Annotated in this window: 51 protein-coding genes, 3 tRNA genes and 1 other RNA gene (1 of these 55 running past the window's edge); 27 read left to right on the top strand and 28 right to left on the bottom strand. The window is 33.2% G+C overall.

What is annotated here, in order from left to right:
- From B0A68_RS19070 to B0A68_RS24510, 6 genes are all read right to left on the bottom strand, one after another.
- Positions 1-356, bottom strand: the 5' end (the start) of a protein-coding gene (locus B0A68_RS19070) for an RNA ligase (protein ID WP_051892480.1). It extends 661 nt beyond the left edge of the window; 356 of the gene's 1017 nt are visible here — the first part of the coding sequence; it begins with the start codon at positions 354-356; the stop codon falls past the left edge of the window.
- A gap of 55 nt (positions 357-411) precedes the next feature.
- Positions 412-1143 (bottom strand): hypothetical protein, encoded by a 732-nt coding sequence (locus tag B0A68_RS19065; RefSeq protein WP_035682790.1) that lies wholly within the window; start codon positions 1141-1143, stop codon positions 412-414.
- 3 nt (positions 1144-1146) lie between these two features.
- Positions 1147-1917 (bottom strand): hypothetical protein, encoded by a 771-nt coding sequence (locus B0A68_RS19060; RefSeq protein ID WP_035682786.1) that lies wholly within the window; start codon positions 1915-1917, stop codon positions 1147-1149.
- A gap of 2 nt (positions 1918-1919) precedes the next feature.
- On the bottom strand, positions 1920-2462 hold the full coding sequence (locus B0A68_RS19055) for a hypothetical protein (RefSeq protein WP_035682784.1): 543 nt from the start codon (positions 2460-2462) through the stop codon (positions 1920-1922).
- 56 nt (positions 2463-2518) lie between these two features.
- Complete coding sequence (locus B0A68_RS19050) at positions 2519-4759, bottom strand: prokaryotic RING finger family 4 (RefSeq protein WP_035682781.1); 2241 nt, start codon at positions 4757-4759, stop codon at positions 2519-2521.
- A gap of 261 nt (positions 4760-5020) precedes the next feature.
- Positions 5021-5137, bottom strand: a tRNA-OTHER gene (locus B0A68_RS24510).
- A 284-nt stretch (positions 5138-5421) separates the two neighbouring features.
- Between B0A68_RS24510 and B0A68_RS19040 the strand changes: the two genes are divergently transcribed.
- From B0A68_RS19040 to B0A68_RS19005, 8 genes are all read left to right on the top strand, one after another.
- Positions 5422-6036: an HD domain-containing protein gene (locus B0A68_RS19040; RefSeq protein WP_051892479.1), complete on the top strand. Its 615-nt coding sequence runs from the start codon at positions 5422-5424 to the stop codon at positions 6034-6036.
- 458 nt (positions 6037-6494) lie between these two features.
- Positions 6495-7508, top strand: coding sequence for a helix-turn-helix transcriptional regulator (locus B0A68_RS19035; protein WP_035682776.1), 1014 nt, complete (start codon positions 6495-6497; stop codon positions 7506-7508).
- A 257-nt stretch (positions 7509-7765) separates the two neighbouring features.
- Complete coding sequence (locus B0A68_RS19030; protein ID WP_035682774.1) at positions 7766-8224, top strand: MarR family winged helix-turn-helix transcriptional regulator; 459 nt, start codon at positions 7766-7768, stop codon at positions 8222-8224.
- A 55-nt stretch (positions 8225-8279) separates the two neighbouring features.
- A complete protein-coding gene (locus tag B0A68_RS19025) occupies positions 8280-10670 on the top strand; it encodes a 3-hydroxyacyl-CoA dehydrogenase/enoyl-CoA hydratase family protein (RefSeq protein ID WP_035682770.1) in 2391 nt (796 codons plus the stop codon).
- Positions 10671-10844: 174 nt separating this feature from the next.
- A complete protein-coding gene (locus B0A68_RS19020; protein ID WP_035682768.1) occupies positions 10845-12026 on the top strand; it encodes a thiolase family protein in 1182 nt (393 codons plus the stop codon).
- Positions 12027-12179: 153 nt separating this feature from the next.
- Positions 12180-12530: a four helix bundle protein gene (locus B0A68_RS19015; RefSeq protein WP_035682765.1), complete on the top strand. Its 351-nt coding sequence runs from the start codon at positions 12180-12182 to the stop codon at positions 12528-12530.
- A 56-nt stretch (positions 12531-12586) separates the two neighbouring features.
- On the top strand, positions 12587-14392 hold the full coding sequence (locus B0A68_RS19010; RefSeq protein WP_035682763.1) for an acyl-CoA dehydrogenase family protein: 1806 nt from the start codon (positions 12587-12589) through the stop codon (positions 14390-14392).
- A gap of 213 nt (positions 14393-14605) precedes the next feature.
- Positions 14606-15700 (top strand): glycoside hydrolase family 18 protein, encoded by a 1095-nt coding sequence (locus tag B0A68_RS19005; protein ID WP_035682761.1) that lies wholly within the window; start codon positions 14606-14608, stop codon positions 15698-15700.
- 72 nt (positions 15701-15772) lie between these two features.
- Here B0A68_RS19005 and B0A68_RS19000 read toward each other — a convergent pair whose 3' ends face one another.
- The 3 genes from B0A68_RS19000 to B0A68_RS18990 all read right to left on the bottom strand — a co-directional run bounded on the left by B0A68_RS19000 (position 15773) and on the right by B0A68_RS18990 (position 17325).
- Positions 15773-16255, bottom strand: a complete 483-nt coding sequence (locus tag B0A68_RS19000) for a hypothetical protein (protein WP_035682759.1) — start codon at positions 16253-16255, stop codon at positions 15773-15775.
- Positions 16256-16343: 88 nt separating this feature from the next.
- Complete coding sequence (locus B0A68_RS18995; protein WP_035682757.1) at positions 16344-16859, bottom strand: DUF4251 domain-containing protein; 516 nt, start codon at positions 16857-16859, stop codon at positions 16344-16346.
- Between the two features lie 34 nt (positions 16860-16893).
- Positions 16894-17325, bottom strand: coding sequence for an META domain-containing protein (locus B0A68_RS18990; RefSeq protein ID WP_035682754.1), 432 nt, complete (start codon positions 17323-17325; stop codon positions 16894-16896).
- Between the two features lie 210 nt (positions 17326-17535).
- On the opposite strand from B0A68_RS18990, the gene B0A68_RS18985 reads away from it, so the two are divergent.
- Both B0A68_RS18985 and B0A68_RS18980 read left to right on the top strand, forming a co-directional pair.
- On the top strand, positions 17536-18063 hold the full coding sequence (locus tag B0A68_RS18985) for a superoxide dismutase family protein (RefSeq protein ID WP_035682751.1): 528 nt from the start codon (positions 17536-17538) through the stop codon (positions 18061-18063).
- Between the two features lie 102 nt (positions 18064-18165).
- The gene (locus tag B0A68_RS18980) at positions 18166-19368 is read left to right on the top strand and encodes an LETM1-related biofilm-associated protein (RefSeq protein ID WP_035682749.1); all 1203 of its coding nucleotides are present in this window, start codon (positions 18166-18168) and stop codon (positions 19366-19368) included.
- Between the two features lie 33 nt (positions 19369-19401).
- On the opposite strand, the gene can is transcribed toward B0A68_RS18980, so the two are convergent.
- The 4 genes from can to B0A68_RS18960 all read right to left on the bottom strand — a co-directional run bounded on the left by can (position 19402) and on the right by B0A68_RS18960 (position 22784).
- A complete protein-coding gene (gene can / locus B0A68_RS18975) occupies positions 19402-20040 on the bottom strand; it encodes a carbonate dehydratase (protein WP_035682746.1) in 639 nt (212 codons plus the stop codon).
- 120 nt (positions 20041-20160) lie between these two features.
- Positions 20161-21810 (bottom strand): SulP family inorganic anion transporter, encoded by a 1650-nt coding sequence (locus B0A68_RS18970; protein WP_035682743.1) that lies wholly within the window; start codon positions 21808-21810, stop codon positions 20161-20163.
- Between the two features lie 80 nt (positions 21811-21890).
- The gene (locus tag B0A68_RS18965) at positions 21891-22172 is read right to left on the bottom strand and encodes a hypothetical protein (protein WP_035682741.1); all 282 of its coding nucleotides are present in this window, start codon (positions 22170-22172) and stop codon (positions 21891-21893) included.
- Between the two features lie 132 nt (positions 22173-22304).
- A complete protein-coding gene (locus tag B0A68_RS18960) occupies positions 22305-22784 on the bottom strand; it encodes a Dps family protein (RefSeq protein WP_035682740.1) in 480 nt (159 codons plus the stop codon).
- 107 nt (positions 22785-22891) lie between these two features.
- Between B0A68_RS18960 and B0A68_RS18955 the strand changes: the two genes are divergently transcribed.
- Positions 22892-23836 carry a LysR substrate-binding domain-containing protein gene (locus B0A68_RS18955; RefSeq protein WP_035682737.1) on the top strand — a complete coding sequence of 315 codons (945 nt, stop codon included), beginning with the start codon at positions 22892-22894 and terminating at the stop codon, positions 23834-23836.
- 29 nt (positions 23837-23865) lie between these two features.
- Here B0A68_RS18955 and B0A68_RS18950 read toward each other — a convergent pair whose 3' ends face one another.
- Entirely contained in the window at positions 23866-24063 is a 198-nt protein-coding gene (locus B0A68_RS18950; RefSeq protein WP_017496117.1) for a hypothetical protein, read from the bottom strand.
- A 166-nt stretch (positions 24064-24229) separates the two neighbouring features.
- Entirely contained in the window at positions 24230-24895 is a 666-nt protein-coding gene (gene mnmD, locus B0A68_RS18945; protein ID WP_035682734.1) for a tRNA (5-methylaminomethyl-2-thiouridine)(34)-methyltransferase MnmD, read from the bottom strand.
- 306 nt (positions 24896-25201) lie between these two features.
- On the opposite strand from mnmD, the gene B0A68_RS18940 reads away from it, so the two are divergent.
- Positions 25202-26272: a branched-chain amino acid aminotransferase gene (locus tag B0A68_RS18940; RefSeq protein WP_035682731.1), complete on the top strand. Its 1071-nt coding sequence runs from the start codon at positions 25202-25204 to the stop codon at positions 26270-26272.
- A gap of 225 nt (positions 26273-26497) precedes the next feature.
- Here the strand turns inward: B0A68_RS18940 and B0A68_RS18935 are convergent, their stop codons facing one another.
- A complete protein-coding gene (locus B0A68_RS18935; protein WP_035682727.1) occupies positions 26498-26878 on the bottom strand; it encodes a pyrophosphohydrolase domain-containing protein in 381 nt (126 codons plus the stop codon).
- Between the two features lie 161 nt (positions 26879-27039).
- Here B0A68_RS18935 and B0A68_RS24735 point away from each other — a divergent pair, with 161 nt between their 5' ends.
- The 5 genes from B0A68_RS24735 (at position 27040) to B0A68_RS18910 (ending at position 30094) form a co-directional block, all read left to right on the top strand.
- Positions 27040-27228 carry a hypothetical protein gene (locus B0A68_RS24735; protein ID WP_035682723.1) on the top strand — a complete coding sequence of 63 codons (189 nt, stop codon included), beginning with the start codon at positions 27040-27042 and terminating at the stop codon, positions 27226-27228.
- A gap of 180 nt (positions 27229-27408) precedes the next feature.
- Positions 27409-28557, top strand: a complete 1149-nt coding sequence (locus B0A68_RS18925; protein ID WP_035682721.1) for an SRPBCC family protein — start codon at positions 27409-27411, stop codon at positions 28555-28557.
- A gap of 71 nt (positions 28558-28628) precedes the next feature.
- On the top strand, positions 28629-29171 hold the full coding sequence (locus tag B0A68_RS18920; RefSeq protein ID WP_035682718.1) for an RNA polymerase sigma factor: 543 nt from the start codon (positions 28629-28631) through the stop codon (positions 29169-29171).
- 33 nt (positions 29172-29204) lie between these two features.
- A complete protein-coding gene (locus B0A68_RS18915) occupies positions 29205-29624 on the top strand; it encodes a hypothetical protein (RefSeq protein WP_035682717.1) in 420 nt (139 codons plus the stop codon).
- A 14-nt stretch (positions 29625-29638) separates the two neighbouring features.
- On the top strand, positions 29639-30094 hold the full coding sequence (locus B0A68_RS18910) for a hypothetical protein (protein WP_035682715.1): 456 nt from the start codon (positions 29639-29641) through the stop codon (positions 30092-30094).
- Positions 30095-30173: 79 nt separating this feature from the next.
- Here the strand turns inward: B0A68_RS18910 and B0A68_RS18905 are convergent, their stop codons facing one another.
- Positions 30174-31235 (bottom strand): sialidase family protein, encoded by a 1062-nt coding sequence (locus tag B0A68_RS18905; protein ID WP_035682712.1) that lies wholly within the window; start codon positions 31233-31235, stop codon positions 30174-30176.
- A 356-nt stretch (positions 31236-31591) separates the two neighbouring features.
- On the opposite strand from B0A68_RS18905, the gene B0A68_RS18900 reads away from it, so the two are divergent.
- The 3 genes from B0A68_RS18900 to B0A68_RS18890 all read left to right on the top strand — a co-directional run bounded on the left by B0A68_RS18900 (position 31592) and on the right by B0A68_RS18890 (position 36321).
- The gene (locus B0A68_RS18900; protein ID WP_035682709.1) at positions 31592-32851 is read left to right on the top strand and encodes a hypothetical protein; all 1260 of its coding nucleotides are present in this window, start codon (positions 31592-31594) and stop codon (positions 32849-32851) included.
- A 133-nt stretch (positions 32852-32984) separates the two neighbouring features.
- On the top strand, positions 32985-34958 hold the full coding sequence (locus B0A68_RS18895) for a KUP/HAK/KT family potassium transporter (RefSeq protein WP_035682706.1): 1974 nt from the start codon (positions 32985-32987) through the stop codon (positions 34956-34958).
- Between the two features lie 145 nt (positions 34959-35103).
- A complete protein-coding gene (locus B0A68_RS18890; protein WP_035682703.1) occupies positions 35104-36321 on the top strand; it encodes an RsmB/NOP family class I SAM-dependent RNA methyltransferase in 1218 nt (405 codons plus the stop codon).
- A 200-nt stretch (positions 36322-36521) separates the two neighbouring features.
- Here B0A68_RS18890 and B0A68_RS18885 read toward each other — a convergent pair whose 3' ends face one another.
- Positions 36522-37562: an AMP-binding protein gene (locus B0A68_RS18885; protein ID WP_035682701.1), complete on the bottom strand. Its 1041-nt coding sequence runs from the start codon at positions 37560-37562 to the stop codon at positions 36522-36524.
- Between the two features lie 7 nt (positions 37563-37569).
- A complete protein-coding gene (locus B0A68_RS18880; protein ID WP_035682699.1) occupies positions 37570-38505 on the bottom strand; it encodes a CPBP family intramembrane glutamic endopeptidase in 936 nt (311 codons plus the stop codon).
- A gap of 114 nt (positions 38506-38619) precedes the next feature.
- On the opposite strand from B0A68_RS18880, the gene arsC reads away from it, so the two are divergent.
- A complete protein-coding gene (gene arsC / locus B0A68_RS18875; protein ID WP_035682696.1) occupies positions 38620-38964 on the top strand; it encodes an arsenate reductase (glutaredoxin) in 345 nt (114 codons plus the stop codon).
- A 93-nt stretch (positions 38965-39057) separates the two neighbouring features.
- Positions 39058-41514, top strand: coding sequence for an outer membrane beta-barrel family protein (locus tag B0A68_RS18870; RefSeq protein WP_035682694.1), 2457 nt, complete (start codon positions 39058-39060; stop codon positions 41512-41514).
- Positions 41515-41655: 141 nt separating this feature from the next.
- On the opposite strand, the gene B0A68_RS18865 is transcribed toward B0A68_RS18870, so the two are convergent.
- Positions 41656-41829, bottom strand: coding sequence for a hypothetical protein (locus B0A68_RS18865; RefSeq protein WP_026984685.1), 174 nt, complete (start codon positions 41827-41829; stop codon positions 41656-41658).
- Between the two features lie 411 nt (positions 41830-42240).
- Here B0A68_RS18865 and fumC point away from each other — a divergent pair, with 411 nt between their 5' ends.
- Complete coding sequence (gene fumC, locus B0A68_RS18860; protein WP_035682691.1) at positions 42241-43626, top strand: class II fumarate hydratase; 1386 nt, start codon at positions 42241-42243, stop codon at positions 43624-43626.
- A 106-nt stretch (positions 43627-43732) separates the two neighbouring features.
- Here fumC and B0A68_RS18855 read toward each other — a convergent pair whose 3' ends face one another.
- Entirely contained in the window at positions 43733-44935 is a 1203-nt protein-coding gene (locus B0A68_RS18855) for an NAD(P)-dependent oxidoreductase (RefSeq protein WP_035682688.1), read from the bottom strand.
- Positions 44936-45175: 240 nt separating this feature from the next.
- On the opposite strand from B0A68_RS18855, the gene B0A68_RS18850 reads away from it, so the two are divergent.
- The gene (locus B0A68_RS18850; protein ID WP_035682685.1) at positions 45176-46381 is read left to right on the top strand and encodes a serine hydrolase domain-containing protein; all 1206 of its coding nucleotides are present in this window, start codon (positions 45176-45178) and stop codon (positions 46379-46381) included.
- Positions 46382-46448: 67 nt separating this feature from the next.
- Positions 46449-46844: a transfer-messenger RNA gene (gene ssrA / locus B0A68_RS18845) on the top strand.
- 158 nt (positions 46845-47002) lie between these two features.
- On the opposite strand, the gene B0A68_RS18840 is transcribed toward ssrA, so the two are convergent.
- From B0A68_RS18840 to B0A68_RS24730, 5 genes are all read right to left on the bottom strand, one after another.
- Positions 47003-48010, bottom strand: coding sequence for a bestrophin family protein (locus B0A68_RS18840; protein WP_035682683.1), 1008 nt, complete (start codon positions 48008-48010; stop codon positions 47003-47005).
- A 106-nt stretch (positions 48011-48116) separates the two neighbouring features.
- Positions 48117-48308 (bottom strand): hypothetical protein, encoded by a 192-nt coding sequence (locus B0A68_RS18835; RefSeq protein WP_035682682.1) that lies wholly within the window; start codon positions 48306-48308, stop codon positions 48117-48119.
- Between the two features lie 40 nt (positions 48309-48348).
- Positions 48349-49230: a pirin family protein gene (locus B0A68_RS18830; protein WP_051892478.1), complete on the bottom strand. Its 882-nt coding sequence runs from the start codon at positions 49228-49230 to the stop codon at positions 48349-48351.
- 200 nt (positions 49231-49430) lie between these two features.
- On the bottom strand, positions 49431-50186 hold the full coding sequence (locus B0A68_RS18825; protein WP_035682680.1) for an SDR family oxidoreductase: 756 nt from the start codon (positions 50184-50186) through the stop codon (positions 49431-49433).
- Between the two features lie 459 nt (positions 50187-50645).
- Entirely contained in the window at positions 50646-53312 is a 2667-nt protein-coding gene (locus tag B0A68_RS24730; protein ID WP_240475235.1) for a sigma-54-dependent Fis family transcriptional regulator, read from the bottom strand.
- 251 nt (positions 53313-53563) lie between these two features.
- Between B0A68_RS24730 and B0A68_RS18815 the strand changes: the two genes are divergently transcribed.
- Together B0A68_RS18815 and B0A68_RS18810 are read left to right on the top strand one after the other, a co-directional pair.
- On the top strand, positions 53564-56008 hold the full coding sequence (locus B0A68_RS18815; RefSeq protein ID WP_035682678.1) for a TonB-dependent receptor: 2445 nt from the start codon (positions 53564-53566) through the stop codon (positions 56006-56008).
- A gap of 43 nt (positions 56009-56051) precedes the next feature.
- Entirely contained in the window at positions 56052-57161 is a 1110-nt protein-coding gene (locus B0A68_RS18810; protein WP_035682676.1) for a PepSY-associated TM helix domain-containing protein, read from the top strand.
- A gap of 254 nt (positions 57162-57415) precedes the next feature.
- Here B0A68_RS18810 and B0A68_RS18805 read toward each other — a convergent pair.
- Positions 57416-57501 (bottom strand) — tRNA-Leu (locus tag B0A68_RS18805).
- A 6-nt stretch (positions 57502-57507) separates the two neighbouring features.
- A tRNA-Phe gene (locus tag B0A68_RS18800) sits at positions 57508-57580 on the bottom strand.
- Positions 57581-57671 lie beyond the last annotated feature (91 nt).

Here is a 57671-nt window from a genome sequence, read left to right as displayed (position 1 = left end):
TTTGCTTTGTCTGATTGCTCGCTTGCAAAAGAACCTCGGCTTGCCATAAAAGGCACATCGTTGATCCAGTACAAAATTCCAAGCGATCCATCCATTTTATCATAGACTTCAAAAGTTGTGTCAGGAAGCATTTGATTTTCTATTTCACCCAAATTGAAAAACTTAGGAAAAGGTCTTGCAATTACATTTCCTTTTTCGTCTAAAATCAAACCTCGGCACGCCAAAGTTACTTCATTCCAAATACGCTCAAATTGAGCATTTTGAGTATAATTATAAATATATAAATCATATTCAGGGTGTTTGTTAACTCTGATATAATTTTTAGAAATCATTTCGTTTAAAAGTACTGTATTCATGTGTTCTAATCTTTAAACAAAGATTCAAAAACTACTGCGCAGTTATTTTGCGCAGTTAAAAATTATTAATTTCTTCGTACTTGTATTCTAAAAACTTTCGCATTTTTGGCATTCTGTTTTTAAGTATCTCGACAAATTTTAAAAGGTATTGCTGTAAATTTTCATTATCCGTATGCTGCTCCCTGAACAGATATTTTTCTAACTCCGGAAAACTTTCCGCAATATCATTTTTTGTATAAACTTCTTTCCCTCCGTCAAGTAAAATTGACTGCCCAAGCTGGAACGCTATTGATTTTAAAACATCTTGTTGGTTTGTATTTCTCCCGAAAGAAGAAATCTCATTTAGATCAATTTTTTCTAAAGTTTGAATTTTTTCCTTTAAATCACTTTTTAAAGCATTTTTTATGGCAGCACGGTATTCTGTTTTACTCAAAAAAGATAAAATCATTCGGGTGCTTCTCAAAAATTTCAAATCAACATCTCTTTTTAAAAGTATATTGATCTTATTGTTATAGTGCTGTTGATGAAAATCGTACGTATAAAACAAGGAATTATTCAATTCGTCGGTTGTGCCTTTGTAAACCTCAACTAAATGACCATTTTGACAAACAGCAAGATTGGCATTAATCACTTTTTCAGGATAATTTAATGCTGTAGATTGCGTAAGTTCTTTTGCTAATGAAAGTTTTTCCAAGATTGTTTCAGGCATTTCTTCAACAAAGAAAACCACATCAACATCGAGCGAATTTTCAGAACCAAATATTTGATAGACAGGCGTTTTTTTCATCGTTTAAAATTTTTCGTTCAGCATATCGATTTTTTCTTCTTTACAAATTAAAAATCCATTTTCAGATCGAAACGTACCGAAATTATTAAGAAGCTTTAACCAGCGGTTTATGTATTGTTGTAAAACTATTTTTTCAGTTGCTGTAATTTCTTTTCTATAAATAAAAGGCTCTAAATCTGGAAACGTTTTTACCAAATTCTTTTTCGTATAAATCTCAATATCATTTTCAATCAGAGCAATGTTCTGTCCGACATAAAAAGCGATGATTTTCCAAATATCAGCGTCTGCTGTGTTTTTTTGATTGAACTCTGAAACAGCAGTAAAATCGACTTTACAAAGTGCTTCCAGTTTTAAATTAAAATCGTGGATTCCTTTTAAAATTGGCCGAATCTGCGTTCTGTATTCTGTTCTTGTCAATAGCGTCAAAACGGTGCGAACTGCTTTATAAATCGCCAGTGTTTTATTTCTAACATGCTTTTCTCTTACTAATAACTCGTGCTTTTGTGCATGCAGAAAATACGTTTCCAGCAATGCATTATTGAGCGAATCAATCCACGATTTGGTGTAAATAGTATCTGTGATTTTTCCGTTTTCTATTACTGCAAAAGTTGCATTCCAATTCAGATTATATTCTTTCAAAAGAAAAAGAACTTTGTTTTTTCGTTCTTCCTGCGTTTCGGGCATTTCTTCTTTAGGAATGATAATAATTACGTCTTGGTCTGTAGAATCTTCAGAACCGTAAATGTAATAGGGATATGGAAATGTAGTTTTCATGTTTAGTTATTAGGATTTCTGCAAAATTCATTCTTTAGATACTCTTTCAAATCATTCCCATATACAATTATATCGCTGCCACAAACTGAAATAACCGGAGAAAGATTTTTATTTTCGAAAACAACAAGTACTCTGAGGTAATAAATGGGAATATATCCAACGATTTTAGAAACATCAAATCCAGCTTGGGTTAAAGCTTCTTCTGCAAACATTATATTTGTTTTTATATCTTCAAGCACATGCTGTACTTTTTCTATATCTCTTGGGTATTGATAAAAAAAATTATGAAATTCAACTTCATCTTCTCCGTCTGGATCAATAGAAATCTCATCTGTATCTAATCCGCCAATAATTAAAAGCATTTCTCTGTAATCCCAGGGAAAATCAAATCCGAACAATAGCTGTAATTTATCAATGTTTTTTCTGCTGATTCCCTTTATAAATTTAGTATTTCGCTGTATTTGAAATCCCCAAACATCATTTCTAATCTTTATTGTTTTAAATTTCTTTTCGGCTTTGTACTTTATATCTTTGATTGTCAGCATAATTTAATTTTAAAAGTGAAAAACCACGAACCTGTTTAAGAATCCGTGGTTTAAAATTAATCTATTAATAATTGTGTCACAACAGCTGGATTCATGGCCCATTGCGCTGTATAAACCTCATCGGCAATTACATCATTGGTAATTATCAAGCCTTGAGCTTCCGCTTTAAGCTGTAACAAACGACCGATATTCAATTTGCTTTTTAGTTTTGATAACAATGCCTGAACTCCTTTAAAATCCAAACCTCCAACAACCTGACCTCCAAAAGTCATCTCTAACCAAACGATTTCTCTTTTGGCTACATCCAACACTCCAAAAACCAAACCTTTGGCAACATTCTGTGTCACACGAACCTGATGATCTACACACGACGGATCGTAAGCCACACCCGTTCGTTCCGAAATTTTCATCGGATATTTGCTGTTCATCCAACCCACAACCAAATTTGGCGTTATGCTTCCGTTGCTGTAGGCATTGCAGGTAAAAGCTACAAATTTGGCATTGGCTTTAGCCAATTCGTCAATATTGATGTTGATATATTCCGCTGTTCCAATTTTATTCGGAATGCTTCGGATATCCCCGCTATGCTGACAACCTGTGGTATTTAATCGGCTGAAAGAACAAATATCTGAACTGTTTTCGTATGCAATATGACAGCTTAAATCCATATCCAAATGCTGTGCAGGCAAGTCTTTACCCCATTGCATAAACAATCGCACTTCGTTTCCTTCAATCGGGAAACGTGTTCCCATTAAAGCAACCGGCAAATCCTGAACAGTATCACTTCGGTCTCCTATAGAAACCGGAATGTTAAACAATTGCGGATCGATAAAAATTGTTTTGTTTGGATTAGGAACAGCTGCAAATCGTTTTTTCATCGCCAAAAGACATAATTCTTCGATCTGAGTTTTCATGGCTTCTAACTGTTCATCATCATATAAACCCAATAAAGCATTTGGCTGAATTCGTTTATTGGTTCCGCCCAAAGGTTTTACACTTCTTGAGATCTTTTTATCAAAATAGTTTTGCGCGTACATATTTAGTGTAAACACCAATCTCGCTGGAACTTTATCGATGATTTCTTCAAAATGAGCAATAGTTTCGGCTGCACCAAACCAAAGCATATTCGAAAATAATGAACGTGCAAACAATCCCGGACGCTGTTTTAACAATGCAAATGTTTTATCGGCATCAAATTTCAATCTGGATGTGTTCACTTTACTTTGCCAAACATCATAAACCTGGTTGTAAAATACATCCATTAAAAAATTCAATTTCTCAAATCCTTTTCTTTTGCTGTATTCTGCCAAACGCAAAGCACGGATAAAACGAACCCACATTCCTCTTTTTGGATGCATGATTTCGCAAATTGTTTCTACTTCCATTTCCATATTGTTCAGCCACGAAGCGACCATCAAACATTCTTTTCGGGAATATTTAAGTTTCAAATCTTTTGCAGCTGCAATTCTCGCCTGCGCGCTTGTCTCTAAAACATTAAAAAAATGCTGTCCATTTTTAGACGCTCTTTTTACAATCGTTTTTGGTTCTATAATTTGTAATAAACCGGTGTTTTTAAACCATAAATAACGTAAAATATCCGTTGGCGTTTTTAAAAATTGAGACGCTTCCTCTTCTTTACCGTTTTCAATCAAAAGATCAATTACCAGCATTAAAGTTTCCTTCATTGTGATTGCTGCTTTTGGCAAAGGCAAATATTTCATAGCCGTTTTTAAACTTTCTACCTGAGTAGCGTCTAAAGCCGTTTTTGATTGTAATAAAGATGTATAAAAGTTCTCTAATTCTTTTTCATTCCATAATTCAAGCGTTTTTAATTTGCTTGATTGTCCAATATGTTCCAATTTTCCGAATTCAAACGGAGTACCGCAAAAAGGGCATCCATTGTATTTTTCTAATGGAAAAGTATTAAATGGGATAATATGTCCGCATTGTAAAGTAGTTCCGTTTTTAGTTTGAAAAACATTTCCGAAATACGTCACAATATGATCCAAAACAGATTCTCCTGTCGGGATATTCCATTCTTTCACCAAAGGCGTCCAGTTTTTATCGGTTCCTAAAACTTCTCTCAGCACTTCTAAAACTTCGATTTTATATTTCGGATTTACGTTGTTTAGAGCGTGTAATAACGATTCTGAAAATGTAAATCCGAGTTTTGAAACATTGGCTGCAAAAACCGATGTTATTCCTGATAAATTTTTAGTATCATTCACAATCATTTCTGATGGAATGAAAATAGCATTCTGACGTAAACTGATTTTTAATAATTCTTTTGTTTTCATTTTTTTTAATTTTTAAAATTTAGATAATGGCGTTTCTGATTTCTACCTAAAAGAGTTTTGAAGTAAGAAACACTTGACCTTAAATTTGAGTGTAATGAATTAGCTGATTCAAATTGGAAGTTTGTGGGTTTCCCCGAGAAGTAAGCTAATTTTGACCCTCATTTTTTATTAATGATAATTTTAATACTTAATAAACCGTCAACTTCCTTTCGGAAGTTAGGAATCGAACCTAAGAAGTAAGTTTTAATTGACCATTAATTGTGAAGCAGATGGGATTCGAACCCACGACCTGGACATTAGAAGTGTACGAAGTAAGTTTGGATTGACCTTTTAGTGATAATTTCAAAACTACCTGCTCTACCGCTGAGCTACTGCTTCAAATATAAAATAAAGAGATAATGGTATTAAGTATAAATCTAATAGTGGTTTCGTGAAGTAACTTAAACTTGACCTGCTTTATTCTATTTTTATTTCTAAGAACGTATTGTTTTATTTCCTGAGCAAAGATTTTAAAACTAGTACGCAGTTATTTTGCGTAGTAAAATTTTTGTTTCATTTTTTAGAAATACCTTTTGTTTTATTTCTTGAGCAAAGATTTCAGAACTACTACGCAATTATTTTGCGTAGTAAAAAAAGAATTTTATATTTGAGTAAAAAAGAATATGTTTTTACAGAATATTTATACTGAATTGCTTTTGAATATTAGTTTTAAAGAAAAAGAAATCGAGCAGAAATGGCAAGATTTACACAAAGCATACTCCAATAAATCAAGACATTACCACAACCTAACTCATATAAAGGATATGATTGAAAGTTTTGAAATGTATAGCAGTAAAATTCAAAACCCAAACGAAGTATTATTTTCTATTTTTTATCATGATTTTGTTTATTCAGCTTCCAAAAAAGACAACGAACTCAAAAGTGCCGAATATGCTTTGGCTGTTTTACCACAAAACACCTCGCTCCATAAGCAATTGGTTTTTGACGCAATCTGCGCGACACAACAGCATCAGCAGAATAAAATTGAAGATATAAATTGGTTAATTGATTTTGATTTAAAAATTCTAGCCCGAGACTGGGAAGATTATAAAATCTATTTTGAGCAAATTAGAAAAGAATACCGCATTTATCCTGATTTTCTCTACAAACCCGGCCGCGCAAAAGCTTTGAAGCATTTTTTGGAGAATGAGTTTATTTTTCAAACCGACGAATTCAGGAATTTATATGAAGAAAAATCGAGAAGGAATATTGAAAGGGAGATTTCATTATTAATATAGGTATCACATTTATGTTGTTAAACCCGACAGTCCCGAAGCCTCGGGATAAAAACCTGTCGGGTTTGTATTACGAATAAAATAGACACAATTATATAGGAACCGAAAAACAGATTTTCTATTAACATTTGCATATTGTAGAGACGCACAGCAGTGCGTCTACGCAACGAATGTCCGTAACTATTTAAACCTGACAGATTCATCGAAATGTCAATAAATTGTGGCTACGATGTGTTAGACGCACTGCTGTGCATCTCTACGGAAAATTGGAATGGAAAATTAAAACGAAATTTCATTAGTAACGTAAATGCGTGAGGGATTGAGGCGGTATCCTTTTGTGGCGGTCCCGAAGCCTCGGGACGGAACAAAAGATATAGCTGATCCCGAAGCTTCGGGACGAGCCGGAGGGACACGCCCAAAATATACAACGCGAAATTAATCTCGCAAAAAACACACAAACCATGTCACAAAACAAAAATGCTCTAATACGCTACAAAACCATAGATAAATGTCTTCAGAATAAATACAGGCAATGGACTTTGGAGGATTTAATCGAATGCTGTTCTGAAGCTTTATTTGAATATGAGGGACGGGCAAACCCCATTAGTAAACGAACGATTCAGATGGATATTCAGCTGATGCGAAGTGAAAAACTAGGTTATAATGCGCCAATCGTTGTTTATGATAAAAAGTATTATAAATATGACGATGATGAATTTACAATAACCGATATTCCGCTGACGGAAACGGATATGAATGTCTTGACCGAAACCGTTTCGATGCTGAAACAGTTTAAGGATTTTTCTTTATTTAGTGATGTATCAGATATTTTGCAGCGACTGGAAGATAAAATTTACTCTGAAAAATCGCATACAAAACCGGTAATTTATCTGGATAAAAATGAAGAACTCAAAGGCCTTCATTATCTGGATGAAATTTATCAGGCAATTATAAAAAAAATGGTTTTGGTACTTACTTATAAATCATTTAAGTCTAAAGAAGAAAATACGTTTCATTTTCATCCTTTTATTTTGAAGGAATTTAATAACAGATGGTTTTTGATTGGAAAGAAAAAAGGCTCTCAACCAATTACGAATCTGGCACTCGACAGAATAGTTTCTATAGATTACGATTTTAATATGTCTTATTTGGAGGAAGATTTTGATGCAGAATCTTATTATAAAAATGTAATTGGCGTAACTGTAAATTCGGGCTTACAACCCAGACGCATCGAACTTTGGGTAGACGCTGTAAATGCACCTTATGTGATTACAAAACCCCTGCATCATACACAAAGGCTGATAAAGGAAAATGAGGATAAAAGTATTATTATCCATTTATTTCTATGTCCTAATTATGAAATGGAGCGTATTTTTTTTGGTTTTGGTGACGGAATTGAAGTTTTGAGACCGGAAAACCTTCGAAACCGAATGAAAAAAATCCTTGAAAAAGCTCTTGAAAGGTATCAGCCCTAAAATTTTATTATTTTGAAATTCTAAATTCTAATTGTAAATAAAACAAGTGCTGGTGAAAACAGTATACTTATAGAACTGAATTTAGAATTTATTCCTTTTTTATAATTTCAATAAATACTTTTATTATATTTCAAATAAAAAAAACTAACCTAAACCACTCTATTTCAGAGAAATTTTATTACTAACCAAAAATTTAATAGAAAATTATATGCATGCATAGTATTTTTTGATTATATTTGAAATCGATATAGTTACCTATGAAAGACAAAACAATAGATTATATTTTGAGAGCTACATGGCAGGCTGTTTCAAGAATGTATAACGAGGAAGCAGCAAAATACGATGCCACAATGGCAACAGGATTTGCTCTTTTAAGTATAGACAAAGAAGAAGGAACTCCATCTACAGCCTTGGGACCAAGAATGGGAATGGAAGCTACAAGCCTTACCAGAACACTAAAATCAATGGAAGACAAAGGTTTGATTGTTCGCAAAAAAAATCCAAGTGACGGTCGAGGTGTTTTAATTTACCTGACCGAATTTGGAAAAGAAAAAAGAGATTTATCTAAAAATACTGTTTTGAAATTTAATGAAAGCGTTAGAAAACACGTTTCTGACGAAAAATTAAAACATTTTATTGAAGTTTCGGAAATTATCAATGAATTAATTCAAGACAAAAACATATTTAATCAAACAGAAAATATAGAAAAAGAATAGTATTTCTTATTTGGAAATAATTCAAATTCTAGTAAAAAAACAAATTAACTAAACTATGAAACGCACAATTAAAAAAGTTGCTGTAATTGGATCCGGAATTATGGGTTCAGGAATAGCTTGTCATTTTGCCAATATTGGTGTTGAAGTTTTACTGCTTGACATCGTACCCCGCGAGTTGACAGAAGCTGAAGCTAAAAAAGGATTAACGCTTGAAAGCAAAGTTGTTCGCAACAGAGTGGTAAACGAGCATTTAGCGAATTCATTAAAATCGAAACCCTCTCCTATTTACAGTCAAAAATTTGCAAGCCGAATCACGACCGGGAATACGACTGATGATATGGCAAAAATTGCCAATGTTGACTGGATTATTGAGGTTGTTGTAGAACGTTTGGACATCAAAAAATTGGTTTTTGAACAAATCGAGAAATTCCGTACTCTGGGAACTTTGGTTACATCTAACACTTCTGGTATTCCAATTCATTTTATGAGTGAAGGAAGAAGCGAAGATTTTCAACAACACTTCTGCGGCACTCACTTTTTTAACCCTGCGCGTTACTTAAAATTATTTGAAATTATTCCTGGCCCAAAAACTTCAACTGAAGTATTGGATTTCTTAAACGAATACGGATCTAAATTTTTAGGAAAAACTTCGGTTGTTGCTAAAGATACTCCAGCGTTTATTGGAAACAGAATTGGTATTTACGGGATTCAAAGTTTATTCCATTTGGTTAAAGAAATGGGATTAACGATTGAAGAAGTGGATAAATTGACTGGTCCTGTAATTGGTCGTCCAAAATCGGCTACTTTCCGTACTGTGGATGTTGTTGGATTGGATACTTTGGTACACGTTGCCAACGGTATTTATGAAAACTGCCCAACAGACGAACAACACGAATTGTTCAAACTTCCTGATTTTGTAAACAAAATGATGGAGAACAAATGGTTGGGAAGCAAAACGGGTCAAGGTTTTTATAAAAAGGTAGATAAAGATATTCTTTCTTTAGACTTAGATACATTAGAATACCGCGCTGCTAAAAAAGCAAATTTTGCTACTCTTGAACTGACTAAAACTATTGATAAACCAATCAATCGTTTTAAAGTTTTAGTAAAAGGAACAGACAAAGCGGGAGAATTCTACCGTAAGAGTTTCTCTGGAATGTTTGCTTATGTGTCAAACAGAATTCCTGAAATCTCAGACGAATTATACAAAATTGACGATGCCATGAAAGCTGGTTTTGGATGGGAAAATGGTCCATTCGAAATTTGGGATGCGATTGGTGTTGCCAAAGGAATTGAAATCATGAAAGCAGAAGGTTTAGAGCCTGCTGCATGGGTTACTGAAATGCTGGCTTCTGGAAGCGAAAGTTTCTACTCTGTTAAAGAAGGAGCGACTTATTTCTATAACATTCCAACAAAATCTCAAGTAAAAGTTCCTGGACAAGATTCATTTATTATTCTGAACAACATCCGCGAAAGCAAAAAAGTTTGGAGCAATAGCGGTGCAATTATTCAGGATTTAGGAGACGGAATTTTGAACTTAGAATTCCAATCTAAAATGAATACAATTGGTGGCGATGTACTTCAGGCTATCAATAAAGCAATCGACTTATCTGAAAAAGAATATCAAGGTTTAGTTATTGGAAACCAAGCAGCGAATTTCTCTGTTGGGGCTAATATCGGAATGATTTTCATGATGGCAGTTGAGCAAGAATACGACGAATTGAACATGGCAATTAAATTGTTCCAAGATACAATGATGCGTGTTCGTTATTCTTCTATTCCAGTTGTAGTAGCGCCTCACGGAATGACTTTTGGTGGTGGATGCGAAATGAGCTTACATGCTGATAAAGTAGTTGCTGCTGCAGAAACCTACATGGGATTAGTTGAATTTGGTGTTGGTGTACTTCCTGGTGGTGGTGGATCTAAAGAAATGGCTTTGAGAGCATCTGATTTATTCCGCAAAAACGATGTGGAATTAAACGTTCTTCAAGAATATTTCTTAACAATCGCAATGGCAAAAGTATCGACTTCTGGTTACGAAGCTTTTGACACTGGACTTCTTCAACATGGAAAAGATGTTATCGTAGTAAACAAAGATCGTCAGATTGCTGAAGCTAAAAAACATGCATTGTTAATGGCAGAAGCGGGTTACACACAGCCAATCAGAAGAACGGATGTAAAAGTTTTAGGTAAACAAGCACTTGGAATGTTCTTAGTTGGAACAGATCAAATGGAAGCTGGAAAATACATTTCTGAGCACGATAAAAAAATTGCCAACAAACTGGCTTATGTAATGGCTGGTGGTGATTTATCTGAAGCGACTTTAGTATCTGAACAATATTTATTAGATATCGAACGTGAAGCTTTCTTGAGTTTATGTACTGAAAGAAAGACTCTGGAGAGAATTCAATATATGTTAACTAAAGGAAAACCACTTCGTAATTAGAAAATAGAACAAAGAGAATAGAATATAGATTTAAGACTTTGTAAAGTTTATTTTCTATACTCTATCTTCTATACTCTTAAAAAATAGAATAAAGAGAAAAGAATATAGATTTTGAGACAAAGTAACGGTCTATTTTCTATAATCTATTTTCTATAATCTTAAAAACAAAAACAAATGAAAACAGCATATATAGTAAAAGCTTACCGTACTGCGGTAGGAAAAGCACCAAAAGGGGTTTTTAGATTTAAAAGACCTGATGAATTAGCAGCAGAAACCATTCAGTTTATGATGGATGAACTGCCTGATTTTGACAAAAAACGTATCGATGACGTTATGGTAGGAAATGCCATGCCGGAAGCTGAACAAGGACTTAACGTTGGACGTTTGATCTCTTTAATGGGATTAAAAGTAGAAGATGTTCCTGGTGTAACGGTTAACCGTTATTGTGCATCTGGATTAGAAACTATCGGAATGGCAACTGCTAAAATCCAATCAGGAATGGCGGATTGTATCATTGCAGGTGGTGCAGAAAGTATGAGTTTTATTCCGATGGGTGGTTACAAACCAACTCCGGATTATAAAGTTGCTGCTGCAGGTAACGAAGATTACTATTGGGGAATGGGTTTGACTGCTGAAGCGGTTGCAAATCAATACAAAATTTCAAGAGAAGATCAGGATGAGTTTGCTTATAACTCTCATATGAAAGCCTTGAAAGCACAAGCGGAAGGGAAATTTGACAAACAAATCGTTCCGATTACGGTTGACCAGACTTTCATTAATGAAAACGGTAAAAAAGAAACGAAGTCTTACGTTGTAAAACAAGACGAAGGTCCAAGAGCTGGAACTTCTGTTGCTGCATTAGCTGGATTAAAACCAGTTTTCGCTGCTGACGGAAGCGTAACTGCCGGTAACTCGTCTCAAATGAGTGACGGTGCTGCTTTTGTTTTAATTATGAGCGAAGAAATGGTAAAAGAATTAAATCTTGAGCCAATTGCACGTTTAGTAAACTTTGCTTCTTCTGGTGTTGAGCCAAGAATTATGGGTATCGGTCCTGTAAAAGCAATTCCGAAAGCGTTGAAACAAGCAGGATTAACATTAAACGATATTGAGTTAATTGAACTAAATGAGGCTTTTGCTTCACAAGCTTTAGCAGTAACTCGCGAGTTGAATATAAATCCAGATATCGTAAACGTAAACGGCGGAGCAATTGCTTTAGGACACCCTCTGGGTTGTACGGGTGCTAAACTTTCTGTTCAGTTATTTGATGAGATGAAACGCAGAGGTAATAAATACGGAATTGTTTCTATGTGTGTTGGGACTGGGCAGGGTTCTGCGGGGATTTACGAAGTTCTTTAAAAAGAGAATAGAATATAGAACAAAGAGAATAGATGTTTTTCTTTGAGAATAAAGAGATTGACTTTTTGGAGTGCTAAAATATTTCAAAAAACAAATAAAAATAATATTAATCTTACTTTTTTTATTTTGATTTCTTAACTTGACTCAAAAAACATGAGACATAATTATAAGAACTTAAAGATTTGGAAGATCGGAATCGCAATTGCTAATGAAATTTCAGATGTATTAATAGAATTTCCAAAACACGAACGATACGATTTGAGTTCTCAAATAAGCAGATGTTCTGTTTCGATGCCTAGTAATATTGCCGAAGGATCTTCAAGAACTGATAAGTCTTTTAGTCACTTTTTAGACATTTCTCTTGGTTCTTCATTTGAACTAATAACACAATTACTGATTGCTAAACATAGAAAATATATAAACGAGATACAATTTAACCAATTAGAAATTAAAATAGAAGAATTCCAAAAGATGACAATGGGTTTTCAAAACGGACTAAAGTAACAGTCTATTTTCTATACTCTATACTCTATTTTCTTTCATAAAAAACAAAAAACAAAATGGCAGATACAATCGAAAAAAACGTAACCCGTGGTGGTCAGTTTTTAGTTAAAGAAACAAAGTGCGAAGATATCTTTACACCAGAAGATTTCTCGGAAGAGCAAATAATGATGCGTGATTCTGTAAAAGAGTTTGTAGACAAAGAAATTTGGCCTAATAAAAATCGTTTTGAGAAAAAAGATTACGCATTTACAGAAGAAAGCATGCGTAAAGCGGGTGAATTGGGACTTCTTGGAGTTGCAGTTCCTGAAGAATACGGCGGATTAGGAATGGGATTCGTATCTACAATGTTGGTTTGCGATTACATTTCTGGTGCTACTGGATCTTTCTCTACTGCTTTTGGCGCTCATACAGGAATTGGAACTATGCCAATTACCCTTTATGGAACTGAAGAACAAAAGAAAAAATACGTTCCGAAATTGGCTTCTGGAGAATGGTTTGGTGCTTATTGCTTGACTGAGCCAGGTGCAGGATCTGATGCTAATTCAGGAAAAACTAAAGCGGTTTTGTCTGAAGATGGAACGCATTACAAAATTACTGGACAAAAAATGTGGATTTCGAATGCAGGTTTCTGCAGCGTTTTCATCGTTTTTGCCCGTATTGGAGATGATAAAAATATCACTGGTTTCATCGTAGAAAATACTGCTGATAACGGAATTTCTATGAATGAAGAAGAGCATAAATTAGGAATCCGTGCTTCTTCTACACGTCAGGTTTTCTTCAACGATACTAAAGTTCCTGTTGAAAACATGTTGTCTGAAAGAGGAAATGGTTTCAAAATTGCCATGAATGCATTGAATGTCGGCCGTATTAAATTGGCTGCAGCATGTCTTGATGCTCAAAGAAGAGTAACTTCTGGAGCGGTAAAATATGCTAACGAAAGAATTCAGTTTAATACTGCAATTTCATCTTTTGGTGCTATTCGTTCTAAATTGGCTGAAATGGCGACTAATGCTTACGCTGGTGAAAGTGCTTCTTACCGTGCTGCAAAAGATATCGAAGACAGAATCGCTGCTCGTGAAGCAGAAGGTACAAGTCACCAAGAAGCTGAATTGAAAGGTGTTGAAGAATATGCTATCGAATGTTCTATTTTGAAAGTAGCGGTTTCTGAAGACGTTCAAAACTGTGCTGACGAAGGAATTCAGGTTTTTGGAGGAATGGGATTCTCTGAAGATACTCCGATGGAAAGTGCTTGGAGAGATGCTCGTATCGCTAGAATCTACGAAGGAACAAACGAAATTAATAGAATGCTTTCAGTTGGTATGTTGATCAAAAAAGCCATGAAAGGCCATGTTGATTTATTAGGACCAGCAATGAAAGTTCAGGAAGAATTAATGGGAATTCCATCTTTTGATACTCCGGATTTCTCTGAATTATTTGCAGAAGAAAAAGGAATCGTTGCAAACCTGAAAAAAGTTTTCTTGATGGTTGCCGGAAGTGCGGTTCAAAAATACGGTCCGGATTTAGATTCTCACCAGCAATTATTGATGGCGGCTTCTGATATCTTAATCGAAATTTATATGGCTGAAAGTACTATTCTTAGAACTGAAAAATTAGCCAAAAAAGAAGGTGAAGCAAAAGTACAAGAGCAAATTGCAATGGCAAAATTATATTTGTACAAAGCGGTGGATATCGTAAACTCAAAAGGAAAAGAAGGAATTATTTCTTTCTCTGAAGGTGATGAACAACGTATGATGTTAATGGGTTTAAAACGTTTCACAAAATATACAAATAATCCAAATGTAGTAGCCTTGAGAGAGGTGATTACTTCTAAATTGGTTGCAGAAAACGAATACTGCTTCTAATATAAAAATAGTTTTTAGCTTTTTAATTTGTTTAAACCCGCACTATTCCGAACAGTGCGGGTTTATTTTTTTAGATTTTACCGGAATATCTTGCAAGATTTTTGCATCAATTTGCAAAATATTCGTTAAAATTAATATTCTAATGCAAAGACAATGGTTAAAATCATTTACAATGTTTTATATTTAGCATTCTAAAAACTCAAAAAACATAAAATGAAACAAATTAATCTAATGGTTTTATTTTTATTGTGCATCTCTACGACTACTATTTTTGCACAAAAAAATAAAAAAATGGACATCATTGCTTATTATACAGGCGATGCAAAACTAATCGATGAATACGAAGTCAATAAATTAAATCAAATCATCTTTAGCTTCTGCCATTTAAAAGACGGAAAGCTGAGTGTTGATTCTTCAAAAGATTCTCTTACAATCAAACATTTAGTTTCTTTAAAAGCAAAAAATCCGCAGTTAAAAATTGTTTTATCACTTGGCGGCTGGGGTGGCTGTGAACCTTGCTCGGCTGCATTTTCTACGGCTGCAGGAAGATTAACATTTGCTAAATCTGTAAAAGAAGTAAGTGATTATTTTGAAGTGGATGGTTTAGATCTAGATTGGGAATATCCGGCAATTGAGGGACTGCCTGGACATTTATATCAAGCTGTTGACAAACCTAATTTTACTGAACTGCTTAAAACATTGCGTTCTACTTTAGGCAAAAAGTACGAATTAAGTTTTGCTGCTGGTGGTTTTCAAAAATACTTAGATGAATCTATAGATTGGAAAGCGATAACTCCATTGGTGAATCGCATTAATATAATGAGTTATGACTTAGTAAACGGATATTCTACGGTTACAGGACATCATACGCCTTTATACAGCACAAATGCAAGCGAAGAATCGACCAACAGAGCTGTTGAATTTTTATTAAAACAAGGAGTTCCTGCTGAGAAATTAATTATTGGAGGTGCATTTTATACCAGAACATGGATTAATGTAGAAGATGTTAACAACGGTTTGTATCAGCCAGGAAAACATGTTGAAGGTGTAAACTTTAAAGATTACGCAAAAACATACACTGAAGCAAACGGCTGGAAATATTTTTGGGATGATAAAGCAAAAGCACCTTATTGGTATAATGCAAAATCAAAAACTTTTGCAACATCTGATGATATTAAATCTATAAAGGCAAAAACAGAATATGTAAAGGCGAAAAAACTGGGTGGCATTATGTTTTGGGAACTTACACTAGACACTCCAAAAGACGGAATGGTTAATGCTATTTACGAAGTTAAATCTGCAAAGTAATTCCATTAAAAGAACAAAGAAACGGCCGCTGTCTTTAAGATAACGGCCGTTTCTTTGTTTTAAACAATTTTATTAAATTTTAGATTTGTCTAATTCACCTATAAATGGAATTGATTCAAGAATTTCTGCTCTAATTATAGTCTGCAGATAAACTTCAAGCTGAATAAATTTAGCAGCGTTTATAGCGCCAATTGCCTTTTTTGCTTTGTTATATGTTTTACAATATAGTTTTTCGTATGCTATATGATTTTTAAGAGTAGCTTTGGCCAGCTCATCTGCTTTTGCATCTGTAAATGTTGCGTAATTTGCAGCATAATCATTTATCAACTGAAATTTTGCCTGACCAAGTGCGTTACGATCAACTTCGTAATTGGCGTAAACCTTTGCAAATGCAGTATTTTGATCTTCAGATAAATTCATATAATGCTTGACAAGATCTGCTTTAGATTTACCGTAAATACTTTGTAAAACTTCTACATCTTCTTTATAAGAGGATTGAGCAAAAGAATAAAACGAGGTAATAATCATTATAAAAATAAGACTTACTTTTTTCATAGCTTTAATTGTTAACTGTTAATAAAATATAAGAACTCTATAAGAATTCAAGTCATTAAACATTCATTAATTTCAACCGAGAAGAACGTTATTCTTTTACAGGACTATTTTTAGGAGCACTTACAATTCCGTCGTAAACAATAGAAGATCTATTATTACTGTTAACGGTAAGTGACGCATTTCCATTAGAAAAAATAGAAAAAGTTAAATCATAAAAATCATTTTGACCTTTAACAGAAGCTCTAAAAAGTATATTTTTTTTCTTCTTTTCAACTTTGATGTTTTCTGGTTTTCCTTCAAATTTTATTCCGCCATCGCCTCCGTACGGCACATTAAAGCCTCGGCCGAAAAAAGGCAGATCGCAAGTTGTCTTTTCTGTATTAAAATTCAAAAAATACCTGTTGTAGTCTAAAATAATGAACCTGCCGCCTTGGGGCGTAACTTTCTGAGCTTCAAATACAAAATCCTTAGAATCAATTAAAGCTTCTATTTGTTTCTGCTGTTGCTCCTCTTTTTCTGCTTTAAGTTCTTTTTTTGTTTTTTGCTGTGCTAAAGCTGGAAAACTCAAAACAAACAACACTATTAATAATAGTTTCGTTTTCATAAAATAAATATTTATTCATTAATAAATAAAATCCTTATTTCTTGGTAAATCGCATCATGGTAATATCTGCTGATATAAAATTTAAAGTTTTACCATCATCTGTTATAGTATAGGAGGTAATTTTCTGAAGAGTATTAATATAAACCTGCTCTCCCTGCCCATCCAAGCACATCATTTTGGTCATCACCATTGGCTGTGTAAAATCGATTTTATTTCCGTCTATAATTAATTTTCCTGTATAAGAATTACAACTGCTATTGCCAGAAACCTGATTTTCTTTAGTATTAAACTGTATTGTTGGTTTTTTATTCGGATATAAACCTTCAAAAGTAATTCTTGGCCCAGTAATATAATTAAGTTCCCAAGTTCCATCAATTTTTGCGGTATCTGTTTTTTTATCTTTAGACGCATTACAAGAAAATAGTAAAGCACTAAGAAAGACAAAAGTTAAAATATTTTTAATCATATTGTTAAGTATTAAATGTTAAGAGATGAGCATTAAGCTCTATTTTTTTTAAATGAATACTTACGAATTTACGCATTTTATTTGGCTTTTGCATTGATGTAAATATTAAAGTAGTGTGAATTGTTTTGACTTTTTTTTAACTTTCATCTCCAAAATATTCCGATTATTTATGTTAAATTTACTTAATCTTTAATTTAAATGCCATTTTATATGAAAAAAATAATCGTTTCTTTCGCTATAATTACAGCCTTGGTTATTGGCTGTAAGACCAATACAAAATCAAATGACGCTAAAACTCTAACGGTTGCTCTGGAGCCAAAAAGCAATAGTAAAGTGGGCGGAACAGCTACTTTTACAGAGAAAGACGGAAAAGTAACTTTTACAGCAAAAGTGAGTGGCTTAGAGCCGGGAGTTCATGCAATTCACATTCACGAAAAAGCAGATTGCAGCGCTGCCGATGGAAGTTCTGCTGGAGGGCACTGGAATCCAACGTTTAAAAAACATGGAAAATGGGGAGCTGCAGAATATCACAAAGGTGATATCGGAAACTTTACCGCAGATGCAAAAGGTAACGGAACTATAACACTTTCTACCGACGAATGGTGTATTGGGTGCGGCGACGCAAACAAAGACGTTTTAGGCAAAGGTTTAATTGTACATCAAGGGACTGATGATTTTACAACCCAGCCAACAGGAAATGCCGGCGGAAGAGTTGCTTGTGCCGGAATTATTAAATAAAACATTCGATAACCACTATTTTTTTGAAAATCTAGTGGTTATTTTATTTAAAAACAATTTTAGAACAAGAAAAAGATATAGCTTTGCAGCAAATTTAAGGCAATGATTAATCCATCAGCATCTGGCTGGATAGATAAGTTTTTTAGTGAACAGAAGTTCTCGGAGGCTATTCCTTTTGAGACTACAGATTTTTTTTACTATAAGGTAAGAGAAACGGGATTTATCTATGGTCATATCATAAATATTGATTCTCAAATTCCTATCACGATAAAAGGCTGGTTTAAAACCGAAATTTCTAAGGTTGCGCTTTTAAACACACTATATCATGTCTTTTGCTTAGAAAAAAGAAATTCGGAACCGGATAATTTTATTTCTGAAGTCCTGAAGTTTTACAAACAGATGAATCCTGAAGGATTTAGTTTGTTTAAAATTTTACTGCCCAAAGACACTCCGTCCTTGTCTTTAGAAAACATCATAGACGAGAGAGTACAAACCAACGACAGTATAATCAGTAAAAATTTCTCTCACTTAGTGACCAATGCTTTGCTTTTTATAGATGTATTGGCATTTCGTCAATATTTGGAGCACGGTGAAATTCCTGAAAAATATTTAAAAAGAATAGAAGAAACAGTTCTAGGCATTGTGGCTTTAGCATTAAAAACTAAAACTATAAAATCGCAGCATGACGATTTATTGATAAAACTTTTTGAAGCTTCTATTCGTTACTCAAAGTTCTCAAAAGTAACAGTTGATACTCTGGAAAATTTACATCTGGATTATTTTAAAAATAAATTAGAGCAGTACTATCTGATTGATATGGCGGGAATGGCTTTATGGAGTGATGGCGTTGTAGAAAATGAAGAATCCTATTTTTTATATTCTTTAGGTTCTATGATGGGTGTTTCGGATGATTTTGTGACTGCAAGTATCGATACGACAAACACTTTTATTACAACACACAAAAAGAAAATCCCATACTTTAATTACTCAAATCCTGTTAAACATTTCTATGACCAGATGACACACAGTGTTGTAAAGCTGATTGTAAGAAACAAAAACAGGTTGGTAAAGGAAATCATGCAGAGCAAAGAATTAGTAGTTCTTCTTGCCTATTCTACAACCAGAGATTTAGATGCAAAGGAAAAGAAAAAGGTAAAAAAACAGCTTTTAGACATCTGCAAAACGATTCCGTCGCTGACAATATTTTTACTTCCCGGCGGAAGTTTATTACTGCCGATTTTAATTAAGTTTATTCCAACTTTATTGCCCTCAGCTTTTAATGAAAATCTAGACGAAAATGAATAAAAAAAATCGCCCTTTCAGGCGATTTTTTAATTTTTATAGATTACTCAACTGGTAAACATCATCAAGTTCATCATTCGAAGCAATTGTTACATTTAAATCGGTTACAAAACCAGAATTTAAACCGTAAACCCAGCCGTGAAGCATTAAATCCTGACCGTTTTTCCAGGCACTTTGCACGATAGATGTTTTAGCTAAATTATAAACCTGCTCTTTTGCATTGATTTCAACAAAAGCATTAAAACGTTCTGTTTCATCTTCAATCGAATTCAGATATTTATCGTGAAGACGATATTCATCTTTAATGTGGCGAATCCAGTTGTCGATAATTCCAACAGACATATTTCCCATTGCAGCTTTAACACCTCCACATCCGTAATGTCCGCATACGATAACGTGCTTTACTTTTAAAACGTTTACAGCATAATCCAGAACACTCAGCATGTTCATATCAGAGTGCACTACCATATTGGCAATATTACGGTGAACGAAAACTTCTCCAGGTTTAGCACCAATAATTTCGTTTGCAGGAACACGGCTGTCAGAACATCCAATCCATAACAATGGCGGTGTTTGTCCTTTTGCTAAATCTGCAAAATAATTTGGGTCTTTTGCTAATGATTGTTCAACCCATTGTTTATTGTTCTCAAGTATTTGCTTATAAAACTCTTTCATTTTTTTTTATTTTATTGAATGGTATTTCTATCGTAAATAGATCAAAAAAGAACTTTTGTAAAGTTACCTAAATTTTGATATTACTCACAACCCGGAAATCCCTTAATTTATATAATTTGTTTAAAATTTCTCTTGTGTTGTTTCTTTTTTAACCAACGCTCTCTTCGCAACATCGTAATAATGTTCTATCGAAACGTGATTATTAATATCCGGAGTATTTTCTAATTCATATGCTTTTTTAAAGCCTTTTAGTTTTACTTTGATATTTTCATCTATGGCACGAGTTTCCTTAAATTCACGAATCAAATCTAAAACGTCATGCGCAATATATTCTGTATCATGTGCATTGATGATCACTTTTGAATTTTCAGGAATTTCACTTAATGTCGATTTGATTGCAGCTTTATTCAAAAATGAAACTTCCTGCGCTAAATCAATATGAATAACATCTCCGTCTTCGTATTCTTCTTTTTTGAAACTGTAAGCTCTTTTTAAGTTTCCTCTCAAAACAAAAATGATGCTTATAATGATACCTAGCGCCACACCTTTTAGTAAATCTGTAGCTACTACAAATACTAAAGTGGCAATAAAAGGAATAAATTGATATTTTCCTTTGTGCCAAAAGTGTAGAAAAGTTGCTGGTTTTGCTAACTTATATCCTACCAAGATTAATACCGTAGCCAAAGTAGCCAGTGGAATTTTATTTAAAACAGCAGGAATTGACAAAACACTTATTAATAAAAGTACACCATGAATGATCGCAGACATTTTAGATTTTGCCCCTGCATTATTGTTTGCAGAAGATCTTACTACAACAGACGTCATTGGCAATCCTCCTAAAAGTGAACTTATAATATTACCTATTCCTTGAGCCCTAAGTTCTACATTTGTGTTGGTGTATCTTTTTTGAACATCCATTCTATCAGAAGCTTCAATACATAATAATGTTTCAATAGAGGCTACAATTGCTATTGTTACAGCCACAACCCAAACCTTAGGATTTGTTACAGCAGTAAAATCCGGCATGATGATAATAGATGTAAACTCTTCAAATGATTTTGGAACGGGCAGAGAAACCAAATGTTCTTTTCCAATTGCCAGTGAGCTTCCTGTAGAAATAAATATTTCGTTTAACACTACTCCTAAAATTACAGCAACCAAGGCTCCAGGAACCAATTTCAAGTTTTTCAAAAATGAAATTTTATCCCATGAAATCAATATAATCAATGAGATTACAGAAATTACAACCGCTCCTAATTGAATATGATTTAAAATGTCAAATAAAAACGAAAAGGTATTACTTCCATCGTTTTGAATAAAAGCCTGATCTCCTTCAAAATCTGCATCATAACCAAAAGCATGCGGCAGTTGTTTTAAGATAATAATGATTCCGATCCCCGCCAGCATTCCTTCGATTACATTGGTTGGAAAATAATTCGAAATACTTCCGGCTTTTAGAAATCCTAATGCTAATTGAATTAATCCAGCAATAAATACAGACAGCAAAAAGATATTGAATGCTCCTAAATCTGTAATAGCAGTTAAAATAATAGCAGTTAAACCTGCTGCCGGCCCGGATACACTAATGTGCGACTGGCTTAAATAACCCACCACAATACCGCCGATAACACCCGCGATGATTCCAGAAAATAATGGTGCTCCAGAAGCCATTGCGATACCTAAACACAACGGAAGAGCCACCAAGAAAACCACTAAACCCGAAGCAAAATCAGATTTAAGGTTGGCAAAAAGATTGATTTTTTTTGTCATAATACAATACTAAAAAAATTATTCATTAAAGATTTACCTCATTTATACAAATGCGGCTAAAGTCAAAATAATCGGAAGTATTATACTAAGTTGGGCGGGGGCGCAAATATGCTTGGTGAAATATTGTCAAGTTTTACAATATTTTCAGAAACGATAGTTTTTTTCTGTATATAAACCGGCATTAAAACTCCATGTTCTAAAATTACCGGATGCATTACAGATTTAAGTTCTTTATGCACCTCTTCTTCAGAGAGGCTGATTGACATAGTCGCGCTGTTACTTTTCTTTATCGCCTGAACAATTGTCGGGGTAGATAAGAAAGCAATAAATATAAACAATAATATTCTGGCTACTATTTTCATTGAGGCAAAAATAGTGTTAAAGAAATAGAATCAAAGCTCCAGACGAAAAATTTTATAGAAATTTAACAAAAATAAAAAATCAGAATAATGATGTTTCATTATTCTGATTTTAAGTATTTTATAAACAGATCATTACAGAGTTTCTTCTAACCATGCATTCATCATCCAAATTGTTTTTTCCTGCTCCGAAATAAAATCACTCATCATAGAATTTGTACCTTCATCGTTAATTTCATCCGATTTATTCAAAATTTCTCTTTCAATCTTCAATAAATCCGACAAAGAATTCACAATTAACTGCACTGCTTTTTCATCGTTCGAGATATTTTTTCCTACTGCCAATTTATTGTGTTTAATATAATCTTCGAATGTATGTAATGGAGTTCCTCCAATAGTCAAAACTCTTTCGGCAATCATATCTATTTTTAACTGTGCATCAGTATATAATTCTTCAAATTTCACATGAAGATCAAAGAAACGCTTACCGCGAATGTTCCAATGAATTCCTCTTAAATTTTGATAATATACTTGAAAATTGGATAATAATACATTTAATTCTTTTACTAATAATTCTGATTCTTTAACTGGTAATCCTAAAATATTTGTTTTCATAATCTTGATTTTTACACTAATTTACTACAAATCTAGAGCAAGTTTTTAAAATTTTATATAAATAAAAATTATATTTTCTTATTTTTGCATCAAAAATTACTATCAATATGACAATAACCCAATTACAATATGTGTTAGCTGTTGCAGAACATAAAAATTTTACACTCGCTGCCGAAAAATGTTTTGTTACTCAGCCCACTTTAAGTATGCAGATTCAAAAAATAGAAGAGGAATTAAGCATTCTAATTTTTGACAGAAGTAAAAAACCAATTCAGCTTACAGATATTGGACAAAAAATTGTAAACCAGGCTAAAAACATTGTAAACGAAGCCGACAGAATAAAAGATATTGTAGAACAGCAAAAGGGTTTTATAGGCGGTGAATTTCGCTTAGGTATCATTCCGACTATTATGCCAACGCTGTTACCAATGTTTTTAAATAATTTCATTAAGAAATATCCAAAAGTAAAACTTCTAATAGAAGAGCTTAATACCGATGAAATTATTCTAAAATTAAAAAACGGTCATCTCGATGCAGCCATTGCAGCAACACCGCTGGAAGATGAAAAAATAAAAGAAATTGTACTGTATTTTGAGCCATTTGTAGCCTATATACCAGAACATCATGCAAGTTTTCAGAAACAGGAGATTGAAGTTTCAGATTTAAATCTGAATGAAATTCTCCTATTACAGGACGGACATTGTTTTAGAGATGGGATTTTGAATTTATGTAAAAATGGTTCAGATAGTGATCAGAACAATTTTCAGATTCAAAGCGGTAGTTTCGAAACTTTAATAAAATTGGCAGACGAAGGTTTAGGCACAACGTTACTTCCGTACTTGCACACTTTAGACTTAAAAGAATCAGACAAACTGAAATTACGAAACTTTAAGGAACCAAAACCCGCCCGAGAAGTAAGTTTAATTTACCCAAAGAGCGAATTAAAAATGCAGATCATCGACGCCATCCGATCTACAATCGCCGGAGTTGTAAAAGGAGCAATTGTTTTTCAGAATGTGCAGATCATTAGTCCGCTGCAAAAGAAATCATAATAAAAAAGGAGCCAATTTGGCTCCTTTTTTTATACTTTAATCAGCAGTAAACTTTGTTTTAGTTCTGGTTTTTCGATAATAAAATTCAATAACCATTCTTGCAGTTGTTCCATTTCGTATGGTAACAGTGTTTTGATAGCTTTTTCTAGTTCTTTACAGAAAAGTATCGGATCGAAACTTACTCTCTCAAGTATTGATTTCGTGTAATCAAACATCATTTTTGACATAATAAAATTAGATTTTCGGGGGTTATCTCTATTTTTAAACTCGCACCAAATGTAGACAAATAACTAACATAACGACCATATTTAACTTATTTTTTTAAAAACTTTATCAACGAATACGTTTTCTTAAAACATATAAATCAATATAGAATGATTCTAAACAACTCATTTAAGCCTTTTTAAAGGCGCGAAACATTTCTCTTTTTCCTGGAGGTCCTGCCAGCTTTTCGACAGTAAATCCAACAGCGATCATGCTTCTTTTAACAACACCGCGGGCTGCATAAGTTACCAGGACTCCATTTGGCTTCAAACTATTGTACATTTTCTGAAATATTTCTGTGCTCCACAACTCAGGCTGCACTCGATATCCAAAGGCGTCAAAGTAAATCAAATCAAAAATTTCTAAATCGTCTATTTCGTCAAAAAATTGTTTTCTTTTGGTTAACGAGAATTGACCGCAAATTTCGTTTTTTACATTCCAATCACATTTATGCATTTTTGCGAAAATGTTCTCAAATTCCAATGCGTCAAGTTCCGCAACATAGTTCATGGCTAAGACTTCGTCCGCATTTACCGGGTATGCCTCTACTCCAACATAATTAATGATTTGATTTTTTTGCTTTGCTTCTAAAAAAGTAATAAAAGCATTTAGACCTGTCCCAAATCCTATTTCAAGAATATTTACAGGACGATCCTCAAACAAAGACAGACCATTCTTTATAAATACATGTTTTGCTTCCTGAATTGCTCCATGTTTAGAATGATAACATTCATCCCATTCTTTCAAATGAATTGTAGTTGAACCGTCTAGCGTTTTAATTATTTCTCTTTCCACTTTTTCAAATTTTATAGGAGCTTTTTATTGATTTTCAAGTCCTTTTATGAGTCAAATTTAATCAAAACAAATGCGTAAAGCCTTAAAAACAGATAGTTTTTTCATAAAATCTTTATAAAAACAAGGTAATTAATTGACTTTATTATAAGATAAATAAATCTCAGTTAATGGTGGGAAATAATGCACTTTTACCAAGCAAATTATATATTTTTACGTAATTTTGCATTTAATAAATTCTATTTAACATCAAATCATCACTTTAGAATCATTTACTGTGGTGTAAATTTCATAAAACCTTATATTACTATGCTTACAACTCAAACAAGCAAAATTGAAATCTTAAAAGCATCTACTACAAAAATAAATGAGGTAGACTTTGAAAATTTAAGCTTTGGTGCTGTTTTTACAGACCACTTATTAGAATGTGATTATAAAAACGGACAATGGCAAAATCCTGTCATTAAGCCTTATGCTCCTATTTTAATGGACCCTTCTTCTAAAGTCTTTCATTACGGACAAGCTATTTTTGAAGGTATGAAAGCTTATAAAGATAACAATAATGATGTTTGGTTGTTTAGACCAGATGAAAACTACAAACGTTTTAACAGCTCTGCAGTAAGAATGGCGATGCCAGAAATACCAGAAGCTATTTTTATGGATGGTTTGAATGAATTATTGAAATTAGACAAAGACTGGATTCAAAGAGGAAACGGCGCTAGTATGTACATTCGTCCTTTCATGATTGCTACAGGACCTGGTGTTATTGCAAATCCGTCTGACGAATATAAATTTATGATCTTACTTTCTCCTGCAAAAGCATATTATGGAGGCGAAGTAAAAGTAATTATTGCCGAGCATTACAGTAGAGCTGCAAATGGTGGAATCGGTGCTGCAAAAGCTGCCGGAAACTACGCTGCGCAGTTTTATCCAACAAACTTGGCCAACAAAGATGGTTTTCAACAAGTTATCTGGACTGATGATGCAACACATACCAAATTAGAAGAAGCAGGAACAATGAACGTTTTCTTCAGAATTAACGATACTTTATTGACTGCTCCAACAAGCGAAAGAATTTTAGATGGTATTACCAGAAAAAGTTTACTTGAAATGGCCAAAAAAGAAGGATTAAAAGTAGATGTTCGCCCTGTTATTGTTTCAGAATTAGTTGAAGCAGCTAAAAACGGATCTCTAAAAGAAATTTTTGGAGCTGGAACTGCAGCTGTTATCAGTGTAATCAAAGGATTCTCTTATCAGAATGAATATTACGAAATGACTCCAATCGAGAATTCTTATGCTTCTCTTTTAAAAGAAAAACTAACTAGTCTTCAAAATAAATTATCAGAAGATACTTTTGGATGGACGGTTAAAGTTCAATAATCAAAAGACAATATACAAAACAAAACCCGACAGCTTTAGAGTTGTCGGGTTTTTTATATGATTACTTAAATGCGAAATTTTACCGCAAAGAACGCTAAGATTTTATCTAGGTATTATGTTTACAAACACAAAGTTCGCAAAGCTGGTTCGAGACAAAGCTTTGCGAACTTTGTCTTTTCACAAAAACTTTAGAAAAAAAACTTAGCGTTCTTTGCGGTAAAAAAATTATAAAAGTTTAGAAAAATCAGGTTTAAAATAATTCGGGCCTTTCATTACTTTTCCGTCTTCTCTGTATATTGGCTGCCCGTCTTCTCCCAATTTACTCATATTACTACGCTGAATTTCATCAAAAACAGCTTCAATTTTATCTTGAAGACCATGTTCTATAATGGTGCCGCATAATATGTACATCATATCTCCCAGCGCATCTGCAATTTCAACTAAATCATTATTTTGAACTGCCTCATAATATTCATCATTTTCTTCTTTCATTAAATTATAACGAAGTAATTTTTTCTCTGCTCCTACATCAGCAATTGGAGTCGCACTGTGGCCAATTTTAAAAGCAGTGTGAAATTCTGTTACGGCGTCGAGTTGTTTTTTCATAAATTATATTTAGTTTTTTTATGGAAATATAACATCAATTCTTTAATTATTCTAATTATTTTAAATCATTATTACTTCATGATTTTATTTATTGAAATGAAATAGCAAATTAGCAGCAATTCGTATACAATTCTCTAAATTTGTGAAAAAAAATTAAAACTATGTTTAGTCAAGGACAATTAATATTTGCAGTCTGTTTTCTTATCTCTTTTATAATAGTTATGATATTTGCTTATCGTAAAGATTTGGCACTTCATAAAATTTTTTACAAAGGAAACTATAAGGTATTGCTTGTTTTCCTGCTTTTTATTGCTCTTTTATTTTTGATAAAGTTCTTTTTCAAAAGGTAATTTTTAAATTAATTTACTTAAATTGAATGTAAATTTTAAAGCTGGCAATTTAAACAACACATAAACGTTTAATTTGAAGTCCGTATTTATAAAAGTGTCATAAAAAGTTTATTTTAATTTTTTTGATTAGCAGAGACTCGCAATAAAATTTATAACTTTACGACACCAAACAACCTACCAATGAAGATTCTTAAATATTTATTTCTCTTAGCATTATTAAGTTTAGTTGCTCTTACCGTTTTTGTCGCTACCCAAAAAGGGATTTTTTCTGTAGAAAGAAGCAAAGTGATTAATTCTCCAAGAGCTTCGGTATATAATTATGTGAACGATTTTAGAAATTATGAAGATTTTGAATCTTGGGCTCTGGAAGATTCTTCTCTAAAGATGACATATCCAAATAAAACAAGTGGTAATGGCGCTTCATTTTATTGGACAGGATCTGAAGGAAATGGTAATGCAATAACGCTTAAAACCAAAGAAGGAGAAAGCATTGAACAAAAAATGAAATATGACGGCACAGAAGCTGATGTACAATGGACATTTAAAGATACACTGGCCGGAAAAACAAAAGTGACATGGAAAGCCAAAGGAACAATGAGTTTTTTATTTAAAGTATACAGCGCTTTAAACGGTGGTTCTAATAAAGTTATTGGAACTATTTACGAAAAAAGTCTTGCAAATATTGACAAAAACCTAGATTACGAAACTAGAACATTTGCTGTAAAAGTAAATGGAGTGGTAAAGAAAACTGAAACTCCTTATATAAAACAAACTTTTACCAGCGAAATTCAGAAAGTTTATAAAAATGCAAGAGTTGTAATTCCGAAACTTATTCATTTCAGCGAAACCAATGGTTTATCTGCCAACGGAAAACCTTTCATTATTTATCATACTTACAACACTACAACCGGATTAGCAAAAATTTCGATTTGTCTTCCTACAAACAAAGAAATTTCTACCAGCGCAGGAAGTGATATTCTAGCAGGTAAATTAAATGGTTTTGAAGCTGTAAAAACAACGCTTACAGGTGATTATTCTCATACTTCGGAAGCAATTACAAAAACAACCTCTTTTATAAACAAAGAAAAGTTAACACCAGAATTAAGCTGGTCACATCTTGAAATTTTAGCACTTAGTAAATTAGACGTAAAAAGTCCGTCTAAACTTATGACTGAAATTTATTTTCCAATAAAATCAAAAGTGATTGAACCTGTTGTAGAAACAGCAGCAACACCGGCGTACAAACCCCAAACACAACCCGCACAGGTAAAACCTGCAACACCAGCTACTGCAGCTCCAAAAACAGAAGAAGAACAGTCTGAGTTTTAAACCTATAGACTGATTAAACCTTTTCTCTAGAATTCATTCTAATTCTTTAGAAGCATGATAAATCAAAAAATTTGATAGACGAGAAGGAATTTATACAACAATTATTAAATCCTAAAACGCAGAATACCGCGTTTCAAAAACTCTTGTCTGATTATCAAAAACCGCTGTATTCTCATATTCGAAACATTGTTTTGAATCATGATGATGCAGATGATGTTTTGCAGAACACTTTTGTAAAAGTATTTCAATATTTAAAAAACTTTAAAGGAGAAAGTAAACTTTTTTCCTGGATGTACAGAATTGCTACAAATGAAGCTTTGACTTTTTTAAACCAGAAAGCTAAATTAAACGGAATAACATCTGAAGATCTGCAGAATAAAACCATTGATAATCTAAAAGCCGATGTCTATTTTGATGGAGATGATATTCAGATAAAACTTCAAAAAGCCATTGTTACATTACCAGAAAAACAACAATTGGTTTTTAAAATGAAATATTTTGAGGAGTTAAAATACGAAGAAATTGCCGAAATCTTAGGAACATCAGTTGGCGCACTAAAAGCATCTTATCATCATGCTGTAAAAAAAATTGAAATATATGTTACAACAAATTAAACCTTTTGTAAAAAAAACAATCTTATAAGTATTATGAAAGAATTTAAATTAGAAAACGAACCAAAAATAGTTTCTGGATTTAAAACTCCAGAGCATTACTTTGATAATTTTTCGGCAAAAGTTTTCGACAAGATAAATGAAGAAGAAAAGGAAGTAAAAGTAATTCCTTTTTACAGACGTAAAAAAACATTTACATGGCTTGCTGCTGCAATGGTAGTATCTGCATTAATTATTCCTATAGTAAACAATTATAACGCTACTTCTAACGAACTTGACGAAACTACTTTAGAAAATTATTTATCGTATCAATCCAATCTAAATCAATACGATTTAATCCAGACATTAGATACAAAAGATATTCAGGAACTTAATAATAATGTTGCTCTCGAAAACGAAACTCTTGAAGATATTTTATCTTCTAATCCCAATATCGAACGCTTAATCACAGAATAAATAAAACTTAAACAATGAAAATTAAAAATATACTACCGTTAATTCTCTTTCTGCTTAGTTTTTCATTTTACGGTCAAAAAACTGATGAAAAACGAGAGAAAATTAAAGCTTTTAAAGTTTCATTTTTAACAACCGAACTAGAATTAACTTCTACAGAAGCTGAAAAATTCTGGCCTATTTACAATGCTTATGACGATAAACAATTCGAATTAAGACATTTAAAAATGAAAACCTATCTAAGAAAACTTGACGATGACAACATCAATTCTATTACAGAAAAAGAGGCCGTTACACTTTTATCTCAAATGGAAAGCACAGATAAAGAACTATATCTTTTAAAAGAAAAGTATATGTCTAATCTAAAAAAGATTCTTTCGGCAAAAAAAATATTGAAACTTAGAAAATCAGAAGACGATATTAATCGAAAACTACTGCAGCAATATCGAGATAAGGCTAAAGATAAAGATTAAACGTTTTATACTTACAGTACAACAGCGATAGGAACCCTATATAATAATACTTACTTTATTATTTAGGGTTCTTATTATTTTATTTAAAATTCAATTTTGCCATTATATTATATCCAGCTGCGATTGCAGTATTTTTATTAATGAATCGCAAAGTAAAGAATTTAGAATCCGGAGACAATTGAACCCAGCTTATTCCGCCATCTGTAGAATAGTGTATTCCAGAAGATCCTACACAAACCAATTCTTTACCATTACCGCCAGGAACATATTGTATACATGATGCGTAACCAAACCCTTGATCCTGCCCTACCAATCTCCATGTTTTACCACCATCGATTGTAAAGGCTTTATTATCTGTTTTTTTATCTGGAAATTCATAATCTCCTCCAGCTATAAAACCAAGTCTTTCATCATAAAAGTCAGCTGTAAAGATACCGGCCATTTCTTTTCCCTGAGTTATTGGAGTATCTATAACTTTCCAGGTTTTTCCTTTATCAGGCGAATAAAAAACTCTTGCTTTTTTTCCTCCTGAAACCAGCCATGTCTGATCTCCTTTTACAACTATATTGGTATTACTTGCTGCAAAAGCCGCTTCGCCTGTTGCATTAGTAGGCAGTTTATCTGATAATATTTTGATCCAGTTTTCTCCACCGTCTCGTGTTATAATAATAGAAAAAGTATCTTCTGTAGGATCTCCAATTGCGATTCCTTCTTTTTCATTCCAGAACTGCATGCTGTCATAAAAAACTTTTGAATTAACTTCTTTATAAACCAATTTAAACTGATTTGTCTTTTTATTGACTTCGTAAAGTAATGCTGGATTGCCGACACTTAGTAAAAAAATGCTTTTTGAATTTTGAGCAATACTTCTAAATTCTAATTTAAGTGTATCGCGGTAGATATGTTCTTCAAATTTTTCGTTTTTATCCAAATCATAATAACCAAAACGAGAATTATCTCCACCATACCAGACCTTATTTTTATCAACCGAAATAGCCCGTATGCTTATTCTATCTTTAAACAAAGTATCAACCTGAACAGTTGAGAACCAGTTGTTTTCTCCTAATTTATCTTTATAACTTAATGTTGTAAAAGACATCAATAGAACAAGTGCACCAAAAAACAATATTCCTTTTTTCATATAAATAAATTTTGACGATGCGAAAATACAATTATTTATAAAATATCAAATTATCAAGCGCCATAATTGTTTTTTGAAAAAAAATTAACAAGTAAAATAACAAAATAAAGATTTAATAGGAGTTTACATAATGATAACAACTATTATCCTTTTAAAAAATATAATTGTAAAAAAGGAATATTTTAAGCGAATATCATATCTGGAAAGTCATACTAATTCTGTTATTACGATTCTAATCACTTTTAATTAAAATACAACGTATTAAAAATCAAACAATTAACAGCTCCGTGAGTGCGATTAAATTTTATGGCACAGTAATTGGATATTATACAATATAAAACTTAACATGATTTACGATGAAAGCGAGATTACTTATATTAGCCCTAGTTGCATTAGGAATTAGTTCTTGCCAGGCACAAGCAGGAGCTACAGTATATGCAAAAAATTCAGATATTAGTGATAATTTAGATTTAAGAGCCGTGGCTTCAATTTTTGGAGAATCAGCAAATCTTCAGGATTTTGAAAGACGCTTGAACGAACCAAAATATCAAATATCAAACCTTGATTTGAATGGTGATGATCAGGTAGATTATTTACGTGTAATTGAAAGTGTAGAAGACAGAACGCACGTAGTAATTATACAAGCGGTTTTAGATCGTGATGTTTATCAGGATGTTGCCACTATTGATGTCGAAAGAGACAATTACAACAAAGTGAATGTTCAGGTAGTGGGTAACTCCTATTTATATGGAGACAATTATATATACGAGCCTGTTTACAATGCTGTACCGGTAATTTATACTTCATTTTGGGTAACAAATTACAGACCTTATTACTCTAGCTGGAACTGGAACTATTATCCAACGTATTATACTGCTTGGAGACCTTATCCAATCTACAGATACAGAAGCAACATCAACATTAATATTAATATAAACAACAACTACAATTACGTTACAACCAGAAGAAGTTACAGAGCTCCAGTTCTATATGAGACAAGACGTACTTACGGATATGAAAGAATGCGTCCTAATAACAGTTTTGCTCAAAGAAATTCTAATGTTAACAATAGATATGAGTTAGATCAGAGACGTGTAGCCAGCAGAGAAGCAAATAGAAACAGCTACAACACAAACAGATCAAACTCAGGAAGAGTAACAGCGGCAGGAGAAAACAGAAACTCAAGCAGAAATTATGCTGACAACAGAACAAATACGGATAGAAATTACAATACAAACCGTACACCGTCTAACAATAATAGTCCTGCAAGAGCAAACAATCCTGTAAGAGTTCAAAATACTGAAAGAACAGAATCAAGAAGTAATAATAACGGATACTCTTCTAGAGGAAATTCTGAAAACAGAGCAAACTCAAATAGAAACACCTCTGCTCCCAGAACTGAAGCTCCAAGAGAAAATACTAACAGAACTGCTGCTCCACAGCGATCTGAACCAACAAGAAATTATTCTCAAAACAGATCGTCAGATAATGGATCTGCTGCAAGACAACAAAATACGCAGCGTTCTGAGGCACCTCGCGCAAGCCAGGAATCCAGAAGCAGTCAGCCACAGAGAGAAAGTTCTTCAAGCTCCAGAGGAGGAAGCGGAAGAAGATAAGTTTAAAACAAGATTATCATAAAAAACAGAAGCACAATTTTTACGATTGTGCTTTTTTTTATCTTTTTAATTATAATAGCATCTAATTTATTTTAAAACAGTAAATTTGCAACCGTCTTTTATAAAAACATACATGAGCGCATCGCATAAAAACTTACATAGTAAGTTGTCTATAGGGGGTTTATTGATCACATTAGGAATTATTTACGGAGACATTGGAACTTCTCCATTATACGTAATGAAAGCCATACTTGGTGAACATATCATTAATGCAGATATTGTTTTAGGCGGAATCTCTTGTGTCTTTTGGACATTAACTTTGCAAACCACAATAAAATACGTCCTCATAACTTTAAGCGCTGATAATCATGGCGAAGGAGGAATTTTTGCATTATATGCATTAGTCAAAAAAACTAAAATCCAATGGCTGATTGTGCCCGCCATTATTGGGGGAAGTGCACTTCTGGCCGATGGAATTATAACACCTCCAATCTCAATTTCCTCTGCTGTAGAAGGAATTAGAGCTTTTTATCCGACAATGCAAACTGAAACTATCGTATATATAGTTATTGCGATACTATTCATTTTATTCACTATTCAGCAATTCGGAACCAAACTTGTTGGTAAGTTTTTTGCTCCAATGATGCTGATTTGGTTTGCAATGCTTGGAACTTTAGGAGCTATTCAGGTTTTTCATTATCCAGAAGTTATAAAAGCCATAAATCCTTATTACGCATACCATTTATTATCAATACATCCTGATGGTTATTTTGTTCTAGGTTTTGTATTTTTATGTACAACCGGAGCAGAAGCATTGTACTCTGACATGGGACACTGCGGCAGAAAAAATATTAGAATCAGCTGGATCTTTGTTAAAACTACTTTAGTACTTAACTACTTTGGACAAGCTGCTTATTTAATTCATCATGAAGGATCAACATTACACCAATTAGGCGGAGAAAATGGAAATCCATTTTACTTAATTATGCCGCACTGGTTTCTTCCTTTCGGAATTGTAGTAGCAACTTTAGCAGCCGTTATTGCTTCTCAAGCACTTATCAGCGGATCGTTTACTTTAATAAACGAAGCTATGCGTTTGAATTTCTGGCCGAAAGTAAAAATTAAATATCCAACAGAAGTAAAAGGACAATTGTACATTCCGTCTATAAACTGGCTGTTGTTTTTTGGTTGTGTGGGGATTGTTTTGCACTTTCAAAAATCAGGAAATATGGAGCATGCTTATGGTCTTGCAATTATCTTATGCATGATCATGACTACTATACTGCTAAATTATTACTTAATAATGAAGCGTGTAAAACTGTATTTTATGGTACCGCTTATCACGATTTATTTGTTGATTGAATTTAGCTTTTTGATTGCTAATATTACAAAATTTGCAGAAGGCGGTTATGTAACTTTAATCATCGCTATGATGTTGATTTCGATTATGACCATTTGGTATCTTGCTAAGAAAATCAACAAAAACTACACAAAAGTCATTAAGATTGGTGATTATAAGAAAGTATTGATGGAGTTAAGCGAAGATTTATCGATTCCTAAATATGCAACGCATTTAGTGTATATGACCAATGCAAGCCGTGTAGATGAACTTGAAGAAAAAGTAATCTATTCTATTTTGCAAAAGCGTCCAAAAAGGGCCGATATCTATTGGTTTGTTCACGTAAATATTCTTACTGAACCTTATAAGACACAATACGTAGTAACTGAAATTGCAAAAGATGACATCTATAGAATCGATTTTAATTTAGGTTTTAGAGAGCCTACCAAAATCAATTTGATGTTTAGAGAAGTTATTCGCGATATGGTAAAAAAAGGAGAAGTGGATATTACCAGCCGTTACGAATCATTAAATAAAAACAACATTATTGGTGACTTTAAATTTGTACTTTCTGAAAAATTCTTATCTAATGACAATGATTTAAGATGGCACGAAAATATAATCATGAATTCTTATTTCTTCATTAAAAAACTAAGTTTGTCTGAAGAAAGAGCTTTTGGATTAGACAGCAGTTCAGTAAAAATAGAAAAATTCCCAATGGTGCTTCACGCTCCAGAGAATATCGGACTTACACGAATTATAAAATAAAATTAGTTTTATCATAAATCAAAAACACTCTTTTATATAATATCAGAGTGTTTTTTTTCATTGTATTGAAAGTCAAAATAACAATCAAAATTAAAAATTTAACTTTCAACCAATTAATAGTACCTTTGCAAATCAAATAATTAAAATGAGATTACACAGAAATTTAGTTTATACTACTATAGATTCTTTAAATGCAATTTTCAATGAAGGAGAATATGCAGATAAAGTGGTAGCAAGAGCGTTAAAAAAAGACAAACGCTGGGGAAGCTCAGACAGGAAGTTTGTTGCTGAAACAATATACGAAATTGTTCGTTGGAAAAGATTATACTCAGAAATTGCGGAGGTTAAAGAGCCATACGACAGAGAAAATTTATGGCGAATGTTTGCGGTTTGGGCAGTTTTAAGAGGCTATCCGATTCCGGATTGGAAGCAATTGGAAGGAACTCCTGAAAGAAAAATAAAAGGTCGTTTTGATGAGCTTTCTAAAGTTAGAGCTTTAAAAGAATCTATTCCGGATTGGATGGACGAATTGGGAGTTAAGGAATTAGGCGAAAAAGTTTGGTCTAAAGAAATAGCAGCTCAAAATCAGCCGGCAAAAGTTATTCTTAGAACTAACACTCTAAAAGGAACTAAGGAAAATTTGAGAAACACGCTGATGGATTTGAATATTGAAACAGAATATTTAAAAGATCAGCCTGAAGCTTTAGTTTTAAAAGAAAGAGCAAATGTATTTTTGACAGATGCTTTTAAACAAGGACTTTTTGAAGTTCAGGATGCTAACTCACAATTGGTGGCTGGTTTTCTGGATGTAAAGCCAGGAATGCGTGTCGTAGATACATGTGCAGGTGCAGGCGGAAAAACATTACACATCGCTTCTTTAATGGAAAATAAAGGACAGTTGATTGCAATGGATTTGTACGAAAGCAAATTGAAACAATTGAAATTAAGAGCAAAAAGAAATGGCGCTTTTAATATTGAATATAGAATTATTGACACTACAAAAGTGATCAAAAAATTGCACGAAAGAGCAGACCGTGTTTTAATTGACGCACCTTGCAGCGGTTTAGGAGTTTTAAAAAGAAACCCTGATGCTAAATGGAAATTACAGCCTGAGTTTATTGACAATATTCGCAAAGTTCAGAGTGAAGTTTTAGAAAGTTATTCTAAAATTGTAAAGCCAGGCGGAAAATTAGTATATGCTACTTGTTCTGTTTTGCCATCTGAAAACCAGGAACAGGTTGAAAAATTCCTAAAAACTGAAATCGGGAAACAATTTACTTTTATAAAAGATCGTAAAATATTAGCTTCAGAATCTGGTTTCGACGGATTTTATATGGCTTTATTAGAAAGAAAAGAAGCTTAAAATTAAATTCTAAATATTTTTAAAATCCGAATTCCAACCAAAATTGGAATTCGGATTTTTTATTTAACATCATTAGTAATGATTTTTTTATACATAGAAACATAATTTAAAATATTCGAAAGAATAAAAAGAAACTAGTTTTTCACAGATAGGAATGTATTAAAACAAAGCCAACACGCTATAAATTATAGTATTTACATTTATCCTAAGCTCGGCTTACGGAGTAATTTCCCGTTTTCGTTTTCTTTAAATTTCGGAACAAAAACAATTTCTTTTGGTTTTTCAAACTTTCCTAAAATATCAAAAAAATCTAGAGCAAAATCTTGTTTTTCCCCTTCAATAACCAAAATCAATTTTTCTCCTAAAACAGAATCAGGAACTCCAGTCACAAAAAAACGATTGCTTATTTTTCCTATTAGCTTTGCTTCTATTTGCTCCGGAATAAGTTTTACGCCGCCACTATTGATCACATTATCTATTCTGCCTAAAAATATAAATTCTTTCTCGCTGATTAATTCGATTAAATCGTTTGTAACAATTGGTTCATCAGAAATAGAGGCTACAGAAATCACCAGACAATCTCGTTCGTCTTTTTTAATTTTCACATTCGGCAAAATTGAAAAAGCACGCTCCCCTACTTTTTTCGCTGCAATATGTGTAATGGTTTCTGTCATTCCGTACGTTTCATAAACTGCAGTTTGCAGCGGCAATAATTTTTCTTCTAAAGCACTGTCTATTTTTGCACCGCCAATGATTAGTTTTTTTACATTTATGAGTTTCTCTATAGAATTTTGAACCTGCAGCGGCACCATTGCGGCAAAATCATAAAAAGTATTATTTAACGCTAATGGTTCGGTGCTTGGAGAAACAGTATTTAATTCCAATCCTAAAATAAAACTTCGAACCAGCATCATTTTACCTGCTATAAATTGCACTGGCAGACAAAGCAGTGCTTTGTCGCCCGGTTGTAAATCAAAAAAATCTCCTGTGGCCAATGCCGACTGAATCATAGCCTGCTTTTCTAATCGCACCAATTTAGGAAGACCAGTTGTCCCAGAAGTAGTCATTTCTATATATTCTTTATCATCGAACCAATCCAATAGAAAACTGCCAATTGCTTTATCATTTGCATCACCTTCTTTGATGTAACTATAACCGATTTGCGATAATTGCTTTCCGTTAAAATGATACCCATTTAACTTAAAATAATTATGAACATTTTTATGTGTTAACTTAGACATCGTTTTATTATTTATTTATAACTTCTTGATTCTTAATTTCACCTGTAAGTTTCTCTTTCCAGTTTGTCCAATTGTATTTCTTGCTAAAAATTAAAATCAAAATCGGATAAATTACTACAATTGGCAATATTACATCTAAACCTGCTGAGGGCTCAGATAAATCTTTAAAAAGAGAATGAGTCTGAAAGACAGACCAATCTGAGGTAACCAGTAAAGCACCAATCAGATTATTAGCAGCATGAAAACCTAATGCGAGTTCAATTCCATCATCCATCAGAGTTACAATCCCTAAGAATAACCCGGTTCCTATATAATAAATCATGATGACATAGCCCATTTTGGCTACTTCGGGATTAAAAATATGCATTGATCCAAATATAAGAGATGTCATTAGTAATGGAAACCATCTGTTTCGAGCCAAATTGGCAAATCCCTGCATCAAATAACCTCTAAAAATATACTCTTCTGTACTTGTTTGTATCGGAATTAAAATTGACCCTAATACAACTAAAATTAAGAAAGGAACCAATTTGAAATTCCATACAAAATTTTCAGGCGATTTAAAGTAGACAAACAAAAAACTTAAAAATGAAAACAAAGACCATAATCCAAAAGAAAATAGAATACGTTTCCAGTCTATTTTATTTCGTGCAGTTGTAATCGACAGAAGTGTCTGATTGTGCATGTATTTTACAACAAAATAAATACCTGCAAATGCATATGCAAAAGAAATCATGACGAGAAACAAGGTAAGATTAGGCTCAAACATTTTCATTATAGAAGCATTGTCTGAAGGAATATCTATTTTATCTGTAAAACTTTTGTAGAAAACCGCTGCAGAAAAAGGAATCTGGCCAATAAATGACGCTGTTATAATAAAAACCGATCCTAAAAGATATTTCCAAAAAGCATTTTCACGCTTAATTCCTTGTTCTAAAAACATACATCTAAAAATTTAAAAAATGAGAATTTAATTTAATAAGTAAACCTTACTTTTGGGCCTGCTAAAATACCTAAAATTTTGTTTTAGCAATTTGTAATGCTTAAATATAAGAAAATGATACAAATTTATCACAATCCTCGCTGTGGAAAATCCAGAAATTGTCTGGCTTTTGTGGAACAAACCAATCAGGAATTTGAAATTATTCCTTATCTAACAGAAACTCCGACGTTTGAAGAATTAAAATCTTTATTAAAAAAATTAAATCTTGAGCCTCTTGAATTGGTTCGCACGAAAGAAAAAATCTGGATAGAAAATTATAAAGGCAAATCATTAAGTAATGACCAAATCATTGAGGCTATGATAGATAATCCAATTTTAATAGAACGTCCGATTGTAATTAAGGACGAAAAAGCCATAATAGGAAGAGATTTAGACAAAGTAGCTTCCTTTTTAAAATAATCTCAAAAAATCGAATTAACGTTTTTTTGTGAAAATGCCTTTAAACCAAATAACATTTTTTGTGTCTAAAAGGAAAATGAAACCAAAAATATAATGAAAAAAATCAAAATTGCTGTATTGCTTGTACTCTTTTTCACAAGTTTTTACAACTATGCACAACAAACACCTGGCAGAAACAAGGTGAAAGTTACCGGAAAAGTTTTCGAAAAAGTTAGTAAACAACCACTTGAGTATGCTACTATTTCGATCATGGCTCCAAATGATACCAAAGTTATTGCCGGAGGTATTACAAATCCAAAAGGAGAATTTGAAATCGCTGTTGCTCCGGGAACTTACGATATAAAAATTGAATTTATTTCGTTTAAGTCAACCGAAATCAAACAGAAAAGCATTGAAGACGATACTAATTTAGGCATTGTAAATCTTTCTGAAGATGCAGCGCAGTTAAATGAAGTTGTAGTTCGTGCTGAAAAATCTTCAGTTGAAATTAAATTAGATAAAAAAGTTTACAATGTTGGCCAGGATATGATGGTAAAAGGAGGAACAGTAAGTGATGTTCTTGACAATGTCCCGTCTGTTTCTGTTGATACCGAAGGAAATGTAAGCTTAAGAGGAAGTGATAACATCAGAATTTTAATTGATGGAAGACCTTCTAATGCTATAAATGTTGCAGAAGCATTAAGACAACTTCCTGCCGATGCAATTGATAAAGTTGAAGTTATTACAAATCCGTCGGCACGTTACGATGCTGAAGGAGGTTCTGGATTGATTAATATTATCCTTAAAAAAGGAAAAAATCAAGGTTTTAACGGAACTTTTATCGCCTCAACAGGTCTTCCTGAAACTTATGGTTTAAGTGCTAATTTAAATTATAAAACAGAAAAATTAAACTACTTTACTACTGCAGGATACAACTACAGAACAAATGAAGGCGGCGGTAAAACTAATTCTGAATATTTTAACGAAGACGGTACTACCAAAAGCTTTTTAGACGAAGATCGTGATACTAAAAGAATTAGAGATGGTTTTAATGCAAGAGGAGGCGTTGAATGGTCTATTACTCCAACTACTTTCTGGACCAATGCAATTAATTACCAAAACAATACTGGTGAAGACAAAGATGTAATTAATTATAATAATTATGATGCTGCTCGTGTTTTTACAGGATCTACTTATCGATTGAATAATGGAGATACAAGTAGTGAGAATATTGAATACACTTCTAATTTAATTAAGAATTTCAACGACAAAGGACACAAATTAACTGCTGACCTTTCGGTTTCAAGAAATACTGACGACAGCAATAGTGTTATTGTAGCGGATCCAGTTAATACTACGTTAAACAATCAAGTACAAAAACAAATTTTATTTCAGGCAGATTACGTTCTTCCATTAGGAGAAGGAAGTCAGTTTGAAGCTGGTTATAAAGGAAGTTTTGGAGATCTAAACAACGAATATCTAATAACAGACTTAATAAACGGACAAAATGTAAAAAATACAAATTTGTCTAACAATTTAGAATACAAAGAAAACATAAACGCATTATATGCACAATATGGATTTAAGGTAAATAAATTCTCTTACTTGTTTGGTCTGCGTTGGGAAGATACTAACATAGAAGTTAACTTATTAGACACAAATGATTTTAATACAAAAAAGTATAATAACTTATTTCCAAGCGCTTTTATTAGTTATGAAATCTCAGATCAAAGTAACTTCAACGTTAGTTACAGCAAGCGTTTATCAAGACCAAGAGGTCGTTTTATGAACCCTGCAACAAATTTCTCTAGTAACATTAATATCTTTCAGGGAAACCCAGACTTAGATCCATCTCTTACAGATAAATATGACATCGGATATATTAAAAGATGGACCAAAGTTACTTTTAGTACATCGGCCTATTTTGAAGATACTAAAGACGTTTTCAGCTTTGTAAGAACTCCAACAGGTAGATTCGAAAACGGTATTCCGGTAATCTTGAGCCGTCCTATTAACTTAGGAAAAGAACAAAAATTTGGTTTTGAGTTTACATTTAATTACAATCCATACAAATGGTGGAGATTAAATAGTAATTTCAATTTCTACAATGTGCAGACTGCAGGAGAAAATAGTTATGTAGATGCATCTACTGGAGAAACTGTAATTCAAAATCTTGACAATAAAGCAAATTCTTGGTTTGCAAGAATCAGTTCAAAAGTAACTTTGCCATACAAAATTGACTGGCAGCTGACAGGAATGTACAACGGTGAACAAAAAACTGCACAAGGTAAAAACTTAGGACAGTTTGGTATGAATACCTCTTTAAGCAAAGACGTATTAAAAGATAAAGGGACAATTGCATTTAATATTAGTGACGTTTTCAATTCAAGAATTATGAAATCATACACTTATCTTGAGAACCAAACCTCTTACAGCGAGATGCAGTTTCGTAAACGTCAGTTCAACTTATCGTTTACTTACCGTTTTAACAAAGCAAAAAGCGACAGAGACAAGAATGGTGCACCGAAAAATGAAGGTGGAAATGATGGCGGTGGAGAATTTCCTGGATAATATAAGTTAAATTTCAATTTAAAAAATCCAAATTTCAATTACTAAAACTTATTAAGTTGGTTATTGGAATTTAGATTTTTAGTTTTATGCCATAAAAAAAAGGACTCGCAAAACGGGTCCTTTTTTTATGAAATCAATAAATTAAATTGATTGTTCTTCTTGTCTTTTTTTAGCTCTTTTCTCTTTGAACATTTCCCAGCTTGCTCCCGTAACCCAATAAGATACGAAACCAACTAAGAAAAACATCAACCAAAACCCTATAGTTAGTATGGTCAAGAAAAGTAAAAAACCTAAGTACTGTGAAAATTCAAACATGTTTTCCGGAATTTTTGAATGTAAGTACAAATGTAGCTTATATATTTTTCCTTGCCAATAAAAACCAAATCAATTTTTATAAAATGACAATTATAAGTATATTTATACTCATTTTAAATAAGGTTTTTTTTTGGTAATTATTCAACTATCTAAATTAGAAGATCATGAGTGTTTTTAGGAGCTGTTTCCCGCTCCCGAAACTTCGGGACGTTACAATCTTTTATGTTTAAAAAAAAACATAAAAGGATTTTCACTTCTATCGGGGCTAAACATTCATTTTCAAAAGAAATTTTAAACATCAAAATAAAAAATCCGTTTTAATCAGCGTTTTTACGAAGTAAATCAGCGTCACCCGCGTTACATTTATCACAACATTTTACATTTTACAAAAAACATTTTACAAAAAACAATATGAAATACAGAATTGAAAAAGACACCATGGGAGAAGTTCAGGTTCCTGCCGATAAATATTGGGGTGCACAGACAGAACGTTCAAGAAATAATTTCAAAATCGGAGCTTCGGCTTCTATGCCACAGGAGATTATAGAAGGATTTGCGTATCTAAAAAAAGCCGCTGCTTATGCAAACTATGATTTAGGAGTTTTACCAATCGAAAAAAGAGATGCAATTGCAGCAGTCTGCGACGAAATTCTAGCTGGAAAACTAGACGATCAGTTTCCGCTTGTAATCTGGCAGACCGGTTCAGGAACACAAAGTAACATGAACGTAAACGAAGTGATCGCAAACCGTGCACAAGTACTTAAAGGTTTTGAAATTGGCGAAGGAGAACAGTTTATAAAAGCAAATGATGATGTAAACAAATCACAATCCTCAAACGATACTTTCCCAACCGGAATGCATATTGCAGCTTATAAAATGGTTGTAGAAACGACAATTCCGGGAGTCGAAAAGTTACGTGACACCTTACTTGCAAAATCATCAGAATTCAAAGATGTTGTAAAAATAGGACGTACTCATCTTATGGATGCTACTCCGCTAACATTGGGACAGGAAATTTCAGGTTATGCTTCGCAGTTAAATTTCGGATTGAAAGCTTTAAAAAATACTTTAGCGCATTTATCAGAAATTGCCTTGGGCGGCACAGCAGTTGGAACTGGACTAAACACCCCAAAAGGCTACGATGTAAAAGTGGCACAATATATAGCCGAATTTACAAATCATCCTTTTGTTACTGCAGAGAATAAATTTGAAGCTTTAGCAGCACACGATGCTATTGTAGAAACTCACGGCGCATTAAAACAGCTGGCTGTTTCCTTAAACAAAATTGCCAATGATATCAGAATGCTTGCATCTGGGCCTCGCTCTGGAATTGGAGAAATTCATATCCCGGAAAACGAACCAGGATCTTCTATTATGCCTGGAAAAGTAAACCCAACTCAGTGCGAAGCTTTGACAATGGTTTGTGCTCAGGTAATAGGAAACGATATGGCAATTGCTGTCGGCGGTATGCAGGGACATTATGAATTAAATGTTTTTAAACCTGTTATGGCTGCTAATTTTCTTCAATCAGCGCGTTTATTAGGTGACGCTTGCGTATCATTTGACGAACATTGTGCTCAGGGAATTGAACCTAATTACAAACGTATCAAAGAATTAGTAGACAATTCATTAATGCTGGTTACTGCTCTAAATACTAAAATAGGTTATTATAAAGCAGCAGAAATTGCGCAGACAGCTCACAAAAACGGAACTACATTAAAAGATGAAGCCGTGAGATTAGGCTACGTAACTCCAGAAGATTTTGACGACTGGGTAAAACCTGAAGAAATGGTTTAGTTTAATTGTGAATTCTGAATTGTTAATGGTGAATTATTACAAAGGATTATACAAAAAGGGCGGTCTTAAAAGTAAGACCGCCCTTTTTGCATTTAATAATTCAAAATTATTTACCATCTACATAATCTTGCAAATAACTAAACCTCGGTGTTAGTTTGCCTTTTTCTGTGATTTTTGCACGTTTTAAAATACCATCTTTATCACCGTTGAAAAATGCCGGGATGACATGTTCCATAAATTGTTCTCCGAAACCTTCACTCGCGTCCTTCGGAATTTCGCAGGGAAGATTATCAACCGCCATTACCACAACAGCTGCAGGGTGAAAAATATCAACTTCTTTATCTTCAAGAGGAAAATATCCGTATAAAGGTTCTGCAATAGTAGAAGAACGCAAAGTACATGCAATTGGACCGTTAACATCGCAGGAAATATCAGCTACGATTTTTAATCTACAATCACTTGCATTCAGCATTTCGCGAGTTAAAATCATTGGAGCATTATTAGCATGAAAATGACCGGCAAAATAGATATCAGAAACTTTTGTGAATTTCTCAAAATCAGACTCGTAAGCAGTTGGGTTATTTACAAAATCATTAAAATCTATAAGTTGCTCATCTTTACGTTTATTATATTCTAAAACATCTAGCTGTACATAGACAGCCTGTGTATATTTTTTAGTCAGGTAATTTTCGACTGTAATTTCTTTTACTTTTATGGCATCAAGAATTTCTTTGACACCGCTTCCTACTTTGCCTGTTCCTGTAACTACAAATTTCAGCGCTGGCATAGTGATCCTCTTAAGATGTTTAATAAGATCATCTTTACCGTCAAGAGTTTCAGCTTTTGGAAGTTTAAAAAGTTCAAATTTTATTCCAAAAGCACGGATTCCGTTATATACACCCACCATACCGGCATATTTTCCGAAACCAATTAAACGGCGATCATTAGCGTCAACAATAGTTTCATGATCGTACAAATCGATTTTTTTTTCTAAAATTGCTTTTAATAGCTTTTGATTATAAGGCTGCTTCTTAATAGTATGAGAAAAAAAGAAATACGCTTTATCTGGAATCAAATCTTCTACTGGAACTTCTTTAACTCCAAATAAAACATCACAATCTGAAACATCATTTGTAATCGTAATCCCTAAACTTTTATATTGTATGTCCGAAAAAACACGAATATCTGAACTTTCTACCTCTACAGAAGCAGTATCATAGTGTTGTTTTAATTTTGCAAGTTCGTTTGGAGAAAAGACAACGCGTCTGTCTGGTGGGTTTTTTCTTTCTTTTATGATTCCGAATTTCATTTATATCCGATTAATTTAAGTATTAATATAACTTTTAAACTTCAATTTGTTTCAAATATAACAAATAAAGTTAAAATTTTGTTGTTGCTTTCTAATTTTGAAAGATTATAAATCGCTAATAGCTGATGGACAATCAGATAATCAAAATTCTTATTAAAAAAAAGTTAAAAAAATCGATTCGATTCATTATAAATAAGAAAACAAAAGTATTGAATTCTATATATTTGTTATTAAAGAATAATGAAAATGAGCATCCTTAAAAAGACAAATATACTACAAATACTTACTCTAAGCATAGTTTTAGGGTCATGTGGACAACAGAAAACCAAGATTGAAAAAAATGAGGCTGCAATAATTGAAGATACCCTGCCTAAAATGAAGCCGGCAGATCCAGAAGCAAAAGTGAGCCAGGCGTATCTAAACTCTGTAACAGGCAGAATAAATCATTTTTACAATAAAAATTGGCCCAATGATAAAATGAACGGAAGCTTTCTGGTTGCTAAAAACGGCCAGATCATTTTTGAAAGATATAATGGTTATGCAGACAAAAATGAGGGAACAACAATAAATGAAAATACACCTTTACATATTGCTTCTGTTAGTAAAGTCCTCACTGCGACTGCAGTTCTAAAATTAGTAAATGCAGGAAAATTAGATTTAGATCAAAAAGTCAACACAATTTTAAAAACATTTCCTTATCCCGAATGTACAGTTCGAATGTTACTAAGCCACCGCAGCGGTATGCGTAACTATGCCTATTTTACAGATCGTGACAAATCGGTTTGGGACAGACATAATCAGCTCACGAACAAAGATATTCTTGAAATCTTAGCTACTAAAAATATCGGTTTAGAATCTACAACAGGAACTCGTTTTGCATACTGTAACACAAATTACGTTATGCTGGCACTTATTATAGAAAAAATAACCGGTCTGACTTACAAAGAAGCTATGACCGAGATGATTTTTAAGCCGTTAGGAATGACACATACTTTTGTATTTGATTATGAAAAAGACAGAAAAACAATTGTTCCGTCCTACAAAGGAAATAATGTAGAAATCGGATTAGATTATATGGATGCTGTTTACGGAGATAAAAATATTTTCTCGACACCTCGTGATTTATTAAAATTTGACCGTGCGAGAAATAGACCCGATTTTTTGAAACCTGATTTATTAAAACAAGTTTATACAGGTTATAGTAATGAACGTAAAGGCACGAAAAATTATGGTTTAGGAATTAGAATGATCAATTGGGATTCTGGACAGAATTTTTACTTTCATAACGGCTGGTGGCACGGATATACTTCATCTTACATTCCGTTAATGAATGAAAATGTTACTATTATAGCTTTATCAAATAAATTTACCAGAAACACTTATGCGGTGCGTAAACTGGCTCCAATTTTTGGAGATTATCCGTTTAATTTTAAGGATGAAGAATAAAGTTATTTTTCTGAAAAATTTATTACAAACCTAACTTCAAATAGTATAAATTTGCAAACTCATTTTTGGGGTCGACTGGTTTTGACAGCAAGTCGAATTGAACAGTAAGCACGTCGAGCATTGAGACCTTGCTCGTAAATATAAGATCTTACACATTTACACGGCGAAAATAACTACGCTTTAGCTGCATAATCTGAATTATAGTAAGATTAGCCACGTCCCTATCAGATAGGGAAGCTGGATTCTCCTTGAAAGCCTTGGTTTGTGGCGGTCAGTACAGGGGAACCGTAAAAATAGACCTAGATTTCCATGAGCTTCGGGTGGATTTCGAAATTAAGAAGATAAGTGTTGGGTGGCTGTTTCTGGCCTAGCTTAACATCGAAAACCCAATCAGGAAATAAACGTGTAGAAAGCTCTTTAGTTGCTTGTTTGGACCCGGGTTCGATTCCCGGCGACTCCACAAAAAAGCCTGTAAACTCAATGTTTACAGGCTTTTTGTTTTTTAGTTGACATAAAACATTTATTTAACAACACTATATTTTAAAATTTCAGTTTTCTTCATACAAATTACTTTCCCGTTTATTATAAAAAGCTTCTTTTGAAATTTTAAATTTGTAATGCCTACAATATAATATTATGTTTTGGTTTTGGCATTTCTGGCAAATCTTCTTCGCTAAGCATTTCCTTTAAATCAATTTCGATAATCTTGCAAATTTGAGATATCGGCACATCATTCGGACTTCCTTCAAAAGGATTTTCGCTGCTTTCGCCCACTTGTCCTAAAGAAGTATACATCCACGAAATAATAACACTGAACGGAATTACAAACCAAACCATATTTCCGTGCATAAAACCACTTACAGCTTCATTCAGTTTATCAAATTCTTTTAATAATCCGAAAGGAAGCAAAAAGCAAAACAACTGCACTAATAAAGTATTAATAATCGCGTATTGTCTCGGATAAGGAGAATCTTTCAACTGCTCGCTTCTTCCCTGCTGCGAATAAAAATCTTTTATCGTTCGTTGTAAATCGACAAACTGAAGCACAACAATTTCCTGATCATCATAAAGTTGTTTTAAAGTTTTGCTTTGAAGCGCCATGATTTGAGTCGATTTATTTTTTGCTTTCAGAATATAATTTAATTCTTCGCGAGATAGAAATTGCGCCAGTTCTGTTTCTAAAGCTGTTTCTCTTTCCGGAATTATATAATATTGCTGGTACTCGGTATTGTGTTTAATTTGGGTGGTTTCCCAAATTCTGTACGATCTCATTTCGTAACGCAATGCTGTCAGCCATGCAATATGACGGTAAATAAGTACTTTAGACGTTTCAGGATTATTCAAAAAATCACGGCACATTAAACCCCAAGATCTGCTGGCATTCAAAATTAAAGTCCATATTTGCTGTGCTTCAAGAGTTCTGTTGTACGTTTGTGTGTTTTTAAAACCCACAATAAAAGCCGTTGCGGTTCCTAGTAAAGCTACGACCGTCCAGGAAATACCCAGCCATTTTAATTCAAAAATCTCATATAAAATAGTTGGTATGACGCTCATCACCAGCAATAAGAAAATGCTTTTTCTTGTCCAGACAATAAACTCTTTTAATCGATATGATTTACCTGTGTACATTTTTCTGATAATTAAAATCTTTACGTAATTCTTTAAAATTCAAGTCGTTTTTAAAATCAAATTCTTATTCTCTTGCATTAAAGATTTATAAAAAATTGATTGTTTATTAAAATATAGACGAGTAACCTTCATTTTCGTCTTCTTCAAAAGGCTGTTCTTTCATATGAAGTGTTTCATCCAGTAATTCGCTTCCATCAGTTGAATCATGATGATGAAAAATTTCTTCACTATCCATTTCAGTACTGTAAGCTGCCGATTTTGACAAGCCCAGTAATCGTAAAAAATTGATAATTTTCATAGTTACTTTTATTAATTGTTAATTGTCAATTATTAATTGTTTAAGAAACCGGATGAATTATTTTTCTGGTTTCTCCATCCATTTCAATAAAACCCATTTTGCCATTTTTATAGCTTTCTCCGGCATTGGCCAAGGCTTCTTCAGAATCCATCACCATTGCGCCTTTAGAAAATAATTGTTCGTGTAAGGGTTTCCCCGAAATAAGAATCAATTCGCAGTTTGTTATTCCGATGAATTTCAAAGGTTCCTCAAAATCTGATTCGGCCATAGCAATCACCATTCCTTCCTCTAATTCTATCGTGGTTTGATTCGTCATAAAATCAAAATAGCCTTCAACCGCTAAAACAGTTCCAGACCATTGCGCAGGAAGCAGATGTGAGAATTCTTTTCCTGCTTCTAAAAAGATGTGAAGCAAAGTCAAAGAATCCGGAGTTTCTATTTTATTTACTGTTTTGCCGCTTTCACCGCACACTACTCGCACACGTACACCTTCGTCTGTAATTTCAGGTATTGCTGTTTTATCAATAAAAACACTCTTTGGATCTTCCTGCTTTTTTGAAGCCGGAATATTAACGAACAATTGCAGTCCTTCAACAGTGGCTCCGTCAGGAACAGGAAATTCTGAATGTACAACGCCTTTTCCAGCATAAGTCCACAATAAACTTCCGGGTGTTATTACGATATTATTCCCACGGGAATCTACACTATGATATGGAGCTGAATTTTCGAAAACATAACTGATAGCGGACATTCCAGCGTGTGGATGTGGTCCGAAAATATCATGTTTCAATTCAAAATGATCAAATCCGATTATAGGATCCATAAGTCCTTCAAAATCTTTTCCCCTTGCTTTTCTGGCAAAAAATTGTTCATCTCCCTGCACTTCTGGTGTAATCACTGTTGATAGTACTAACTTGTTCATGATTCTTATTTTTAAGGTTAAAATCGCACCGCTGCCCACTGAATTGTCGTGTTGTTGATCAGATTTTCGTAATAATTACGCTGACGTAGGGATTTAGTATGCACGAACGGGTGGAAAGTGCATGCCCATTACAACCGCCTCGACAAACTGCCTACCCGTCATCTTCGTTTCAACGGGCATCGAAGCCATTTATAATTTGATTATGCTCTTTGCGGACGGTTAGGAAACCATTCCTCAAAAGTGATTGTTCCTAATTTTGCAGTTTGAGCAGGAACAAGAGTTAGTTCTTCAAGAGGCGCTCCAAAATACAATGCTTTTTCATCTGAAATAACCTGAAGCGAATTACTTGTTTTGGTTAAATACGTTTGTAATAATTCTGATAATTTAAAACGTTCCGGTCCGCCAATTTCGATAATATCATTTATTGGGTTTCCAAGTGAAAGTTCCACCACCATTGATGCTACATCTTCAGAAGCTATTGGCTGAATTTTTGCCGGAGAAATAGTAACGCTTTCGCCTTCATGTGCAGAAGCTACGATACCGCCAAGAAATTCCATAAATTGAGTAGAATGAATAATCGTGAATGGAACTCCAGATTTTTTGATTAAATTTTCCTGCGCTTGTTTTGCTCTAAAATAACCGCTGTCCTGCAAACGATCTGTTCCTACTACCGAAAGTGCAATATGATGTTTTACGCCTGCATTAATTTCTGCTGCTAATAAGTTTCTGCCTGAAGTTTCGAAAAACTCCAATACTTCTTTATCTGCAAATGATGGTGAGTTTGCCAAATCAATTACGATATCTGTATCTGTAACTGCTTCTGCAAGTCCTTCGCCAGTTATAGTATTGATTCCTGTTGATGGCGCTGCCGAAATTACGTTGTGTCCCTGATCACGAAGTTTGTTAACTACTTTTGATCCAATTAATCCTGTTCCGCCGATTACTAAAATTTTCATGATGTCTTTTTTAAATTGTTATAAATGATTTTCCTATTCATTTTCATTTAGTAATAGCCAATTTGCGTGCCATTCACATAAAATACTGCAAATCAATTACTTAATTATAAAAAATTATTTTAAACTTCCCCTTATAAAGGGAAATCATTTTGACTTTCACTTTATATAGTGAAAAGTGGAAATTGGCAGTAAATTTATTTTTAAGAAAAAACAGAAAACAAAAATGCCCATCACTTTTGGTAATGGGCATTGAAAATTGAAAGAATAACTTAATTTATTTCAGTACAATTGTTTTTAACACATACAAAATAGGTTTCATATAAAAAAAGAGATTAAAAATAAACTCGTTTATTACACATAGCCAATTATGTTTGTTTAAACAAGTGAAACGCCTTTTTGAGTAAACTAAATCTATGTTTTTATGTGTTAGAATTTAATTACAAACAATGGTTTATCTAGTTAAAAGTATTCTGATTTTGTTATGGAAAGTTTTTTCATCTTTGAATGAAGCGTATTTCCGGGAATATCGAGAACTTCAGCTGCACCGCCTGCACCGGAGATTTTACCGTTACATCTTTTTAAAGCGCTGATGATAAAAAGACGTTCCATTTCTTCCAGTGATTTGCTGAAGATATTTTCTTCGGCGTCGTTTTTTTTTGTTTTTTTCGGAAGATATACTTCACGCAGAATACTATCTGTCGTCATAAGAACACTTCGCTCTATAAGATGTTCTAATTCCCGAACATTTCCAGGCCACAAATAACTGTGCAATTGCTGCAATGCTTTTGGTGCAATACGATTGATATTTTTTCCATTGTTTTTATTGTATTTCGCAACAAAGAAATTAGCCAATGCTTCTACATCTTCCATTCTTTCCCGAAGTGAAGGCAGATAGATTGGGAAAACATTCAATCTGTAAAAAAGATCCGAACGGAAACGTCCTGCTGCAACTTCTTCTTCTAAATTACGGTTTGTTGCCGCAATGATTCTCACATCTACTTTTATAGTATCCTTTCCTCCTACGCGTTCTAATTCTCGTTCCTGAATAACGCGCAATAATTTTACCTGCGCTTCAAGAGGCATTTCGCCAATTTCATCTAGAAACAATGTACTGTTATTGGCTAGTTCAAATTTTCCTAATCGCCTGTCTGTTGCTCCTGTAAAAGCACCTTTTTCATGTCCGAATAATTCGCTTTCAATTAAATTGGCCGGCATTGCTGCGCAGTTTACCTTAATCATCAATTTGTCTTTTCGGTGTGAGGCATTATGAATCGCGCGGGCAATTAATTCTTTTCCGGTTCCGGTTTCTCCAAGAATCAAAACAGTCGAATTCGATTCGGCTACCAATGACATTAAGTGATATACTTTCTGCATTTGTTTCCCGCTTCCGATAATCTCAGTAAAGTTGTAAATATTTTTAATTTGTTCCTTCAAATACACATTTTCATGTTCTAATTGCTGTTTGTACAATAGCAATTTTTCATTGGCCTGTATATTCGCAATAGCGACTGAAATCTGCGAACAGATTCCTTTTAAAATAGATGGATCCAATTTATCAGCCAAAAGCCACATTGTAGCTACATTCGAATTTCCTACTTTTAATAAAGCGCCGTAAGCATTCTCGAAACCTACTTTTTTCCAAAGCTGTGCAAAACCTGAATTGGTTTTCTCTAATTCTTCTTCTACATTAAAAATAATAGCACAATCGCTTTTAATTACCTGTGCCGTGTAAGGCTCGTGAATATCGAGTTTAACAGCTTCCATTTTATCAAAATCAATTTCGGCTTTTTCGAATAACGTTCTGTCAAACATATACGGACTTAAACCAATTCCGTCATCATCAAAAATATTAAGCATCGCCAGTTTTGTGTCCAGAAGATCACGCAGCACGTTGATAATCGCAAGCTGTAAATCTTCTTTGGTTCTTACACCCGCAATTTCGTTACTAAACTGAAGCAAAACGGATTGTTCGTTATTTTTACTTTCTAAAGATTCATTAGTGATAATGTTTGCCATTGCAGTAGAAATCTGCGAACAAATACCCTGAAGCAGCGAAATATTAATCTCTTCGATAGCAAGCCATAAAATCCCTAATACAACATCGCCATTACGAAGCGCGATCCCAACCATTCTGGTGAATCCCATTTTCTTCCAAAAAAAGAGATATTGGGACGTTATTCCTCTTGCAATTTCAATGTCTGTATTGAACAAAAGCGGAATATAACTGTCCAGAACTCTATTTTGAAGTCCGTCATTTACAGGGTATTTTGCCTGCAGAATTTCGATCAAAACCGGGTAATCTTCGGTAGTAATATCTTCGTCATAAATATAAGAACTAAGCGAAACGCCGTCATCGTTTAATTTTCGAATGACATAACCACGAAGCGGATTTATTTTTTTTAATGCCGTACGAACCGCAATCGCAAGATCTTCTCTATTTCTGACTTCTGAAATATCATTACTTAAATCAAGCAAAAATGACTTTTCCTGCTCTTTCTTTTCCAATTCTTCATTTTTAATAATGTTAGAAACCGCAATAGAAAGCTGAGGCGCAATACCTTTTATAAGATTTCGAAACTCTTTTGTAAAGCTGTCTGTCCTGTCTGAATAGGTATGTAAAAAACCAAGCGGCTTATCTTCAATCCACAAAGTGGTCATCAGTATATCGCGAATACCGCCATTATAACTGACTTGTAGATACGATGGACTTTCTGGTTTGTCTTTAAAATCTTCAACTATAAAAGAGATTGGACTATCAGAATCCAGTACTGCTTTTATAAAGGGTTCATGTATCGTAAAATGTGTTTTTTGCAATTTGGCATACGCTGCCGGATCTAAAATCTGATCCGTAGCTGTATCGAGTAAAAAACCTTTATAGGTTTCATCTTTATGATCAATCAGGGTGACAATCGTATGCGTAAAATAGTAAAGGCTTTTTAATCTTTTAGACAATAAAAAAATCAAATCTTTTTTCTCCCTTACCTTGGTAATGTCTTTACCAAGTTCCAAGAGCATATTTCTTTCATTTATATAAAAATTACTTTCAGATTTTTCAACAGAATTTTGATCATCGCCAGACGATACATCTTTATAGTTTAGGTCATCATTAGTATTGATTTTTTTCATTTTACAGCTGCTTCTAAAATCAGGTTCCTTGTAAATCTTCTCTAACTTTAATACATTTTCTAATGTATAAATATAAAACAATAAAGCATTTAATTCTTAAATTCATCTATCTTTAAGTTAATATCCATCGAATGCACTAACAAAAAATATTGGCAAAAGACTGAGTTATAATTTTATAATTTAGATTGTAATTATTATTTGGATTAAATCTAAATAAGTATAACTTTGCGGTTTTAATTTAAATAACCGCCATGAAGTTTACCTACATACTGTTGCTTTGCGCCATTTTTAATATTAGTTCGGCGCAAAATGCGAAAATTACAGGAAAATTAGTTTCTGAAAATAATGAAGCCATTTCTTATGCTTCCATTTCTATAAAAAGCCCTAAAAAAGGAGCAATAACAGATGATAAGGGAAATTTCGAAATTAATGATCTAACTCCCGGAAATTACACATTGTATTTTACAGCTATGGGATTTACTACTCAGGAAAAAACTGTAGAATTACACGAAAATGAAAATCTTGAACTTTCAATACGGCTTCAGGAAAATATTAATACACTGCAGACAGTAGAAATTACAGGAAGAAAAGAGAAATCGTACCGAAACACAAAATCTTTTATTGGTGCAAAAACAGAAATTGCGTTAAAAGATCTACCGCAAGCCGTCTCTTATGCTACAAAAGAATTAATTGCCGATCAGGGTTCCATTCGCGTAGGCGAAGTGGTAAAAAACTTTAGTGGTGTAAGTCAGTTTACTTTTTATGATGATATTTCGATAAGAGGTTTTAGAATTAATGGAGGAAGTAATACACAGCTGCTTAACGGTATGAGAACTTCAACCGGATTTTGGAAACAGCCTTTAGCCAATTATTTAGAACGCGTCGAAGTTTTAAAAGGTCCTTCATCAGCTTTATTTGGAAATGCATCTCCGGGTGGAGTTTTAAACAGGGTTACAAAAAAACCTTTAGACCAGCCGGCAAACAGTGTTAGTTTTTCTACAGGAAGTTTTAATACATTAAGAGCTTTAGCCGATTTTACAGGTCCATTAACTCAGGATAAATCACTTTTGTATCGTTTGAATTTAGGATATGAAAATGCAAACTCTTTTAGAGATTTACAATTTGATAAAAATATTGTCTTCGCGCCTTCATTATCTTTTCTTCCCAATGATAAAACAAGTGTAAACTTCGATTTGATTTATACAGGATCAAAAAGTGTCTTAGACCGCGGTCAGTCGACATATGAAGATAATTTATATTCTACAAAAACTTCAAATTCTCTAAACTCAACCAATGATTACTTAAATGAAGAGACTTATATTATTACCACTTCATTAAATCACCAATTTACAGATCGTTTGTCGTTTTCTGCCTCGTACATACGCACTGGATATACAGAAGACCTCCTAGAACATCGTGGTGCCAATAAATATGCTTCTGCCGGAGACGGAACAACAATTCCGACTGCAATAGAAATGCAGGTATTTATGCGTAAACGAAAGCGTTATATTGACAATCTTTCTGCTTTCTTTAAATATCAGGCTAAAACCGGCATTTTTGATCATAATTTGATCGCAGGATATGATTATGCTCAAGAACAAGTTCCGGCTGGAGGTTCTCAACTACAGGCGACAGGATATAGAAATGCAGCAAACACAGGATCGATTGCAACTTATAATCCAAATAACAAAGCAGCTTATCTTCTGGATTCAAAAGGAAATCCGGTACCAAACGTGGCGCATTTTGATTTAACAAATCCATCAGCATCACAACAGTTAAAAGATATGAGTAAGTATTTTTATGCTGCTCGTCCGTTTGATCCAACGTATTATTCTTTATACGGAGTTTATATTCAGGATCACGTTAAATTTGGTGCTTTTCAAGCTTTAATCGGAATACGATACGATGAATACAGCGATAAAGAAAATTATAAAAAAAGTAATGAGAAAAAGGTAAAACAACATTCTTTTTTACCACGTTTCGGACTTACTTATACACTTAATCCAAATATAAATTTATACGGAACTTATGTTCAGGGATACAACCCGCAGACTGCCTCTTCGTTATCAAATCCAAATGCCGGCGGACCTTTTGATCCCTTAGAAAGTAGCATGATTGAGTTTGGAGGTAAGTCTTCATGGTTCAAAGAAAAACTTTTTGTAACTGTTGCCTTATTCAAAATTCAGCAAAAAAATACTTTATATCCTGCCAATGATACTACAAACCCCGACTTGATGAGATCAATTGGAGAAGAAGAATCCAAAGGTATCGAAATTGACATAAATGGAAATATTACACGTAATTGGAGTGTTTCTGCTGCATATTCTTATAATGAAGCTTATATTACAGATAGTCCTGTTGCAACAGAAATTGGAAGGCAAAAACCAAATACTCCTGTACAACAAGGAAACATTTGGACTCGCTATAATTTTACCAATGGCATAATGAAAGATTTCGGTATAGCAATGGGATCTAATTTTGTAACAACCCGTAACCTAAGCCAGACTATAACTCAGACCATTCCGGGCTACACTTTATTTAATGCTGCTTTATATTACAATATCAATAAATTTAAAATACAGCTGAATGCTAACAATATTACCAATAAAACCTATTGGGTTGGAGGATACGACTATATTCGTTTATTTCCAGGAGCACCATCAAATTGGCTGTTAACACTTGGCTATTCTTTTTAATTGACTATTTTTATTTTGAAAACAGTTTTGAATCATTTCTTTTATGAATAAAACATTTAAAAAAAATATTGGCAAATTACATCTTTGGCTCGGACTTGCGTCCGGGCTAATTGTTTTTATTGTAGCATTGACAGGCAGTATCTTAGTTTTTGAAGACGAAATAGACCCCATCCTTAATCCAGAATTTTACAACGTTGAAATTACAGGAACAAAAAAGATGATCATAGATAACTATGTTAGAGATATAAATCAACAATATAATATTAAAGAATTAGACCGTATTCAAATATACGCAGACCCTCAAAGAACAGTAATTATTACTGGAACGGATACTAATAAAAAAGATATGATCTTTTCAGTTGATCCTTATACTGGAAAAGTTTTAGGCGCAATTTCAGAAAAAAACAGGTTCTTTTCGATCATTTTAGATCTTCACCGACATTTAATTATGGGCGATATCGGAAAGTTTATTACAGGATGCAGCTGTTTAATTTTTGTATTTATGCTGCTTTCTGGGCTTATTTTATGGTGGCCCAAAAAAATTAAAAATCTAAAACAAAGGCTGGTCGTAAAATGGGATGCTTCCTTTAAAAGAGCCAACTGGGATTTCCATTCCACTTTCGGTTTTTATACTTTTTTAATTCTTTTGATTATCTCCTTAACTGGATTAACTTGGTCATTTAAATGGTTTGAAAGCAGTATTTATCTCCTTGCTGACGGAACTACCAAAAAGCCTTCTGCAAAAGTTGAAAATCCAACCAAAATTGACCCAAATCTCGATAAAACGTTTTTCTATCAGAATCTATTTTCGAAAACCGATAGTATTTATAAATATTCAGGCGATACTCAAATCAGAATACCTTCTGATACGATAAATAGTATTATGGCAATCAAATTAAATCTCGAAAAATCGATCCCTAATATTTCGAGTATTGTATATTTTGATAAATATACTGGTGAAATTATAAAAACCAGACCATATGAACTTTTAAGTAATGGTGATAAAATCAGACGACTTATTTACCCTATTCATACCGGAAGTATCTACGGATATCCTACAAAAATATTAGCATTTATAGTTTGTCTATTCGCTGCCACACTTCCTATAACTGGTTTAATAATTTGGTTAGGAAGAAAAAAGAAGACTAAATGATATTATTAATAATAACATCTCTAAATTAATTACATTTTATGATATTGAATAAAAAGATTTTCTTATCTCTTATCAAATCTATTTAGAGGATTCAGAAATGTAGACTTTTTCTTATTTAGATTATCTAATCATTTTGCGCAACCCCAAATTTTTGAAACTGATCCCATTTAGTATTGATCTATTCTAAATGTCTCTACTTTTAATAAATTAATAAAAAAAAACTTCAATCAGCATAAGCTAATTGAAGTTTTTAGTACTCAGAGCGGGACTTGAACCCGCACGAACATTGCTGTTCACTGGATTTTAAGTCCAGCGTGTCTACCAATTTCACCATCCGAGCATTATGTGGTACCTCCAGGGATCGAACCAGGGACACATGGATTTTCAGTCCATTGCTCTACCATCTGAGCTAAGGTACCTTATTTATACCAATTAAGATATAAGTAAAAAAAGAATAAAAAACCCTCTCCGATTAAGGACAGGGTGTTTTTAAAAAGAAAGGCGACGACA

Source organism: Flavobacterium reichenbachii (assembly GCF_002217435.1).
Taxonomy (GTDB): Bacteria; Bacteroidota; Bacteroidia; order Flavobacteriales; family Flavobacteriaceae; genus Flavobacterium; species Flavobacterium reichenbachii.
Note: the sequence above shows the minus strand (reverse complement) of the source record. Positions and strands in the feature narration are given on the sequence as shown.

Excerpts from the sequence above, each read along its gene's own strand:
- B0A68_RS19065 (WP_035682790.1), bottom strand. The coding sequence starts at position 1,143 with ATGAAAAAAACGCCTGTCTATCAAATATTTGGTTCTGAAAATTCGCTC.
- B0A68_RS19060 (WP_035682786.1), bottom strand. The coding sequence starts at position 1,917 with ATGAAAACTACATTTCCATATCCCTATTACATTTACGGTTCTGAAGAT.
- B0A68_RS19055 (WP_035682784.1), bottom strand. The coding sequence starts at position 2,462 with ATGCTGACAATCAAAGATATAAAGTACAAAGCCGAAAAGAAATTTAAA.
- B0A68_RS19050 (WP_035682781.1), bottom strand. The coding sequence starts at position 4,759 with ATGAAAACAAAAGAATTATTAAAAATCAGTTTACGTCAGAATGCTATT.
- B0A68_RS19040 (WP_051892479.1), top strand. The coding sequence starts at position 5,422 with ATGTTTTTACAGAATATTTATACTGAATTGCTTTTGAATATTAGTTTT.
- B0A68_RS19035 (WP_035682776.1), top strand. The coding sequence starts at position 6,495 with ATGTCACAAAACAAAAATGCTCTAATACGCTACAAAACCATAGATAAA.
- B0A68_RS19030 (WP_035682774.1), top strand. The coding sequence starts at position 7,766 with ATGAAAGACAAAACAATAGATTATATTTTGAGAGCTACATGGCAGGCT.
- B0A68_RS19025 (WP_035682770.1), top strand. The coding sequence starts at position 8,280 with ATGAAACGCACAATTAAAAAAGTTGCTGTAATTGGATCCGGAATTATG.
- B0A68_RS19020 (WP_035682768.1), top strand. The coding sequence starts at position 10,845 with ATGAAAACAGCATATATAGTAAAAGCTTACCGTACTGCGGTAGGAAAA.
- B0A68_RS19015 (WP_035682765.1), top strand. The coding sequence starts at position 12,180 with ATGAGACATAATTATAAGAACTTAAAGATTTGGAAGATCGGAATCGCA.
- B0A68_RS19010 (WP_035682763.1), top strand. The coding sequence starts at position 12,587 with ATGGCAGATACAATCGAAAAAAACGTAACCCGTGGTGGTCAGTTTTTA.
- B0A68_RS19005 (WP_035682761.1), top strand. The coding sequence starts at position 14,606 with ATGAAACAAATTAATCTAATGGTTTTATTTTTATTGTGCATCTCTACG.
- B0A68_RS19000 (WP_035682759.1), bottom strand. The coding sequence starts at position 16,255 with ATGAAAAAAGTAAGTCTTATTTTTATAATGATTATTACCTCGTTTTAT.
- B0A68_RS18995 (WP_035682757.1), bottom strand. The coding sequence starts at position 16,859 with ATGAAAACGAAACTATTATTAATAGTGTTGTTTGTTTTGAGTTTTCCA.
- B0A68_RS18990 (WP_035682754.1), bottom strand. The coding sequence starts at position 17,325 with ATGATTAAAAATATTTTAACTTTTGTCTTTCTTAGTGCTTTACTATTT.
- B0A68_RS18985 (WP_035682751.1), top strand. The coding sequence starts at position 17,536 with ATGAAAAAAATAATCGTTTCTTTCGCTATAATTACAGCCTTGGTTATT.
- B0A68_RS18980 (WP_035682749.1), top strand. The coding sequence starts at position 18,166 with ATGATTAATCCATCAGCATCTGGCTGGATAGATAAGTTTTTTAGTGAA.
- can (WP_035682746.1), bottom strand. The coding sequence starts at position 20,040 with ATGAAAGAGTTTTATAAGCAAATACTTGAGAACAATAAACAATGGGTT.
- B0A68_RS18970 (WP_035682743.1), bottom strand. The coding sequence starts at position 21,810 with ATGACAAAAAAAATCAATCTTTTTGCCAACCTTAAATCTGATTTTGCT.
- B0A68_RS18965 (WP_035682741.1), bottom strand. The coding sequence starts at position 22,172 with ATGAAAATAGTAGCCAGAATATTATTGTTTATATTTATTGCTTTCTTA.
- B0A68_RS18960 (WP_035682740.1), bottom strand. The coding sequence starts at position 22,784 with ATGAAAACAAATATTTTAGGATTACCAGTTAAAGAATCAGAATTATTA.
- B0A68_RS18955 (WP_035682737.1), top strand. The coding sequence starts at position 22,892 with ATGACAATAACCCAATTACAATATGTGTTAGCTGTTGCAGAACATAAA.
- B0A68_RS18950 (WP_017496117.1), bottom strand. The coding sequence starts at position 24,063 with ATGTCAAAAATGATGTTTGATTACACGAAATCAATACTTGAGAGAGTA.
- B0A68_RS18940 (WP_035682731.1), top strand. The coding sequence starts at position 25,202 with ATGCTTACAACTCAAACAAGCAAAATTGAAATCTTAAAAGCATCTACT.
- B0A68_RS18935 (WP_035682727.1), bottom strand. The coding sequence starts at position 26,878 with ATGAAAAAACAACTCGACGCCGTAACAGAATTTCACACTGCTTTTAAA.
- B0A68_RS24735 (WP_035682723.1), top strand. The coding sequence starts at position 27,040 with ATGTTTAGTCAAGGACAATTAATATTTGCAGTCTGTTTTCTTATCTCT.
- B0A68_RS18925 (WP_035682721.1), top strand. The coding sequence starts at position 27,409 with ATGAAGATTCTTAAATATTTATTTCTCTTAGCATTATTAAGTTTAGTT.
- B0A68_RS18915 (WP_035682717.1), top strand. The coding sequence starts at position 29,205 with ATGAAAGAATTTAAATTAGAAAACGAACCAAAAATAGTTTCTGGATTT.
- B0A68_RS18910 (WP_035682715.1), top strand. The coding sequence starts at position 29,639 with ATGAAAATTAAAAATATACTACCGTTAATTCTCTTTCTGCTTAGTTTT.
- B0A68_RS18905 (WP_035682712.1), bottom strand. The coding sequence starts at position 31,235 with ATGAAAAAAGGAATATTGTTTTTTGGTGCACTTGTTCTATTGATGTCT.
- B0A68_RS18900 (WP_035682709.1), top strand. The coding sequence starts at position 31,592 with ATGAAAGCGAGATTACTTATATTAGCCCTAGTTGCATTAGGAATTAGT.
- B0A68_RS18895 (WP_035682706.1), top strand. The coding sequence starts at position 32,985 with ATGAGCGCATCGCATAAAAACTTACATAGTAAGTTGTCTATAGGGGGT.
- B0A68_RS18890 (WP_035682703.1), top strand. The coding sequence starts at position 35,104 with ATGAGATTACACAGAAATTTAGTTTATACTACTATAGATTCTTTAAAT.
- B0A68_RS18885 (WP_035682701.1), bottom strand. The coding sequence starts at position 37,562 with ATGTCTAAGTTAACACATAAAAATGTTCATAATTATTTTAAGTTAAAT.
- B0A68_RS18880 (WP_035682699.1), bottom strand. The coding sequence starts at position 38,505 with ATGTTTTTAGAACAAGGAATTAAGCGTGAAAATGCTTTTTGGAAATAT.
- arsC (WP_035682696.1), top strand. The coding sequence starts at position 38,620 with ATGATACAAATTTATCACAATCCTCGCTGTGGAAAATCCAGAAATTGT.
- B0A68_RS18870 (WP_035682694.1), top strand. The coding sequence starts at position 39,058 with ATGAAAAAAATCAAAATTGCTGTATTGCTTGTACTCTTTTTCACAAGT.
- B0A68_RS18865 (WP_026984685.1), bottom strand. The coding sequence starts at position 41,829 with ATGTTTGAATTTTCACAGTACTTAGGTTTTTTACTTTTCTTGACCATA.
- fumC (WP_035682691.1), top strand. The coding sequence starts at position 42,241 with ATGAAATACAGAATTGAAAAAGACACCATGGGAGAAGTTCAGGTTCCT.
- B0A68_RS18855 (WP_035682688.1), bottom strand. The coding sequence starts at position 44,935 with ATGAAATTCGGAATCATAAAAGAAAGAAAAAACCCACCAGACAGACGC.
- B0A68_RS18850 (WP_035682685.1), top strand. The coding sequence starts at position 45,176 with ATGAAAATGAGCATCCTTAAAAAGACAAATATACTACAAATACTTACT.
- B0A68_RS18840 (WP_035682683.1), bottom strand. The coding sequence starts at position 48,010 with ATGTACACAGGTAAATCATATCGATTAAAAGAGTTTATTGTCTGGACA.
- B0A68_RS18835 (WP_035682682.1), bottom strand. The coding sequence starts at position 48,308 with ATGAAAATTATCAATTTTTTACGATTACTGGGCTTGTCAAAATCGGCA.
- B0A68_RS18830 (WP_051892478.1), bottom strand. The coding sequence starts at position 49,230 with ATGAACAAGTTAGTACTATCAACAGTGATTACACCAGAAGTGCAGGGA.
- B0A68_RS18825 (WP_035682680.1), bottom strand. The coding sequence starts at position 50,186 with ATGAAAATTTTAGTAATCGGCGGAACAGGATTAATTGGATCAAAAGTA.
- B0A68_RS24730 (WP_240475235.1), bottom strand. The coding sequence starts at position 53,312 with ATGAAAAAAATCAATACTAATGATGACCTAAACTATAAAGATGTATCG.
- B0A68_RS18815 (WP_035682678.1), top strand. The coding sequence starts at position 53,564 with ATGAAGTTTACCTACATACTGTTGCTTTGCGCCATTTTTAATATTAGT.
- B0A68_RS18810 (WP_035682676.1), top strand. The coding sequence starts at position 56,052 with ATGAATAAAACATTTAAAAAAAATATTGGCAAATTACATCTTTGGCTC.